The sequence below is a fragment of the Aquimarina latercula DSM 2041 genome, from assembly GCF_000430645.1.
GTDB classification, from domain to species: domain Bacteria; phylum Bacteroidota; class Bacteroidia; order Flavobacteriales; family Flavobacteriaceae; genus Aquimarina; species Aquimarina latercula.
Genome location: NZ_AUMK01000005.1, coordinates 230,687 through 288,357, shown reverse-complemented (window position 1 = coordinate 288,357; position 57,671 = coordinate 230,687). Strand labels below are relative to the sequence as shown.

The window sequence follows — 57,671 nt, the reverse complement described above, 5'->3', positions numbered from 1 at the left end:
ATCAAAGATTATAGGCAACATTATTTTCTCTTATGTTTACTATAAGTTTTGTTTAGGAAAAATTCCATTATAAAAGGAAAAATTCCAAATATCGAATATTTCTTTTAGATTTGCATTTCAAAAGAAATGTAATGTCAGAAAAATTATATGCTATTATTGATGTCGAAACTACGGGTAAAGGCATTAATGGTAATCGCATTACAGAAATCTGTATTGTATTGCTAAAAGACGATATTGTTATGGATAAATTTACTTCTTTGGTGAATCCTGAATGTCATATTCCTCCTTTTATAACGGGATTAACAGGAATAGATAATGATATGGTAAGAAATGCACCAAGGTTTCACGAAATTGCAGAGCGAATTATAGAGATGACATCGGATGCTGTTTTTGTGGCTCACAATGTGAACTTTGATTATAATGTGATCAAAGGTGAATTTAAAAATTTAGGATATTCTTTTGTTCGTAAGAAGTTGTGTACAGTTCGTTTATCTAGAAAGTTAATTCCCGGTATGTTTTCTTATAGTTTAGGGAAATTGTGTTCCTCACTTAACATTCCATTAGAAGGTCGACATAGAGCAGAAGGCGATACAGATGCTACTGTTATCTTGTTTCAGCGCATTCTTAGTCTTGATCCAGAATTTGAAATTATCAATAAGTTTTTAAATGTACGATCTAAAGAAGCAACATTACCTCCTCATCTTAAAATAGAAAATATAGATGTATTGCCCGAAGAAACGGGGGTTTATTTGTTTAAAAATCAAAAAGGGAAAGTGATATATGCAGGTAAAGCGAAGAATATTAAACAACGTGTCATTAGTCATTTTTATGATAAAAAAAATAAAGAATATGCTCTAGGTCAGGAAACATATGCCATAGATTATGAGGTTACTGGTAACGAATTAGTAGCGCTATTATTAGAATCAGAAAAAATTCAAAAGCACTATCCGAAATTTAATAGAGCTCAGAAAAAACCAGTAGCTCCATATTGTATTATGTTTTATACGAATAGAAAAGGTGTTGTGCAATTGGCTATAGATAGATCACAAACGTTTGATCACTCTGTGGAGATTTTTTATAGTAGAGCAGAAGCGATAGAGAAGTTGGAACAGCTTTGCGAAATGTTTCAATTATGTCCTAGGTATTGTAGTCTGCAGAGCACTACAGATAACTGCTCTCATTATAAAATTAAGAACTGTAAAGGTATTTGTATTGGAAATGAGTCTGTTGCGTTGTATAATATGAGAGTGCAAAAAGCATTGTCTTCTCTTAGGAGAGATCAAAAAAGTTATTTTATAAAGGAAAAAGGGAGAACTTTTAATGAACAAAGTTTTGTAATGATACAGGATGGGATTTATAAGGGGTTTGGATATATTCAAGAAGATGAACAAATTGTTTCTATAGAAGATTTTGATAATTTCTTGAATCTTCAGAAGCATACGTATCATACCACTAAAATAATTAAAAGTTATCTCCGTAAAAATGGAGATAGAAATATTGTCCCTATATAATAGCTCTAGAAACTATAACAAAACAATAAGATTAATCAAGTAAGTAATTTAGTATTTTAACGACGGTATGGTCTTAACTAATTATTTATTTTCTATGAAAAGTATTCTTACTTCAGCAATCATATTTTTAACAGTATCACTGTATGGTCAAAAAACAATTGATTTTCCGTCTAAAGATGGATTAATGATGACCGCGGATCTATATGAAGCCAAAGAAAGTGATCCGTTTATTATTCTTTTTCATCAGGCAGGATGGAGTAGAGGGGAATATATGGAGATTGCTCCAAAACTAAATAAATTAGGGTATAATTGTTTTGCTGTTGATCAACGATCAGGAGGTTCAGTAAATGATATAACAAATAAAACGAACACTGTGGCTAAAACAGAAGGTAAGCAAACTGAATTTAAGGATGCTTATCAAGATGTGGAATCTGCTATTGCATATGTAAAAAAGACATATAAGCCTAAGAAAATTATTATTTGGGGAAGTTCATATTCTTCATCTTTAGTATTAAAATATGCAGGAGATTATCCAGATGTTGTGAACGGAGTATTGTCGTTTTCTCCTGGGGAATATTTTGGCGAAAAGAATTATATTACTAGTAGTGCTGCTAACATTAAGATTCCGGTATTTATTACTTCTGCACAAAATGAAAAAAAGAGTTGGTCAGGAATCTATAATGCAATTACCTCAGAAAAAAAACAATTCTTTTTACCTAAGACTAAAGGGAATCATGGTTCTAGAGCGCTTTGGGAAAGGTTTTCGGATAATGAAAGCTATTGGAAAGCTGTCAAGGGCTTTCTAAAAACCATTTAGTTATAAAATAAAAATTGCCTGAGACTATCATTCTAAGTCTCAGGCAATTTTATTGCTTAGTATATAAATTTATACTTCCTCCATATATTCTTCAATAGGAGTACAAGTACAAATTAGATTTCTATCACCATAAGCGTCATCCACACGTCTAACTGTAGGCCAGAATTTATTATCTGCAACATAAGTTAGTGGATAAGCAGCTTGCTCTCTGGTGTATGGGAAGTCCCATGTATCTGCTGTTAGCATTGCCATTGTATGCGGAGCATTTTTCATTATGTTGTTTGGATTATCAGAACTTGCTTCCGAAATTTCCTGACGGATACTGATCATCGCATCACAAAAACGATCCAGTTCTGCTTTACTTTCACTTTCTGTTGGTTCGATCATAATAGTTCCTGCAACAGGAAAAGAAACAGTAGGCGCATGGAATCCATAATCCATTAATCGCTTAGCGATATCAGTTACTTCGATCCCGTGTGCTTTAAAAGGTCTACAGTCTATAATCATTTCGTGAGCTGCACGACCACGTTCACCAGAATATAGTGTGCTATAATGACCATCTAATCGATCTTTAATATAATTAGCATTAAGGATTGCGTATTCTGTCGATTCTTTTAAACCTTGTGCTCCTAGCATTGTTATATATCCGTAAGAAATCAAACAAGCCAAAGCCGATCCCCAAGGAGCTGCAGAAATTGCAGTTATTGCTTGATCACCTCCTGTAGTTATTACTGGATTCCCAGGTAAAAATGGTACTAGTTGTTTGGCTACACAAATAGGTCCAACACCTGGTCCACCACCTCCATGAGGAATTGCAAATGTTTTATGTAAATTCAGGTGACATACATCTGCTCCGATAGCACCTGGATTAGTTAATCCCACCTGAGCATTCATATTAGCACCATCCATATATACTTGTCCTCCATTATCGTGAATTACTTGAGTAATTTCTTTGATAGCAGATTCATATACTCCATGAGTGGATGGATATGTTACCATTAGTGCAGAAAGATTGTCTTTGTATTTCTCTGCTTTTTCTTTAAGATCTTCTACATCTATATTTCCTTCTTCGGTTGCTTTTGTTACTACGACTTTCATTCCCGCCATTACCGCTGATGCAGGATTTGTTCCGTGAGCAGAAGAAGGGATTAAGCAAATATTTCTATGATGATCTCCTCTGGATTCGTGATAAGCACGGATAACCATTAATCCTGCAAATTCTCCTTGCGCACCTGAATTAGGTTGTAAAGAAGTTCCTGCAAAACCAGTAATTTCCGTTAATTGATCTTCTAATTTTTTTAATACTTCTTGATATCCTTGAGCCTGTTCAACAGGAACTAATGGATGTATATTACCCCATTGCGCATTACTTAACGGAAGCATTTCTGATGCGGCATTTAATTTCATTGTACAAGAACCTAAAGGAATCATAGAATGATTTAAAGAAAGATCTTTACGTTCTAGTTTTTTGATATAACGCATCAATTCTGTTTCAGAATGATAGGTGTTAAATACATCGTTTGTTAAGAATTCAGTATTTCGTTTTACAAAATCAGGAATACTCGTGGCAGCATCAATTGCTGTTATCTTGATAGATTCCTTTCCAGAAGCTTTTGCAAAAATTGATACGATATTATTGATGTCAACAATTGTGGTAGCTTCATTCAAAGAGATAGATACGGTTTCTGTATCTGGATAATAAAAGTTTACTTCTTGAGCTTCAGCTATTTCTTTAATTTTATTAGCATCTGCTTTAAATCGAATCGTATCAAAGAATACGGTGTTTAGTTGCTTATAACCTAGTTTGGTTATAGCATTTGCAAGACTTGTAGTAGAACTATTTACTTTATTGGCGATATATTGTAGTCCGTCTTTACCGTGATATACAGCATACATTCCTGCCATTACAGCAAGTAATACTTGAGCTGTACAAATGTTTGAAGTAGCTTTATCACGTTTGATATGTTGTTCACGTGTTTGTAACGCCATACGCAAAGCACGATTTCCATTCATATCTTGGGTAACTCCAATGATCCTTCCTGGAATATTTCTTTTATATGCTTCTCTTGTTGCAAAATATGCTGCATGAGGACCTCCATATCCTAATGGAATTCCAAATCGCTGTGTTGTTCCAACTACTACATCAACATCAAAACTACCTGGAGATTTAAGGCTTACCAAGCTAAGAATGTCAGCAGCAACAGCAACTTTTATTTCTGATTGATGCGCTTTTTCTACAAAAGATGCGTAATCATACACTTGACCAGATACTCCTGGATATTGTAAAATAGCACCGTAAAAATCAGTAGAAAAATTAAATGTAGTATGGTCACCAATAACTAATTCAATTCCCAAAGGAATTGCTCTTGTTTTTAACAACGAAAGTGTCTGCGGTAGAATTTCTTGAGAAACAAAAAATTTGTCAACGTTTTCTTTTTTCTGAGCTCTAGATCGCACTGCAAATAACATGGTCATAGCTTCTGCAGCAGCTGTACTTTCATCAAGTAAAGAGGCATTGGCTAATTCCATTCCTGTAAGATCACAAACCATCGTTTGATAATTCAATAAAGCTTCTAATCTACCTTGAGCAATTTCTGCTTGATAAGGAGTATACGCAGTATACCAACCTGGGTTTTCTAGAATATTACGTTGTATTACTGCGGGTAAACTTGCTTCGTGATATCCTAAACCAATATAAGTTTTAAATACTTTGTTTTTAGCAGCTAACAGTTGCACATGAGCAGAATATTCTTGCTCACTCATAGCTTCATCTAGCTGTAAGGGTGATTTTAATAAAATATCATCTGGTACCGTTTCGAAGATAAGTTGATCTATAGAATCAGCTTTGATGGTGTTTAACATGTCACCTAGATCTTTTTCTGAAGGCCCAATATGACGTAGTTTAAATGAGTCAGTTTTCATAGCAAAAAAACAGTTGAGATTTAAAGCGCAAAAGTACATATTTAATCCATAAAATTTTCACAATAAATTAACCTAACACTAGTAAGTTTTTAACCAACTTAGGGTGTTATTAACAGATTCCCCTAAATTAGCAAAGTGAAAACCATACAAAGTATATTTAATTTTTATCTAAATAGCAGTATTCACGTGGCTTTAGCTGTGGCTTCCTTGGTAAAACTTACTTTTTTGAAGTTCGAGATTTTGGAAGGTGATATGTATGTGTATTTCAGTTTTGTTGGAGCTATTGTCGCATATAATTTTGTAAAGTATGCCACGATTTCGAAATTGTATCATAAGCGATTAACAAAATCAATGACTGGAATCAAAATATTAACAGGTATCTGTTTAGTGATATTTGTATATTTTACTTTTCAATTATCTTTAGATATATTGATGTATTTATTTCCTTTTGTACTGCTGACGATTCTTTATACGGTTCCAGTTTTTCCAAATAAAAAAAATTTAAGAAGTGTTGCAGGGATTAAGATTTTTATTATTGGAACAACCTGGACAGGAATTACTGTTCTAGTGCCTATGCTATATGCAGAAGGAAGTTTAGGTCTTGACATGGTTATGGAAATTATTCAACGTTTCTTGTTCATAGTGGTAATAATGTTACCTTTTGAAATAAGAGATTTGCAATATGATAGCAGAGAATTAGAAACGATTCCCCAGAAAATTGGAATTACTAGAACTAAGGTTTTTGGAAGTATATTATTGGTTATCTTTCTACTATTAACAGCATTTAAAGACGATCTTTCCTTTGCAGAAATTTTAACCACGGTATTGATTACAATTGTAAGTTTACTTTTTTTATGGGGTACTGATAAAAAACAATCGGAATACTTTTGTTCCTTTTGGGTAGAAAGTATTCCGATTATGTGGTTGTTTACATTGGTTCTGATGCAAAGCCTATTTGGCTAATTTCTTTTGCAAAGCCTGTTTCATTTCTTCTTTTACAGAAGCTTCTATTACTTGAACATTAGATTTGCTTATTGTTTTGGTAAGCTTAGTATTTCTTTTAGAATATGCACGTGTTACTTTACAATAGATTAACCTAATATTTAATTTGATGATTTCCATAATGGATGCTTCACCATATTGATTTTTATCACAAATGTATTTTGCTTGTTCGCAGGATACAAATAAATTGTTACTCGTTTTCATTACAATTTTTTAACTAATTATTTGGGGTGTTATTAACTTTTTTTATTCCAGCTCTGACATTTTTTTCTTTAACTGTTCTTTCATAGTATCTTTAGCGGATTGATTGATATTTATCACTTTAGGATCCTTAAATAATTTAGTTAGTTTCGTATTCTTAGACGAATATTTTCTACAAGCCTTACAATAAATTAAATGAATATTTAATTTTACTTTTTCCCAAAAAGAGGCTTCTTTATATTGGTTTTTATCGCAAATGTGATTTGCATTCTCACAACTTACAAATATTTTGTTTTCCTTATTCATGTGTATTAAAACCAGTTTTTTTCTAGACATTCCGCCATCGCTGTACGAGCACGATGAATGATCACCCATAAATTAGACGCAGTGATATCAAATTCATTACAGATTGCTTCTGTATCAAATCCTTGAATCGTTTTCATAGAGAAAATACGAGCTTGTTTTTCTGGTAATTTACCAATGCAATTGTGTATGGCAACCCCTAATTCTGTGTTTTCAATTTTACCTTCAGCATTTTGGTCAAAAGGGTCAGCTACTCTTTCTTCTAACCAATCTCCTTCAGTTTCGCCATCATTCGTATAGTTGATTCGTACTTCTGCCTTTCCCTTATTACTATTTATTTTCCTGTAGTGATCAATGATTTTTCTTTTTAATATTGAAATTAACCAAGTACGTTCACTGGCTTCTCCTTTAAAGTTTTTCATTGATTTAAGACCTGCGAAAAAGGTCTCCTGCACTAAATCTTGCGCAATTTCTCTGTCGTCGACTCTTACTATGGTATAATTAAATAAATAATCACTGTATTTGTCAATCCACGTATTAGGGTCTATCGTGTTTGTAGGCATAGTCTATTTGCTCTTTTCTCCAAAAATAGGATAAAAAGTTGAATCTCAAATAAGTTTGAACCATTGAATTAAGGGAAAGGTGTATTAAGAACCCAACAATATACCAGTAACTGGGTATTTTTTTAATATCGATATGACCCTATGTTTGTGCATATCATTTTTTTAAAAAACAGTCAGATGAAAAAAATTACATTTCTTTTAATTATTCAATTAGTATTGTCAAGCGGAATAAAAGCACAAGAGGTTGAAAAAAACTTCGTTCCATATTTTATGAAAGATGGCGAGGTAACATCATTCGAACGTAAAGGTGCTAAAATTGAAGCCAAAGCTATCGGTTTTGGTTATGGAGGAGTAAACCAGTACTTAACTATTTTTAATAGTAAATATTCTAGTGTTAGATTTAAATCTAATGATGTTCCTAAGTTTATTATGTCCTTAGATGAAGGGATTGACCCTCTTGATATTGTAATTATCTCTAAGGCAGATGTGGTAAAGAAGCGAAAAAAATATAGAAGATTTATACAGAAAGGAAATTCTATGGGAGGTGGTAGTAAAGATATAAGTCAACATCTTATCGTTCCAGAACTTAAGAAAATAGACGAAAACCTTTATGAAATTATAATGCCATCACTGGTTCCTGGAGAGTATGCTTTTCAGCCTATTTATAAAGGTGTTGAAGCCAATAATATTATGGGTACATCAGGAGAAGTACGTATTTATTGTTTTGGTATTGATGATTAGAATTTATAACTGAATTGGGAGTTGTTTGCCTGGGAAGTGAGTATCCATATGTCTGAATGAGTAAAAAACTAGTTGTGATTAATGACGTTCATAATTAGACTCCACCAGAATTGCCCACGATGGTAAATTCAGTATATGTTTTACTACTGCTTTTCAGGTAAACTCTTATTTATGGTATAGTAGATTGTTCGGTTTTTAACTTGATAAATTGATTCCTTGTTTTTAGAAATTTAGTTAAGTGTTTTTTTAAAATTATTTGGTCAAATATTTTTCCTAATAGGCTATAGGGGGTTGTATATTCTAAAACGTCAATCATCTCAGTTCCCTTTGATAATTCTTTAAAAATGTGTTGATGCTTAAAAGTTTTAAAATGGCCACTTATCATTTCATCAATAAAATAAGTAGAATGCCTTAATGATGTTATTTTACTTTGATGTTTTAGGTATAAACCAAAATGTTTTCCTTTCCAGGTAACTGTGTCATAGAGATCAATTAATCCAGAAGTTTTACCAGCAATAGCGACCTCTTTTGTTTTCGAAGCGGAACCCATGTGTATATCAATATTTCGAGCTGCATCAAAAACGACTTTAATCGGGGCTTCTATTTTGGTATATAATCGGATTGTGGTCATAACTTATTAGTTAATTCTTTAGTAGCGTTTACTAAATCTGGATATTTAAATTGAAAACCATTTTGTAATAGTTTTTTTGGAATAACGTTTCTGCTTTTTAAAATTAATTCAGTTTCGGTTTTAATAATACGCGCACCAATTTCCAAAAGTGGTTTAGGTAGTGGAATTCCAAAAGGAACTTTTGTTACGTTTCGTAATGTTTTCATAAGATTATTATTGTCCGTTGGTTTAGGTGCAACGATATTAATAGGACCTTGGATCTCTTCATTTTCTATAATAAATTCTAAACTTCGCGCAAAGTCAGTTTCGTGAATCCAACTAAATTTTTGATTTCCTTTTCCTTGTTTTCCACCAAAACCAATTTTTACTAAATTGATAATAGGTTGCAATGCACCACCATTTTTTCCTAATACTATAGAAGTTCTGAGAGCTACTTTTCTAGTTTTTGGAGTTTTATGCGTAAAAAAAGCATTTTCCCAATTGGTAGCTACATTAACGGAGAAGCCTGTTCCAATTTCGCCATCGATTTCATCCATTTCTTTATCTAAAGAATGTCTATAGATGGTTGCTGTGGATGAGTTAAGCCATACCTTTGGTGGATGTTCACAAGACGATATAGCTTCACCTAATATATTCGTAGATACGACTCTAGAAGAAAGAATTAGATCTTTGTTTTTTTGATGATATCTACAGTCTACAGATTTTCCTGTCATATTAATTAAAACATCAGATCCTTCTAATTCGTTTTTCCAGGCTCCTATAGTTTTACCATCCCAATGCTCATATTTAATAGTACCTTCAATTTTATTTTTTCCTCTGGTTAGAATGACAATGGTCTCAACTTTAGTTTTAAAATAATCGACGAGTACGTTTCCTAAAAAACCGGTTCCTGCAGCAATAACTATTTTTTTCATGTTTTTTAATTTAAAATAATAATATGGGTAACCATAATAATCTATAGGTTATCCAGGTGACAGTTAGATACCCAGGTAATTTAAGTTTTTTAACTCTTCTAGTATGATCTAATATCATAAGGCATACAACTAATAAGAAAAGTAAAATTTTAATTTCTAGAACAATTACTTCTTGTTTATACAACAATATCAAAGGGATTAATGTTAAAGATCCTAATAAAGAAACTGAAATCATATTATATAAGTAACTATGAATTTTTTTCTTTATAAAAATCATAATAATACTACCTTGCCAAACTAGTTGACCAGAACACATTACTATTTCTTTTATTAGATTGTCATTAGGAATTAACTCAGGGAGCTCTTTTGCATAATGATATAACACTAATGTCGATAGTAACGTAGCAATAATTATATATATCCAACGATATGTTATTTGAAGTAGACTCATAGGTTTATTTCTCGGCTGTTATAATATAGTACCCAAAACTTTTCATATGCAATCCAGAAAGTAAAGCAAATAAAGAACCTTTAAGGTTTTTCCAACTTTGTGGTTTTAATTTTTCTTTCCTAAAAAACTTCCTAAAAATAAAACCTGTAATAGCAAAAGGCACGTGTAGTACGGAAGGAGCTACTCTAAAAGAGATATCTTCTATGGATACATTTCTAAAACCAATTTGTTCTAAGGATTCTTTTACTTTTTGTATGCTACCAAGACCTTCTAAACTCCACCCTTTACATAATTGCCGATAGCAATAATGACTTCCGGGACATAATTGTTCCACATCTTTTTTAAGAAAAGCATCCGCTATAACTAATCTTCCACCTGGTTTAATAATCCTATATGCTTCTTTAAAAGCAACAGTACTATGTCCAGAATGACAATAACTTTCTATTGCATATGCACTATCAAAACTGTTCGGAGTAAAAGAAGTACTATTATAGTTTTCATTAAGAATAAGACCATTCATGTTTTTTAGCCTTTTATTCCCTTCAGTTACCTGAAAATCAGAAAGTGATACTCCTAGGATATTGATTCTAGGATATTTGCGTAAACCATATTTCATAGTGCCGCCTATTCCGCAACCTAAATCCGCAACAATACCATTTTTTCTGTCGAAACGTAATCGGTTAAAAACTTGATTATTCATTTCATTAAGCATTGTATCTCTTTTGAGAAATGTCGTTTTAAAAGGAATATAATACCCGAAATGCATATTGAAATCTTTACTCCAGAATTCATAATCTTCTGTCGCTTCATCATAAAGTTCGATCAGTTTTTCTTTATTTGATTTTTGAAATCTAAATTTATGTAATAGTGGAAGTGTAGTATTCATAATGATATGTTTTAATTATTGAACTTGAGGATCATTGGGTCTTACTACCTGAGTTACAAATGGAGTCTTTTGTTTGGATTTTTTTCTTCCTCTAAAGAATAAATACATATTTAGAAATAACATTAATCCTAAGTAGACCGAAAATCCACCAATTTTGAAGCTTAATATTTCTACTAAATTTTGATAAGTATCATTGAAACGGTAGCCGTCAATTTTTAGAATTAATAGTGCCCAACCAATGTTTAAAAGATAGAAACCTACTTCAAAGAGACGATTGGTTGCAATCGCTATATCATCTTTACCTTTAAAAATATCAATCATAAAAGTTTTTCCATTTTTAAATAAAGTTCTAGACACAAAGTATGTTAAGGCAATTGCGATAGGTAAATAAATTATGTATCCAATAAAAATTTTAGAAGTTTCCATATAGTTGTTGTATTTGTAGTTATTTAAAGTTTTTAATAAATTTTGTTATCCAGAATAAGTTGAAATAATGCAAGATTGCTAGTATACAGATAATGATTGCTGTGTTTTCTGATAAACTTTCTATCAGTTGGGAAATAGAATTTACAGTAGTCCAATCTGATAAAGTAATTACGGTATATCCGATATTTATGAGATAGTATCCTAGTAAGAGAATGTTGTTTACTCGTAAACAGAAATCCTTGTCGTTAGGAACCAAATGGGTTACAAAAACATTTCCGTTTCGATAGCAAACCAATCCTACTTTTATAATGATAAAAACAGTAATCAATATGTATATGCTATATGTAAATAGGTTTAAATTCATTAATGTTTATTTTACTTTTGTAAGTTATGTATACGGAGTATGATGCGATTAACATAGGTATGATGCAGATAAATAAAATATAAGGATCCATCACCATTGAATTAGTTCTCCAAGTATTAAATATATCTGTTGTCCATAAAAGGCCATATGTTAAAACTATGAACCAATATATTAGAAGGTGTCGTTTTATTTTGATATTAAGTTTTTTCCAATGGAATAATATTATTACTCCTAGAACAACCTGAATAACACCAAGTGCCATTTGAGCTAATAAACCTCCTATGATGGTAGTGTAAAGAATTAAGGTGATAATAAAACTCCATTTGTTAATGTTATGTATTGTTTTCATAATTTTAATAGTTTTAAAGTTTCAATAATTTTTGAAATATAATTTGAAAAAGAAAAGGAATTGCTTCCCTTATCTCTTTTATTATATTATGGTTCTTATTTAATTAGTTTCATCAAAGTTTTAGTAATCCAATTAGATTCTTGATTCACTATCTTATTCATCATTGTATCAGCACTATCCGCTAATTCGTATAAAGCCTTGGTTTGCTTAATTAATTCTTCTGTTTTTTTTGTTCCATCATCCTCAATCGCGGATACCTCTTTTAGTACTTTAATAACTGGCTTTATTTCTCGTCTGCTTCGTTCTTTTGCTACTTGTCTGGCGAGTTCTTGTACATCCTTTTCTGAAGCAAAATATTCCTTTCTCTCTCCCGGTTTACTTTCTTTAAAAACGATACCCCAATCCATAAGTTGGCGTAAATTCATACTTGTGTTTCCTCTGGAGATATGCAATTCTTCCATAATATCTTCCATCGATAAAGGTTCAGGTGAGATCCATAGTAGCGCATGGATTTGTGCCATTGCTTTATTGATTCCCCACAAGGTACCTAATGACCCCCAGGTGGATATAAACTTATCTTTTGCTTCTGTGTAATTCATAGAGCAAATATATAATAAATTTTAAACTTTCAGTAATTTTTGAAAGTTTAATTTTTTCAATTATGTTAAAGCCATAAGCTAAAAGGTTGTGGTACAGTTGTTTTTTTGTGGAGAAGCCGTTTTTATAACACATTGATTTTGTGTAATTTACAGGTTGAATACTGACTTGTTAAGAATCAAAAAAAATGACTTTATTATTCTATTAATATTTTCTTGTTTTTTTGAATATAAGAGTAATGGAAGATGAATATTAGATATGTTTGGTCTAGTTATGTGAGTAAATAGTGTTTTTAGATTGAAAAAAGTTCACTATTAAGTTAGGTCAGGTAATAAATGTTATTGTAGAATTACCTTATCATCATGTTTCGAATTGCATCAGAATATAGTAGCCTGATTAGAAGAGAAGTTAGTTGTTTGTACGCTAGTAATTAAATAAGACGATCAATATCCTCAGAACCTTAATCCAAAAAAGGTGCTTCAAAATTCATTGAAGTACCTTTTTTATGAATTGTTTTTAAAAAATTATTATTTAATCAATCCAGCACGTTTTAATAGTGCTTCAGGTTTTGGTTCTTGTCCTCGGAAACGTTTGTATAAAGTCATTGGATTCTCTGTACCACCTTGGGATAATACGTGATCTTTAAATTTAGTAGCTATTTCTTTATTAAAGATACCATGTTCTCTAAAATATTCAAAAGCATCTGCGTCTAATACTTCTGCCCATTTATAAGAGTAGTACCCTGCAGAATAACCTCCTTGAAAAATATGAGAAAAAGAAGTACTCATACAGTTTTCTGCTACATCTGGATATAACGAAGTTCCTTCAAAAGCTTTCTTTTCGTGTGCTTTTACATCTTTGATATTACTTGGGTCTTGCGAATGCCAAGACATATCTAGTAACCCAAAACTTAGTTGTCTCATGGTTGCCATTCCTTCCATAAAAGTGGATGAATCTTTTATCTTTTGTACCATTTCCATCGGAATTACTTCTCCTGTTTCATAATGTTTAGCAAATAATTCCAGCGCTTCTTTTTCATAACACCAGTTTTCTAAAACTTGAGATGGTAGTTCAACAAAATCCCAATACACACTGGTTCCTGATAGACCAGGATATGTAGTATTAGCTAACATTCCGTGTAATGCGTGACCAAATTCGTGGAATAGGGTAGTAACTTCGTTAAATGTTAATAAAGATGGTTTACTCGGTGTAGGTTTAGTAAAATTACATACAATAGAAATATGAGGTCTTATATTATGATCATCTTTCTTCATCTGTGGTTTATAAGATGTCATCCAAGCACCATTTCGTTTTCCCGATCTTGGATGGAAATCCGCATAAAAAACAGAAATAAAATTACCTTTAGTGTCAGTTACATTATATGTCTTTACTTCTTCGTGATATTTATCTACCTGATCCGTTTCTTCAAATTGTAGATCAAATAAATTGGAAGCTACTTGAAAAACCCCATCGATAACATTTTCTAGCTTAAAGTATGGTTTTAGCTTTTCATCGTCTAGATCAAAAAGTTTTTGCTTTAATTTTTCGGAATAGTACGCTCCATCCCATTTTTGTAATTGATCAATTCCGTCAAGTTCTTTAGCAAAATTTTCTAATTGCTTAAACTCTCTTTCTGCGGCTGGTTTAGCTTTATCAAGAATTTCATTTAAGAATGAGAATACTTTTTCTGGAGTTTCTGCCATGCGTTCTTCTAAAACATAATTGGCATGAGAAGTGTATCCTAGAACTTGAGCACGGTTATGTCTTAATTGCGCTATTTTAAGAACAATTTCTTGATTGTCTAATTCATCATTATTAAAACCTTTTGAAGCAAATGCCAGAGACAATTTTTTTCTTAATTCTCTATTATCTGCGTATGTCATAAACGGAATATAGCTTGGATAATCGAGAGTAACCATCCATCCTTGTTTTTCCTTAGATTCGGCAAGAGCTTTTGCTGCTTCTTTAGCTCCTTCGGGTAAACCAGAAAGGTCAGATTCTTTGGTTAACAACATTTCGAACTTGTTCGTTTCTGCAAGTACATTTTCTCCAAACTTTAAGCTTAATTGGGAAAGCTCTTTGTCAATTTCTCTTAGCTGTTCTTTTTTGTCAGCGGGAAGGTTTGCACCATTTCTAGAAAATGATTTATATCTTTTTTCTAATAAAGTGTTTTGTTCTGGAGAAAGATCTAATTCATCTTTAATATTATATACAGCTTCAATTTTTTTGAAAAGATCTTCATTTAAGGCAATGTCGTTTCTAAATTCAGAAAGTAATGGAGAAGCTTGCTGAGCGATTTTTTGAATCTCATCGTTAGTTTCTGCACTATTTAGATTAAAAAATATGCTGGTAACTCTGTCTAATAATTCTCCACTATATTCTAATTTCTCTATTGTATTAGAAAAAGAAGGGGACTCAGAGTTTTTAACCAATGTGTCTACTTCTTGTTTAGCAATTGAGATTGCATTTTTAATAGCTGGTAAAAAATGTTCAGGTTTTATTTTAGAAAAAGGTGCTAGGTCGAATAATTCTAATAATGGGTTTTTCATTATTTATCTATATTTTTTATGAATAATGTGTGCTTTTGTCGAGAAACTGTGTTCGTTGTCGATAAATGCCTTTCTAATTGTTTTATTTTTTGACACCAACGTATAGGATACGATTACATTTGTGTAGGTTTATTAGTAATGGTCTAAACAAAGTAATAAACACATTATTGTAATCAGGGGTATGGATATCAATAATACGCTTTGTGAAGACCAAATATATTGAAAGAGCTACAATTATTGTAGCTCTTTTTTGTTGATTTTTGGTTTACAACCTACTATTTGGATAGAGAATATTGAAAAATGTATGTTTTTTCTAAAAAAAACATGCAATAAACGCACGTTTTATGCGTTTTAGCGATAAAATATGTAATTTATCGAAAATGTTAATAAGTTTTGACAGATAATTATTGCGTAATTAAAGTAAGGGATTACCTTTGTATCAGGTTTTAAGAGTATGGTCTTACGATGAATTTTTTGTGTAATATATTTAAGTTGGTTAATAAATATTGTTATATTCTATTGTAAGACCTGATATTGGAAAGAGTCGCTGAGGAGCGACTCTTTTTTTTGCAATACTCTTTTTTACTTTTTTATCTGTTTTGCGCCTTCGATTACTTTTTGTTTCAGACCTTCTTTATAGACTAAAATTTTATCTAATATACAAGTGTCGGATGCTCCGATAATTTGCGCCGCTAGAATTCCTGCATTCATTGCGCCATCTAAAGCTACAGTTGCTACAGGAACGCCTCCAGGCATTTGTAATATAGAAAGAACAGAATCCCAGCCATCGATAGAATTCCTTGATTTTACAGGTACCCCTATAACCGGTAACGGAGATAAAGAAGCAACCATTCCAGGAAGGTGTGCCGCTCCACCAGCACCAGCAATAATAACAGAAATCCCCCTAGTATGAGCTTTTTTACTATAATCAAATAATTTTTCAGGAGTGCGATGTGCTGATACAATATCCACTTCTACTTCAATATCAAAACCTTGTAGAATTTCGATTGCTTTTTCCATCACTGGCATATCACTTGTGCTTCCCATGATGATTCCTACTTTACTCATGTATCTAATTTTATTATATTTTTTAAAAATTCAATAAGAATATATCATTACGCTAGTAATAATGAATTAACTTATTTACTGACTACTTTTATGGTTTTTTTTACCTTTTCTGCAATTTTTCTGGCTTCAGCTATATCCTCATTAATGATAGTTACGTGTCCCATTTTTCTAAAAGGCCGTGTTTGTTTTTTTCCATAGATATGAGGAGTAACGCCTTTCATTTTCATAATAGTGTCGATATTTTTATATACAACATTTCCTGTATACCCTTCAGCACCAACAAGATTCACCATTATTCCTGCAACTTTACTTTCTGTATTTCCTAGTGGTAAATCGAGTATTGCTCGTATATGTTGCTCAAATTGATTGGTATAACTAGCTTCGATACTGTAGTGTCCACTATTATGAGGTCTTGGAGCTACTTCATTAACTAAAATTTCATCATCCTTTGTTTGAAACATTTCGACAGCTAATAAACCAACGTGAGTAAAAGCTTTAGAAACATTTTCGGCAATTGTTCTTGCCTTTTCAGCTATCTTATCATCTATCCTTGCGGGGCAAATAACATATTCTACTTGATTAGCTTCTGGATGAAATTCCATTTCTACTACTGGATATGTTTTAATCTCATCCTGGGGATTTCGTACTACAATTACCGCTAGTTCATTTTTAAAATCAATCAATTTTTCTGCAATACACTCTGTATCCGGTAATTTAGCGATGTCAGCGCCTGTTCTAATAATAGAAACTCCTTTTCCGTCATATCCTCCTTGCGTACTTTTCCATACAAAAGGTAGTTTAACTTTTCCACTAGTAATACCTTCTGTTAAATGGGCTTTGTTAGAAAACTGGACAAAAGGAGCAGTAGGTATTTCTTGATTCTTGTAAAATAGTTTTTGCTTCCCTTTATTTTGAATTTTTTCTAATGTTTTAGAATCAGGATATACTTTTTTTCCTTCTCGTTCTAGTCTGGCTAATGCCTTAATGTTCACTGTTTCTATTTCAAAAGTGAGTACATCGACTTTCTTGCCAAAGTTGTATACAGTATCATAATCCATTAAATCACCTTGTTGAAAGTGATCACATGCAATTCTACAAGGAGCATCGGGGTTGGGGTCCAGAACATAGGTACAGATATCATACTTCCGAGTTTCGTAGAGCATCATTTTGCCCAATTGACCACCACCCAGGATACCTAACTTAAAGTCTGACGAAAAATAGTTTGTCATTTTTTGGAGTATCTTATTTTGCCTTAGGGGACAAAAATAAATTTTTAATAAGTAAAAACCTCAATATTGTACGGCAAATGCAGTAGATATCTATTATAAGTGTTGTTTGTAATCACTATCTTTGCGCCTTTGAAAACGAAACGGTTACTGTGATAATCTTATAAAGACAATGATTACACTACATGATTTACAGTTTACGCCATTTATTGCAGAGGATAAAATAACTAAAGCAATAGATAAAATATCCGATGAACTTAATAGAGATTTATCTGATAAGAAACCTCTTTTTATAGGGGTTCTTAATGGTGCATTTATGTTTGTGTCTGAAGTGCTTAAAAGATTTGATTACGATTGCGAAGTAAGTTTTGTGAAATTAGCGTCTTATGAAGGAATAGAAACTACTTCTTCTGTTCAGGAGCTTATAGGATTAAAGGAAGATGTAACTGATAGAACCGTTATAATTCTAGAAGATATTGTAGACACAGGCAATACTATTGTAGAATTGTTAAAAATATTTAAAGATAAAGGGTGTAAAGAGGTAAGAATTGCTACTTTATTTTTTAAACCTGAAGCCTATACTAAAAAATATACGATAGATTATATAGGGATAGAGATCCCCAATAGATTTATTGTAGGATACGGACTAGATTATGATGGTTTAGGTCGTAATCTTACAGAAGTTTACCAATTAAAACAAAACAACATGACAAATTTAGTGTTATTCGGACCTCCAGGAGCAGGAAAAGGAACACAAGCTGAAGTTTTAAAACAAAAGTATGATCTAGTTCATATTTCTACAGGAGATGTGTTTAGATATAATATAAAAAATGCTACTGAATTAGGAACATTAGCAAAATCATATATTGATAAAGGACAATTAGTACCAGATGAAGTAACAATTAATATGTTGAATGCTGAGGTAGATAAAAATCCAGATGCTAAAGGTTTCATTTTTGATGGATTTCCTAGAACAGAAGCTCAGGCGGAATCATTAGCAGAATTGTTATCTTCTAAAGGAGCAGAAGTTAGTGCAATGGTTGCTTTAGAGGTAGACGATGAGGTGTTAGTTAATCGCTTATTAGAAAGAGGAAAAACATCCGGTCGCCCTGATGATGCTGATGAAGGTGTGATCAGAAATCGTATTAAAGTATATTATAACGAAACTGCGATACTAAAGAATTACTACCAAAAACAGGATAAGTATTTTGGAGTTGATGGAGTAGGTGGCATCACTGAGATTACAGATCGATTAAGCAGTGTTATAGATAAATTATAGACGTATTGTTACAGAGTATTAAATCTCTGTTTTTTTTGTAAAAGGTTTCAAATTCAAAAGGTTCTAATCAATTGGTTAGAACAATTAGGTAGCGTATTATGACAGAAGGAAATTTTGTAGATTATGTAAAATTACATGTTACTTCCGGAAATGGAGGTAAAGGATCGGTGCATTTACATAGAGAGAAATATATTACCAAAGGTGGTCCCGATGGAGGAGATGGTGGACGTGGAGGTCATGTTATCATAAAAGCGAATCCAAATATGTGGACGCTTTATCATCTAAAGTTTAAAAGGCATTTTAGAGCAGAACATGGAGGACATGGAAGTAAAAATAGGAGTAGTGGTGCTGATGGAGATGATGTATATGTGGATGTCCCTTTAGGAACTGTGATCCGTGATACAGAAACTCAAGAGATTCTTCATGAAATTACAGAGAAAGGACAGGAAATTATCATCGCTGAAGGTGGAATGGGTGGTCGTGGAAACTGGCATTTTAAAAATTCAGTAAATCAAACTCCTAGATATGCGCAACCGGGTATAGAAGGGCAACAATTTGATATCACATTAGAATTAAAAATATTAGCAGATGTAGGTTTAGTAGGTTTTCCGAATGCAGGAAAATCTACTTTGCTTTCTGTTATTACATCGGCAAAACCTAAGATTGCAGATTATGAATTTACCACACTCAAACCAAATCTAGGTATTGTAGAGTATAGAGATTTTCAAACATTTGTGATGGCTGATATTCCTGGAATCATAGAAGGAGCAGCTGAAGGTAAAGGAATTGGTCATCGATTTTTGAGACATATAGAACGGAATTCTACATTATTGTTTTTAGTTCCTGCAGATGCTCCAGATATTAAAGAACAATATGAAATCCTATTGGATGAATTAAGAAGGTATAATCCGGATTTATTAGACAAAGAACGATTGATAGCTATCTCTAAATGCGATATGTTGGATGATGAACTGAGAACGGAACTAAAATCAGAGCTAGATGCTCAATTGAATGTTCCGTATTTATTTATTTCTTCTGTTGCTCAACAAGGTTTGCAAGAGCTTAAAGATAGACTTTGGCAAATGCTAAATGACTGATATTTCTTATTTAATAGAATATCCATCTTTTAATATTCCATCTGCTTCTTTTGGATGCTTTTTAATATAAGCAGCTACGAATGGACAAAGTGGTATCATTTTATATTTTTTTTCTTGTATATATTGTAATGTCTTCTTTACAATAGTACTCCCTAACCCTTTTCCTTCCATTGATACAGGGACTTCAGTGTGGGTAAGGTATATAGAATTATCACTAGTAAGTATATATTCAATAAATATAGTTTCATTTTCGACCTTGAGTTCGAATCTCTTTTTAGGGTGATCAGTATTATTTATTAACTCTAGTTGTGACCAGTTATTCTTTTTCATAATTAATGATTGTAGTTATATTGTAAAGCTAAAATATAAAAAGACATCAATGACTTAATCAATGGTTAAAGCTACAATACCAAGTTTTAATGTACTTCTTTAAAACAACTGATCAATTTCTAGATATTTTTCTTTTATTAAACTTAAACCAAATGCTGCTGCAGATGCAGAAAATACTGAGTAATCTAAAGGAGCCTTAATACCTAATGTAATTGTCATAGAAATTCCAAAGATTAGTAATAAAACTCCACTAACTTTAGCAAATAATGAAGTTTTGAATCCTATAAGTAAGAAGATTGACAATAATACCTCTGCTAGCGTGGCTATGATACCAATAACATTAATAATAGATTCGGGAGCCCAAGGATTTAGCAGTTTAGTGTATTCTAGAAAATTACCCCAAGTTCCCCAGGCAGAATTTTCTTTTGACCAAAATCCAAATCGGTCTGCTACTGCAGAAATAAAACCAATAGCGATACTAACTCTTAAAAAGAGTTTGATATAAATGATTTTCATAAGAAAATAACTAACGGTTTTTTATTCTTGTGATGGTGCAGGGGTTAGCAATGTAGCAACTCCAATTCTATTCCAAGCATTGATTCCGCATATAGCCATAATGATATCGATTACTTTTTCTTCTCCAAATGTATTGATCGCTTTTTGATATAAGGTTTCTGATAATCCATTATTAGAAATAAGAGTAATTTCTTCAGTCATTGCTATAATGATTTGCTCTTCGGATGTAAAAAATGGAGAATCTCGCCATACAGGTAACGCGTGGATACGATATTGTTTTTCACCTTTTCCGATAGCTTCTTTTATGTGCATTTGTATACAATAGGCACAACCATTGATTTGAGAAGCTCTTATTTCAATCAATAAAAACTCTAGATCTGTTAAGGTACTTTTTTTGCAATTTTTATGTAAATCAAACAATGGTTGGTACGCACTTGGTTTAATCTTACCGATATCTATTCTATCTGCTTTCATAAGTATGTTGTTATTTGTTTAAAGCAAAATTCAACATATGAAATGATGAAAAACTTAATCTAGATTAAGAAACATATTAAGAACGCTTTTTTGCTCTTATTTTACTTAAAAATTCTGGAGTAAATCCTAAATAAGAAGCTAACATGTACTGTGGAACTCGCTGTACAAACTCTGGATTATATTTATAAAAGGTGTTATATAATTCTTCTCCTGATAGGTTGAACATATATTGTATTCTTTTTTGATCGGCTATTCTAACTCGTTCTTGAATAATTCTAAAATATTTATTGATTTCCAAAGAGTTTTGTAATATACTATCTAGGTTAGATCTACTGATTTTTAAAATTACAGCATCTTCGGTAGCTTGGATATTAAGTTGTGTTTGAGTTTTATTAATAAAACTATCAAAATCCGTTAACCACCAATCTTCTATGCCGAAATTCACTGTTTTTTCTACCCCTTTTTTATTGACGAAAAATGATCTAAAACAGCCTTTTACAATGAAATGATTATGATTACAATGATTTCCTTCTTTTAAAATAAATTGTTTGGGAGCAATATTTTCAATTTCAACAAGGTTTATGAAATTAGTTATTTCTTTTTCTGATGGATGTACAAACCTTAGGATGTGATTTTTTAAAGATGCTGTCATTGTAGTTAATAAATAAATACATTATTTAATGGAGTGATCTATTTTTTTACTTTTAAAATTAGAAAATGGTCGTCCATAACATTCCCAGTAATGATAAGATTTTTATAAGGTGTAGCCACAGTGGATCCAGACATTCCCGTTCCGTCATCTGTATATTGTTGTTTAATGGTATAGTCATTCTTTCCGTTGTAGGTGATTTTTATAATTTCTGAAGGAGAGGTTTCTTTTTTACCTTTAGCATAAGATCCAAAGCGCAATAGATTAGGATGGGCTCCTATCCACAGATTTCCTTCAGAATCAATTTCAATATTATCTACTCCTGTATTACAAGGAATGTCTTCTATGAATTCTAGCGTACCATCATCTTTTTTAGTATATGCTTTGACCAAAAAAGCTCTTGGAGACGCTACATATAATAAGTTACGCTTACGGTCAAAATTAATTCCGTTGGCATAGGCAATTCCGTCTGCAACTTCTATATAGTTTTCTCCATCATAGTACAAAACATTAGAAATAGAAAGTCCCAGATACTCCTCTAATATTTTACCAAATCCATCCGTATATTTATGATCGTTTGTTATATAGAATCGGTTTTCATCAATAAGAACTAGATCGTTTGGACTAATTAGTGAAGGATGCTTAAGAGTTTTTTTGTGAATCAGGTTTTTATCCTGCATCGAAAAAACTTCTATAGAATGCCCTTTTGGAGTATGATTAATAGCCATAATTGTATAGGTGCTATCTTTTTTAATCATCGATATACCGTGTGGAGCAAAAGGTTTATTAAAAGAAGAGGTAAGATTAGTTAAATTAAAACTATTGTCTTTGAGATCCATAAAATATAAAGCTCCTTTTTCCTCCATAATAGGAGGGTAGATTTCTCTATTGGTAGATGAAATTAGCGCAAAACCTTCTGATATATTTACCGTAATATCTTCGGCACCTTTGATAGAAATCTCTTTTAAAACTGTTCCTTCAAAATTGTTTTCTACAGACCTAAAAAAACCAGTTGATATTAGTATATGTACTACAAAAATTAGTAGTATTAGTAAAAGCGATAGTGTGATTCTTTTTGTCAAAAGTTTCATATGTTACCAGTCATATTATTTTTTACTGTTACTTGGCACCGGAGGAGGACCTTCGGGAACAATAGCTTCATAGACTTCATCTCCTTTACGTTCTTTGTATTCTGCTTTTACCTTTTCTAATGCTTCTGGATTTTCATAAAGATCTGTCATGGTCATTGCCATGGCTTTTGATGCATAAAGCATTCCTTTATGACCTATACTCATTCCGCCGCAAGCGACCACTGCCCACGAATGCCAAGGCGTGTCTTTTGGAGCAGTAGTTACTCCTAGATTAATATTAGGAACGTTCCAGCTTACATCTCCTACATCTGTAGAACCGCCTCCTGGATGTTCTTTAGTCTCTTCAAGAGGATTAATGGCACTGTCCATTCCTACTTGTTCTTTTTTAGTAACCTCTTGAATCTTTTTTCCAAAAGCAATTTCATCATTAGTATAAGTAATAGGCCCAAGAAGTTCTAGATTGTTTTGCATTAATTTCCCGCCTTCACGATTTACTAATACTTCATAAATACCTGATATTAAAGAGATTTTGTAGTCTACATTTGCCATAATTGCTGCACCTTCTGCCATTTTCTTTACTCGCTCATATACAGGCATCATTCCAGAACGCTTCGTGTCACGTACTCGCATCCATAACCTAGAATAATCGGGGACAACATTAACTACTTGTCCTCCATCCTGGATATGATAGTGCATACGAACTGTTGGTTTTACATGTTCTCTATAATAATTAATTCCAGTCGTATAAATTTCTAAGGCATCAGAAGCACTTCTACCATTCCATGGATCTGCAGATGCATGGGCTGCTTGTCCAAAAAATTCAATTTTAAAGTCTACAAGAGCTAATGAACTTTGCACATCTGCTTTGGTAGATGCAGAAGGGTGCCAGCTAATATTAGCGTCTACATCATTCCACAATCCTTCTCTTACCATCCATATCTTTCCAAAGTATTTTTCTTCACTTGGCGTACCAAAAAATTTCACGGTTCCTTTAATTTTTCCACTTTCTATCAATTCCTTTACAGCAATAGCTGCACCAAGACTCCCTGCTCCAAAAAGATTATGCCCGCAACCATGTCCTCCAGCTCCTTCTTTCAGTGGAGATTTGGTTGGTTGCGCTTTTTGTGAGATACCCGGTAATGCGTCAAATTCTCCTAACACACTTATTACAGGTTTTCCTGATCCATAAGTGGCAACAAAAGCTGTAGGCATTCCTGCTACTCCACGTTCTACAGTAAATCCTTGCTTTTCTGCATAATCAGCTAGTAGCTTGGAAGATTGATTTTCTTCGAAAGCAGTTTCTGCTAATGCCCAGATCTCATCGCTGATTTTAGTAAGCTCTTCTTGATGTTTTTCTATAGATTTTATAATAGCCTTTTTATTGTTGGAGAGTTTTTTTTGACTATAAATCGGAATAAATAATATAGCACATAAGAGAAGACTTAAAAAGTTATTTGGTTTCATAATGGCTTGAATTAAATGAGTTTGCTTAAGATGATCATGTTAAAAATAACATTTTTTAAGTTGATAGTATATTTTAGATTGTACTTATTAGCATTCATTTTAATTAGAAAACACTGGTTTTTATACTAATTACGGTACAACCACAAGGGTGTGAAAACGCATACTAATTAGCTTCTTACGAATACTCATTTATTAACATTTGTTAACGTTAATTACAATAGTTTTAACCCGTTATCAAGTAATACTTTGATTATAAAATTGTTATCAATAACTAATAATTACTCCATTAAAATCAATTTAGAACATGAAGATTAAAAGTCTATTTAACGTTTTTTCACTTATCTTAATAATCACGTTTGTTTCCTGTGAAGGACTTGTGGTTAAGAAAGAATCTAAATCCTTAGATGATAAGTTAATTGCGCAAGCGGATATTCCTACTGTAGAAACGAATACTTCAACAATTAAGGAATTGATATCTTATGATATCGCTTTTGAGGAATTGAATAAAATAGTTCAGTCTTCTGAATATGCTACGAAATTTAACGGAACCAAATCATATACTGTTTTTGCTCCATTAAATGGTGCTTTTAAAAAATTGCCTGAAGGAATAATAGAAAAGCTTATCGAAGAAAAAAATGAAGAAAAGCTTTCTGCTATTATGAATTGTCACATCATTTCTGGGACAATAAATGAAGAAGACATCATTAAGGCTATTAATGATGGTGGCGGAAGTGTAAAATTAAGAACTCTTGGAGGGACTAGATTAATAGCGAGTAGAAAAAGAGGAAAAATTTATTTAATAGATAAAAATGGTAATGCCGGTAGGTTAATGAAAACCGATATAGAGGCTTCTAACGGTATGATTCATACATTAGAAACTGTAATGTTACCAAAAAAATAGGAAGAGCATAATTTCAATGTGTTTGTTTAAAACCGGAAAACCTCACAAGAGATAGAGTTGTGAGGTTTTTTTTATGAAGCATCACTAAATGGTACTTCGGATAGCGAATTTTTAATAAGATACATAGTATTATTCCTGAAATCAAAAACGGTATTAAACCTTTTTAGTAATTCATTTCCTAAAATATGAGTTTTGATTCCTGCCGGGTTTTCTCTGTTTAAAAGTTGTGTCGGTAATTTATGTATGTGTTGTCCAGCAATCTTTAGAGTAGGAATCTCAACTACTTTGGTTATGAATATATCTCCAGCGCCATTTCTTAACTGATTGGTTTTGATAAGATTTAAGTCCTTAGGGAATGATTGCTCACTTAATATGATACTGTCTAGGAGTAAGGCTTTTTGATATCCTGTGTCGAATAAAAAACGACTGTTATACTTTTTGTTTCTAATAGAAATTTCTCCGTTAAGACATAATATAGTTTTTACAACTTCGAGTTTCGTTTTTGTGTATCCTTTTAGATCGGGTAATTCATTGTGTACAGTCAAAAGATTTTTATCATAATCTAAGGATATTATTTTGTCTTTAAATAGATCCCAACCAAAACGGCCATCCGTTCCTTGACCAGAATGTTTTACAGGATATACTTCTAGATTATCCCATACTAATTCTCCTATTTGTAACGAGGCTGGAGTTTTGAGCTTTACATAGTTTTGTGTTGGAGTTATTTCTTTTTTGTGGTCCAATAAATTAGTTTTTTCTTTTATGGCTTCGTGAGTAAGTAGAAGACCCGTTGTTCCTGAATCAAATTTTAGAAATAATGTATCTCTACTGTTTAGGACCGTTTTTATTTTGATATTGTTATATGGAGTTAATTCAAATGGAATTTTTATGTTTTTAGTGTCTACAGTTTCCGAAATCTTCTTCTCTGGATTTTTACAACCACAGAGTATCAAGATCAGAGTAGCCATTAACAATAATGATCTAGGTATAGTCTTTTTAGGTTTCATAGAATTGTTTTATGCTGTTTGTTTCTCCAAAAAATAAGATAAGATATCTTGTTCTAGGATTTAGCAACTGTTAGTTCTAAATTAATCAATACAAATATGATCAATATTTCTATGATAAAGTAAAGCAACCCGATAACAGTTAAATTTTCGTAAAAGTAGTATAGATATCCAATTGTAATAAAGCAGTATAAAAGATTAGCGTAAGCTATTATTTTTAGCAAAATATTCCAATTAACGGGTTTTAAGAAATAACAAGTCATAGAATACACCGAAAAAAACAAAGCAAAGATGGATAAAAAATAGAGTTCTTTTTTAGGCATCCCAATATACTCCTGAAACTTTGTTAATACCACAGCTAAAAAAAATAATGTAACTAGCGCTCCCAATCCATCAATTAGAAAAAGTCGTTTAGGTTCTTTTCTTAAGGTTTCAAGGAATGAAGAGAGTTTAGAGATCACTTTTTTTATTCTTGTTATTAAGATTTAAGGTTTTTTCTGCAATAAAAGATACTAAATTTTGAGTGAATTTAACCTGTTGATTAGATACCTAACTTTTAGTAACATTAATAGTATAGGTTGCTACAATATCACCGTTGATTTTTAAATGAGTATCATAAATGCCTTTGTTTTTAAATGTATGTTTAAACGACTGGATATCATCAGATTTTTCTTTGTTGTAAATTTCTAATGTTCTTTCTTCAATGCCTATATAGTAAACTAATGCAATGTTTTTATCCGAAACAATTTTATTCGATTTAAAACTAAATATAACCTCTTGATCTTTATTTATAGATAGGTCCATATTTTGTGGATAAATAGGAGTGATGTTATTTTCAAATGTTTCTCCGTAGACTAATGGTGCATTTACAAAACTAATCGCTGTAATGTTTTCAGTCAATAACCATTTTTGTTTTATGGGGAAATGATTTTTTCCAAATAGTAGAGGATCTGTTAAAAAATAACCATCATTATATGCTCTTACAAAAACGTTATATTCATTTAGATAACCACTAGACCAAGTAGCATCGCATAAATACCATTTGCTATTTAGTAAAACTGCATTCCAAGAATGGTTTGCCATTTCTAATGTTTTGATGTTAGATTCCACAGATCTACCATATCCATCCACAATTTCTGCGGTTATATTAGACAAATGGCATAATTCTTTAATTAAATATGCATATCCTGTGCACATTGTCTTTTTGCGTTTTAATAATTTTTTAAAAGCAGTTTTTTTATATTCATGGTTCCACCTCATAAATGAAATGGAATCTTGTCTTAGTTTCTTTCTTTTTTTATTCACTTTAGTAAACTGCGTATTATCGCCTTTTATATTTTGACAAACCCACACATAGATCGCTCTAAATTTTTCGACTTCTGTAGGCAGTGAATTCGTAAGCTCATGTGCTAATAGTGGTAGATTCTCTAAAGAAGCTCCTTTGTGTAGTTTAGCAATATTATCCGCTCTAGTGAAATCGATATGCTTAAAGTCCGAGACTTGAGCATTTAAGTAATTGCCAAAAAAAATGAATAAAAAAAGATAGAGACTAGTTTTCATAACAATGCAATTTGATTAATTTCTTTTTGAGCTATATACTTTTTTTACCGCAACTTTACCCATTAATACACAACCATCCATTTTTAAGTTTACTTTTAGAGCTATATCATTTGCGGATTTTTGATCTCTTATTACTACTTTTTTAGAGGTAAATCCTATATAACTAAATACTAAGACATCTCCTTTTTTAAGTGCTACTGGAAATTCGAAATTTCCATCAAAATCGGTAGATGTGCCTATGGTTGTTCCTTGTAAAACAATATTGGCACCAGGTAAAGGAACTCCGCTTTCTGATACGATACCTTTTACGGTAATGTTGTTTTGAGCACTAGCGACCTTAAGTTCTGAAGGATTATTATCGGAGATTCTTGTTTTATTTTTTAGATCTTGTCCTTGTGTTTTAGTAAATGAAAACAAGGTTAAGAAAGCAAATGCGATACCGCTGATGTAACTGATACTTTTTCTCTTTACGCTATAGTTGTATGTTTTTAGTTGACTACTATTAAATCTACCACACGTATTTTTTGTAGAATTAGTTTTAAAATAATTAATGATCTCTGTAGAATTCATCTTAGAGAAATCGATGACTTCTCTGCTACAAGAATTACAAAATCCACCTTTTCTTGTTGAAGAAAAGTCGTTAAAATTTTCAGTACATGGAGTTTTGATGTTTAAGCTAAATTGATTCTTCATAGTATTGTTCTTTATAGTTAATACCCCAAACCTAGGATATCAATAGCTTTTATGAAACGTAGAATTAGCGAAAGCATCTTTACAGTAACTAAAGTGCTTGTTTTGGTTAGGGAGTATGATATTAACTATATATGTAATAGGACGAAAGAATTGATATAGGCTTCTTTTATAATCTAGATTAATAGTTAGTGCAGATCACTTTTATCTAGGTGACTTTGCCGTTTTTGATTGATATACTAAAATTAGTAAAGAATATTATTAAAGTGATAAACACAGAACACGATCATTAAAAACATTTTTTTGATTAAATCCTTCGATCTTATTTTATGTTATTTGCCTTTATTGCAATAATCGTAGGGCGGATGATAAACGATACGTTTCGGATGTGTACTTAGCCAAATATAAATATTTTACTCTTATGATTTCTGCAAATGCCTATCGCAGGATTACAATTTTAAAAATATAGGATAAGACATTAGTAGTAAATTTTATATTTGGCGATTTTGTAAATAACCGTAAACACTTCCGTTAAATATAAAAACCTTGTGTTTCTTTATACATTATTATACATAGATTTTATTATTTAACTATTAAAGCCAACCATAATACATATATACTAATGCAACAGTATCAATAAATCCGTGAACAGCAATATTGAACCACAAATCGCTCTTGCGGATATGAAAAATAACAGCTAAAAGCATACCTGTAATACCTGATAAAATCTGTCCACTTATTCCTTGATATGCGTGTAGCCAGCCAAAAATAAATCCAAATAGTAGAATATTAATGACAAGGCTGATCTTACTTGATCCAAAAAACTTAGTGAATTGTCTCATTAGATACCCTCTAAATACAATTTCTTCGCCGAACGCAGCCGAAGCCCAAATAAGAGCAAGTAAGCTTAATGAAGCAGGCAAGTTCCCTTCATAGGATTCAAATTCAGAAAAGTCTATAGGTTTCCCTGTTAGATAGGTAACGCCTGGCATCAAGACATAGCCATAAAATAAGAAGATAGCTATACCCAAAAGTGGTGCTACAATTAACAGCCTTTTTATATTTAAATTTTTACGCTGAAAACCTAAAGAGCTAAAAAGTTCCTTTTTGTATTCAACCGCACTTGCTATTATTAATAATAAAGCGGCTATCATCATTTGAAAGGATCCTGATAGGTATAAAATATAACAAATGATTATTGCGATTACCGGTGTCAATTTTGTTGTAAAAAAGCTTTTGTTCATTTTTTTATCGTTTTTAATTTTAAGCGAAGTAATAACGATAAAGCAATATAAACAGTGATCTACGGCTTGTTTTTACTGAATGGTATCAAAATAACAGCTGAATAATCATTAAATTTTATAGCTTACTCTTAAACCAGTTCATAAATTCTTGTTTTTTATATCTACTGATATTTATTTGAAAAGCTTTTTCATCAGAAATTGTGGGTTTGAGTAAGACTGATAACTTACCGTTTTCTATAGATTTTATTTGTTCAACAGCACGAGTGTGAAGTATAGTTTGTCTATTGGCTCTATAGAAACTTTGTTTGTTGACTTCATTTTCGACTTCGTTGAGGGTAAAATCTGTTATAATGGAGGTTCCATCAGTTTTTGTTACATACACTATTTTGTTTTCACTATATATGAATGCAATTTCAGAATAGTTAACCAAGGTTGTTTTACCTCCTTGTTGCACTTTAAGAACGCCTTTTATCGAGGTAAGCTTGTGAAGGTTATAAATATCGGTAGAAAATAAAAGGGCAATTCCTAGCGTACAAACTAGTAGAGAGAGTGAAAGTCCTGTTAGTAAATGATAAATACTGTATGATTCAATTCCATTAATCAAACCGTTTAAACCAAAATAAAAGAAGAAATAGAGTATAGTGATATACCCTAAAGTTGAAAATAGGAAACGTAAAAGTAGTTGTATACTAATATTTTTAGTGAAGTATTTTTTTTTAAAATATATAAAATTAAAGCGAGCGATAAGGATCATTAGACCTCCACCAATAATAGAAACCACTATAGGAAATAAAGGAAATTCATAATCTTCATTAAATGGAAAATGTTTTGGTTCGAAAAGATGATTTAATACAATTGAAATTACTAAAAGTATAACACCATTTCTAACCCAGAAATTTGAAAAATTAATGTTTTTTGTAAAAAAAATAACTATTGTTTTTATGAAAGATTTCAATCTGTCGTTTTAATTTTTAAAGTTTTATACACCTTGTTGTAAGCCGTTTCTTATTCGACTGGATTAATGAACTTAAGAACTTCATCTGCTACAAATTTTCCACTATTTGCGAAAGATGCTGTTATTAATCTATTTTGGGAATCAACAATTTCATAATTTATTTTCTTTTCGTGATTATATATTTTCAAATTAGCTCCTCTTTTTTTTAATTCAATTTCCATATCATAAGGTAATAATTTTCCAAAATCAGACTGTTTCATTATATTTTTTTCATTCCATGTAGGAAAACTGGTCATTGTTTTGTCTTTGACCAGATATTGACCCGATTTTAATTTCACATCGATAAGTGTAGCAGTTCCGTGACCAATTGTTCCGATAATCCCTCCTGAATCATATATTTCCGATATTGTATGAAGAACATCTGTATTTTTATGAGTGTCCCAAAATTGCCCATACCCACCAGGGATTATGACAGCTAAATATTCCTCTGAATTTACTTCTGACGGTTTTAAACTATTTTCTGTTTTATTTTTGAATAGTTCACTTTTGATAATTTTTTTGACTAAATCCGTAGTATCCCCGTTATGATAGATTGGGATTTTTCCACCTTTTGGTGATACAATATCAATTTCTATATTTTTTTCAGAAAATTTATTGAAGGGGATTGCCAATTCAATCAGATACGTTCCATTTGGTTCATTTTTCATCTTATCTACATTGGTTGTAATGAAAAGAATTTTCTTTTTTTCAATATTCTGTGTACAGGAAATACTTAAAATAAAGATTAATAAAAATGCCAAAATTTTATTCATAGTTCTGTTTTTACAAATTGCTTAGATTGTTTAATATATATGTCGTAGCAAGGCAAAATGTTACCTAATTTTTCGAATTAACACAGAGCCGAACTTTTGTTTTTAACTTTTCTGTTCTAAAAGTCAAATTTAAAAATTTAACGGTTTTTATAGGTAAGTACAAATCTATCGGTTTAGAATTTATTAGCTAGGTTTTATATATCCTGTTGTGCAACGTTTTCATTTGTGTTTATTTTACTAAGTATTAGAATTAAACCTAAAGAAAAAATTGATACACCCAATGCAGTATAGATTAAATTATTCCACAAGAAGTAGCCTAATCCCATGAAAATGGCGCCAAATACCGTTAGGATGTATCCAATAAGGTTCGACTTGATAAAATTTATAGCGTGAATTGTAAGTCCTAAAAAAAGTAAAGATGGACCAACATAAACAAATGGAAAAGCTATCGCTGGTGTGCTCGCTAATTGGTTTAAAAAGATATTTCTTGCATTATTATCATTTCCAAAACTCCACGAAATAAAGTCGATTGTATTTAGTCCAATAAATGCGACTACTCCTATGAATGTTAGTACAGAAGCGATTTTTCCGATTTTATTTTTTGGAAATACTTTATTGAAATTCAAGAGTAAAACTGCTCCAATCAAATTTAGCCAATGAGCAAAATCAATTGGTTTTTGACTGTGAGCAAATTCATTACCTTTTGTAAATATCCAATAACTTATAACGAATAAGCAAAGTCCGATTATGCAAATGATTTTTGATTTCATCGTAGTATTTGATTGATTAATATTTTCAAAAATTACATTTTTTTTAATATTTAAATACTTTATAAAGCTGAATTGTTGGATAATGGTGTTGAGTCGTCGTAATGAGATATAGGGCCGAATATATGCGATCATGCCTACTTATATTCTAGTAATCTGGGTTAAGAATAAGTACTGTTTATATTCGTTATTACGAATATATCACTTTATCTTAATCATGCAAATGCAGTAGTATATATTGCTGATATTTTGGTTATCAATATTAAACCATCAATCCCAGTATTACATATATATAAAGTACTAGACAATATTAATTTTCTTCTTCTTCAATATCAGGAATATCGTTTCGATGATCACTTTCCATTTCCTTCCTTAGCTTTTTTAATCTTTTTTCATAATTTGGATCACAAAAAAATATAGCATTTGTTTTATTGATTGTTTCATTTGAAGCGGAGTTGTGATAATCAATTTTTCTTAATGTTGTTTTTACGGGTTCATTATCAAGGCAATTACATTTTATAATCCAATTAGCATTTTTATCATATTTATACTTAAATTTTTCATTTATATTAGAAACAGTTTCTGAATCGAAAGAAGTTTCCTTGTAACTTAAGATATTATTATGCTTATCATATGAATATGTTTTGAAATTTTTATATACAATGCTATCTCCTTTTTTATTAATCATTGTACGAGAAAGCAAATTACCTTTTAAATCATATTCATTAATTTTTTTTCTGATAGTATTGTCTGTGGGGTTAGTAATAATAGTACTTAATTTTTTGAAATTAGTATAAATTACCTCTATAACTAAATGGATTTTATCATTTTTATATTCTTCTGTATATTCTTTGGTTATAATACCTTTGTTATTAAAAAAAGATGTAGTTTCTTTTTTTAATTCCTGATTGTTATATACCTTATATTTCTCTTTTAAAATTTTATTTTTCTCGTCATAAGAATATTCCCTCTTAGAAAATATTTTTTCATTACTGTCATAACAATCTATTGATTTCAAATTACTGCCATCATATGAAAAGTTACAGTTAGAAATCTTTTTGTTGTTGTATGATTTGTATTGGTAGTATACTTTTGAAATCCTACCTTTCGAATCATAAAAATTTTTCATGGGTAATGATGTAGATTTATAGCTCTTTAGAATTCCCGTATGGGTCATCATTTCTTTTCCGAAATGTGCGCTAATTTTATTTAATCTTCTATTTAAAGACGATTGTTGGTTATATTTAATGTCTATTAACGAGTCATTTTTGTCATAAATGTATTGGCACTTAACAACGTCTCCATATTTATTTTTCTCATATTCGTCAATAAGCATATTCTTTTTATTAAAAGACAAAACCCTGTGATCTTCTAGTTTAGATTGCTCTGCTAGTTTACCATTTGCTTCGAGTATAGCTATAAATATTAAAGAGTATGACTTTTCTTCTACCTTTTTAACATCTCCTAATAAATCAAAATCACTTGTATAATCGATTAAATTTTGTCCAAATATTGAGCTATAACAAATAACAAAAAGTATAAATAGTATAGGTTTCATAAAATTATTTAACAGCGGTTTTGTATATAAAAAGTAGCAGATTTGTTCGCTAATTTTCCGTTGGCAAACAAAGATAGAAGAAAAGAACTAATCCATAATTTTGGCTTTTAATAGTTGTTTTTATATATGTTATTATGTGCCGTACTTTTTCTTATTGTTCTAAATTTCTTCTAACAATTTCTTCTCCAATAGCTCCGAAATATTCAGATATAATTTTTTGCCATAAAACCATTCCGTTCTCTGAATTTGAAAATAGTACTAAACCATCTTTAGAGTTTTTAAGGATTATTGCAATAGTTTTTATGCCATAATCTCCACCTGTATGCATAAATGCAGTTTCATTATTAGGTAAGTTAGTTAACATTTGCATTCCTAAACTCCAATCAATTCCTACTTTTTCGTTTGCTTGGACTTTTAGAAAATCATTATAAGTTTTTTCAGACAAACCTGCTCCGTTCAATACATGCCCTAAAAATTTAGCGTAATCTTCTACTGTAGTTAATAAATTTGCCGAAGCATTTGCAACAGTATGTTTTTCATAATTTATTGGTTTTCCGTTTTCATCGTGCTCAACCGCATATTGTTTATCATCAATCTTATCTGTCCAATAAAAATAGGTGCTATTCATTCTTAATGGATTAAATAATTTTTCTTGGGCAATTTCTTCAAAAGGGCGGTTAAACTTCTTTTCAATCGCTTTACGTAAGTACTCAAAACCTTCTCCAGAATATTGCCATTTTGATCCAGGTATAAATTGAAATGATAATTTTTTGTTATCCGTCAAATATCGCCAATTAGGAAAACCAGATTGATGCGATAAAATATGTCTTGTAGTTAGTTTGTTTACATATTTACTATACTTTACATCTTCATCTATAAAATATTTTGAAACAGGTTTGTCCAAATTCCAAACCCCTTCATCAATTAATTTTAAAGTCACAAAAGCAGTAATGGGTTTGGTTAAAGATGCAACTTTATATATACTGTTCTTTGAAATGGATTCACCTGGTTTTTTATCCCCAAATGTTCTTATTTGTTGAATTTTTCCCTTCTTTATTAGTCCTATTGCGATGGATGGAATATTATGTTTTTTTAATAATTTCTCTATTTCTTTATCATTATCAAATAGTGTATAAGCATAATCAGCATCGAATTTAGCTCCATAATTTTTTTTGGGTGGTTTATGCTCATAACTTAAAATTCGTTTCACTTTCCATTGTCCATTTTCTAAAATCCAAGTGTGAATAAATCTACCTCGCTCGGTAGCATATAGTTTTTTATTAGGCTCTTTAATAAAAAAAACATGATCACCTGTTTGTACTGCGCCATATATTTCTCCATTATTTTTTAAAGGAAATACTTTTAATGTTTCTTTTACCAATTTTCTAATGGGTTTAAAATTAGGATTCGAGCAAATACTGCTGGTAAATGATTTATAAAAATCTTCTAAATTTGAACTACCATTTTGATCGTGAAAAAATTCTAAATCTTTATGAAGTACTTTTTTTAGAGCTAAGTAATTACATTTATTAAACCCTTCTTTAAAAATTAAGCTATCTGCTTCTTTTAACTCAATAAACAAGTTTGAATTATTTGATACTTGAGCAAAACTGTTTTTTGCTGTTAGAGTTAATACGATTACAAAAATTAGTCTGTACATTTTCATTTTAAATTTTGATTGATATTTGAAGTTTCAAATCTCCAAATACCAATCAAAAAAACAGCAAAAAGTTATCTGACAATGAGGTGACAATTATCTGACACTATTTATATGATGTTGAAATTCAGTTTAATGTATAGCTTCTTGTTTTTGTCAAGCTCTACTGCATTTCTTAAAATTATAAAGATGTTAAACAGAATGGTACAACTTAAGAATAAAATGATTTTACCATTTTCGGTAAAAAGTACGATTAAAAAAAAGAGAACTATAGAAAGAATAAACCAAAGAATTTGCAAAGAAATTATTTGCTTGGTCAGAGGATTGAATTGTTTTTTTATACCTATGATAAGTAGGGGTAAAACAATACTTCCTAGAGGGATCATAATAAGGGGTAGGGACGAAAGATTAATGTATTTTATAAGTTGATAATTGATACTCTCAGATTTAATTTGATTTTCTTTTAAATCATTTTCGTCAATTTCTAAAGCCTTGGCCAAGACTTTTAGGGTGTGTCCTTTGGGTTCAATACCTTTTTCTATTCGCTGAATCGTTCTTGTAGAAATACCCGCTTTTTCAGCTAGTTCTTCTTGAGTGAGGTTTAAATTTTCTCGATATTTTAAAAGTTTGTTCAATCTATAAAATGTTTTTTCAAATGGCACACAAAGTTGTGTACTGTTTTATTTAGATCAAAATTAATAATAAATAAAGGTATTGTTGTTCAGGTTTTATAACAATTTATAATCCCGACTTTTTCGGAGGTATTCAAACTTATGGAATATACATATCCTGTATGATCCGTTGGTAAAGGAAACTGATATTTCATTTCCCTTAGATTAACACATCACAACTCCGCTTCAAATTTGAATTTATAAAAAATTATCACGACCATGATCTGGTATTTAATAGCGTGCTAACGTTTGGATAGCGTAACTCTCCACGATACCATCGTAAAATACTTGGGCAATTCCTTTTTGCAAAGTATTTGTCTGTTTTGTTAATCAGAAGAAAACTACATACTCTCAGCATATCCCTCCTAAAAAGTTGTCCGATCAAAAGTGAATAATTGCCTGTAACTGTTTGTATACGATTAGTTGTATTGTTTAAACAACTAAGTTAGCAAATAGAAACAGAACATAATATTTGGAAGGATTTTCAGAATTAGATCTAGATAAGTAATTAATTTTATGCTGTGGTGTTATTTTGTTGATTTTTTAAATTTAAATTATTCAACAATATCTTAACATTTTAGTTATCTATAAAGCTGTACTGTCCTAGGTTACAATTTTTATTTAGTTAGTTTTTTTAGCTTTTTTTGAGCATCTTTATTACCATCAATTTCAATAGCTTTTTGATATTGTTCTATGGCTTTTTGGTTTTCTTTTGTTTTTGAATAGAAATCACCCATTGCTACATAACTTCTAGATTCTTCTGGATAAAAATGTAGGTTAATATCCAGATAGGCTTTGGCTTTTTTGGGTAAGTCGTGTACGTCTAGCATAAAGAACCCTAAATCATTTACAAATTCCCATTTTGGTTTCATATCACGTTTAAACCGAATGCTAAGTTTATTAAAGTGAGTATAAAAAGGTTGTGTTAGCTCTTCTTTACTATATCTTTTTGGAGTATTAAAACGCCATCTTTCTTTAAATTTATACCATTTATATACAGATCGTAAACCATTGTACATTCCCAGTGTTACAATACCTCCGTGATCTTCTTCTGGATAATATTTCCAAGATGTTTCAAGATGTTTTTGATTTTCTACCAGTATATCATGAAATTTAAGATTGGCTCTTAACCCTTCGGTGGGTTCATCATCCATTCTTCTTACTTTAACAGTATCTACTTTATAACTATTTGCTACAGCAAGATGTAAAGATTTGTTTTGATAATTGTCTTTTTTAAGTAATTTTTTAGATTGCTTTACTAGATTTTCTTTATCCCACCAAAGGCTTGGATCTATAGCCAGATAATTGTCAAAAACATCTGGGTGATTTACATAGGCATATACCGTAAAAAGTCCTGCTATAGAATGCCCTACAATGGTACTCAACTTATCTGTAGGATATTTGTTTTCGAGATATGGAGCAAGTTCGCATTGCATAAATTCTAGAAAATTAGAAGCACCGCCAGAAGTTTCGACAGAATTTCCTTGTCGTCCTATAAGAACATTTGTAGGAGTAAAATCTCTAGTGCTATCTGTATTAGTAATTCCCACAACAATAGACTTTGGAATATCAAAATCTTCTAATAGTTTTAACATGCCTGTAACGGGATAAAAATGCCTGGGAGAATTCAATACATATATTACAGGGTATTTTTTTCCTTCTTCTATTTCTTCTGGAAGATGTACCCAAATATCACGTTGTTCTTTAAGTACATGAGAATATAAAGAATCTGCTGTTCCAATAACTATTTCATTTTTTTCGTTTTTACAAAACTGGGCATTCATCTGAAAATGTATGCTTATAAGAACGAGTAATAATGATATGTTTTTCATTTATGAAGCTTTTTTGAAGAATCGTTAGTAATAAATATCACGGGATAAAAATACATTTAAAAAAGCTTCAAACCGTTAAATAATATGGGCTTGGGACGAAAGATGATTTTTCAGGTACGAAAATTATAAGGCTAGAATACTATCCTTATAATTTTTAGAAACACTAACCTCCATTTGGGTAAGGAAAATCGTGTTTTGGTTTTTCCAGGACTTAAAATGTGTTGGATTTATAAAGTGAGAACGATGCACTTGTACCAAAAAAGGGATCTCTTGATGCAACTTTTTTAATGAAGAACGAATAAGTTTTGAACTTAATTCTCCATTATCTAAATAGAAAATCTCTACATAGTTTTGGGAGCTAGATGCACTTACTAGATCTGAAGGGTATACTTTAAGAATATCTAGTTTATTATCACCTCGTATAGTGAGTAAGGCCTCTTTAGGAGGAATAAGTCTTACAACATATAGTCTAGAGAATATTAATAATGGGATTAATACAATAGATGTCTTAGCAAATAGAAAAGAAAAGAAAGAAAAGTTATAGACACTATTTATAATTGAACTTTTAGAATACTTATAGAAAACAATATTTAAAATCAAACATAAACATAGAATAGTTATAATCTCAAAAACTACATTCCATCTTACTATTTTTTTATAGATCCTGTTTTGTATAACAGCTACAATAGCGTAACACAAAAATGTAAGAAAGGAAAACCCAATTCCGAGACCTACCCAATTGGTGTTTGAAAAGAATTCAATCTCAAATGGTCTTATAAAGTAAACGAAACAGAACATCCAAATTCCTATAAATACACCTATTAATAAATGATGTTTTATAGAGGGATTAAGTTTATTCATTTGTTAATACTATTTGAGTTTGGGACTAATTTAAGCATTTAATAAATTATATAAACGTAGTGGTGATTTGGTTGATATTTGTAGAATGAGCAGAGTTTCTTTAGCTAGTTGTTTTGATGTTAATGCTGTACAGAGATTCTTTTCTAGTAAAATGGAAGAATGTGTCGCGTAGGCTTCTATTCGTGATTTTCATTCCGATAGTGCTCTGGAATTAGATACAACGGTTTTGTGTATGAACGTTCAGTATAAGAAACGTAGGGCAGATGATAAGCACTTTCGTTTCGGTTTATTACTTAGCTAAATATAAATATTTTGCTTTTATCTTTTTTGCTTTAAACGCCAAATTTTATATTTAGCGGACTTAGTTAATATACAAAGACCATTCGGTTTGCCACAAACGCCCTATGTTTTCTTATACATTGTTAGCCACAGTATTATTCCGCAAATTCCTTTTCAAAAAAAGAGTTCAAGTTTTTCTTTTTTCTCAAAGTAGTATCAGACTTTAATTGCTCAGTAAATTTCCGTAATGTAGATTTTTTTCTAAAATTAGGTAAATCTTTATGGTCGTTTATTGATTTTTGAACGTGGTCGGCTACATCACTCGGTAAATGGTAACTAAGATTTACTCCAAGTAAAGAAGGAAACAGTTCGTCATAAACTTCATCAATTTCTTCTTTTTTTGGTGCTAATGCAATATAATTATATAAGAAATCAGGTCTAATATAACAACTAACGTGAAATTCTTCATCTAGAAATTTTTTGACCATTCTGAATGTAGAAGTGTCTTTAGATAACCACCAAGTTTTGTAACCAAAAATGCTAGTATCATTTGTTTCGTTATTTTTTTCTCTTAATGCATATACTGATAATATGAGTTTAGCATCTACTTCGGCTTTTTTGGGGCTAGATTTTTCAATGGTTAATTCTTGTAATAACTTATCATAAACAGATTCTTTTATGTTGATATTAAGATTGTCTTCAGACAGATATTCTATACCGAACAATTCTTTTAAAAGTTCTATCAAATCCAATTTTGCTGATTTTAAATCTGGGTCGATAAAGTGATTTAAAAATTTATCGAAGTCAGAAACTTTACCTCTTTTTTTAGCATAAAAATAAGCTCGAAGAATTATGTGTTGAACTGCTGTCAAATTGTATTCATCTTCAAGATAAAAATCTTCAGATTCTTTTAGATTTCCGTAATAGATGTTTCTTAATATTTTAAAGTGTGATACTAGTTCATCTAAAATTGCATCGCTAACTACCAGTTTAACACCAGCTTTTTGGGCACCTTTAAGAAGGTTCCAATGCCTACGGTTAATTGGTTCTAGAAACATTTCAGAAAAAGCAGGAATTAAAATTGAATTACCAATAAACAATGTTAATTTATTTGCTAATGATTGAAAATAGATAGCAACCTTAGGATCCCATTGAAGAAGGAACATTAGCATATAAGTATTTGACAATGATTTTAAAAACTTCTTTTGTTCAATAGTGCCATTATATACAATTTCTCTAATTACATATATCAGACACTCTTTTACTTTAGCGCGATTATCAACAATGATTGAACTTTCGTCTACTACTTTGTCTACAACTTGGATTAGATGTTGTTCAATTGAGCCTCCATTTTCTTTACTCAACATAAAATTTGAAAATTCTAAACCTTGTTCGTAAAATATAGTTTTAACTGTCTCTTTCACAAGATTTGCGACATTTCTTACTATAACTTTTTCATCCTTTAAATAGCTTTTTAATTTTTCACAAGTTTGTTCGGTAAAAGTTAATTCTAAATCAACATCTTGCAAATTACGTTCGGTTATTTCCTTTCTAGTTGAAAAAGGCAAGCAATACCCTTCTAATTGACTATGATATTGTATTTTTTTATCTTTTGTTTTACTGATTAATGAAAGTCTCTTTCTCACAATATCGTCAACTGAAACATCATCTTTTTTTAGAAACCCTTTTACGTAATTTATTATTGAATCTTCGGAAATAACAATTTTCTTTTCTGGGTCTGTTGGTTCTAAGTGAAAAATAATTAAAGTGTCTATAAGATTGTCATTTAAATCTTTAGTATTAGTATTTTCTTCAATTTGTTGTCTAAGAAACACATACAATCTAGATTCCTCGTCTAAGTTTGCAACCGCATATGATTTACCTGGTTTGCTATATTCTTGAAAGTTAGTTTTTAGGAAAGTATCATAAACTCTTTTAGTTGATTCTGAATTATTAACATTTACTTCGAACCAAGTACTATCCCAAATTCTTAAATTAACATCCTTTTCTGAAAATATTTCATCAATAATCACATCTTTATTATTAATTTTTCTATTGGTAACATATGTTAATCGTTGAATCTCTTTTTCGTTAGCGATAAGTTTGTCAATCGTTTGTGTAATTTTAGATTTTGGGTCGGATTTCTCCGTGGACATTTGAAAAATTTCTCTGTCATTTGACGACCTCGAATGAATATGCTCAAACCCGTCCAATCCTTTGTCTCCTGTTCCGCCTATCGGAATAAATTCATAACCCAATCTTGCACTTAAAAATTGATGCCCAAATTCTTCAAATACCCAACCATTGTCTAATTGTTCTAGTGCGATTTTGAAGGCTTCTTTATTCATATTTTATTTTTTGCAGTACATTTTGTAGATATTGTGGCTAACGTTTTATATATGTGTCGTAGAAGGGCAAAATGTTACCTTGCTTTTGGGTTTTTCTGCGCATTGGTTGCTAACTTTTACTTTCTGCAAGCATTGCGCCTTACCAAAATACAAGAACCATTCGATTCATCACTTGGCTGCTATGATCACATATATAGTGTTAACTACATTTTAATTTTCAGCATAATTTGTTCAATTAATCTGGACATTGTAAGTTGTGAAAATTTTCCAGAAGAACTAAATATTGGTCATTTTTTGATTCAACATAAACTTTTAAAATAGAGATTAATTTTGTGCAATTATTAAAGTATCTTTTTATTGATTCAAAAACCTTTTTCTTCTTTTTTATTGATAGAGATCCTGAATCAAGAATATTATTCTTTTTGTCATATATGAAGAATTTTCCAACTCTAGTAGGAGTATAGCTATTTGAACCTGGTCCAAGTGAATAATTTTCAAATCGAACTAAAGTGAAGTTATTATTTACAGCTACTATTTCACAAATTTTGAGACCTTTTCCATTCTTTTTTGTAGGGAATGGCATGAATAAGCGATCTCCTAAAACTATTTTAGATACTTCTTTATGTGAAACTTTAGAAATCTTTTCTCTATTGTGAGTTTTTAGAACATTTTTTTCTAGCCAGTTAGGGTCGTGTTTGTTTTTTCGATAAGTGGAATAAATAACCGATGATTTTGATATTTTAATATCTTGATATTCAACAATGTTAATTTTCTCTCCGTTTATTAATTGAATGTAATTTTCTTGAGCAATTGATTTAAGCGAAAGAAAAATAAGAATTAACAATATTAATAGTCTTATATCTTTCATATTTTATTTTTTTAATAATTGTAGTTAACGTTTAGGCTATGGTTAGTACGGGAATTAAAAGTAGTGAACTTTCGATTAAGCACTTAGCCAAAACTTTTTATTTTGTTTTATCTTTTTCTTTATAAATCCAAATCAAAAAGATTTGGCGGACTTGGTTAAAAGCTCTAAACTTTGGGTTAAGCACCAAAACCCGTATTAATTATAGCCATTGTTAGGCTTTCGTTTTTAGTTTTTCTCTAATTTTTTTACCTAATTCTAATCTTGCATAATCATCGCTAGAAAAGAATTTCATTTCTATAAATCGTTCTCTAACCAAAGTTGTTTCTGGTAAATCTTCTTTGTCTTTTTTTTCTATCTCTTTAATATAATCGAGCAATAGGAAACCTCTATTATTTAAAGGTGCAATAAACATTGGTTGTAATTGACGTTCGCGCCAATCAATTAAGTAATCTGAATAATTAATAGTCGCAAGGTTTTGACCTATTATAAACTTTGCATAATCATGTAAAAACTCATGTTCAGTCGAACCTATTGAAGCTCCAAATTCAGTTTTGTTATTATAATCAGCAATTGTCATTACTAAGTCCATGCTAAAATAAATGTGTCTACATATATTTGTTAAACCTTGAGTGAATAAGTCTAAGAAACTCACACTGAATGTTGGGTTAGGACAAATAGTATTTAACATTTTGTCAAAAACTTCAGGAATCGAATAATAAGGCATACTAAATTCTCCACTAGTCTCAAATATGTTTAAAGCTGTTTTTTCGTTGAGATAATTTATTTTATTCAGTTTAATATATGGTAATTGATTAGGACTGTTTAATTGATATCTTACATCAGTAAAATAGATTTTTTCATCTATCGGATAATAAACAAACAGAATGACTGGTAAAGGGAAAATCGACCAATAATTTTTATGTTTTTCATGAGGATAAAAGGCATAATGGTCTCCTTTGTCATGTAAATAAGAGTTTCCTGATTTTACTTGAGCTGCAACAATTTTACCTAAAGAATTTCCTTTATCAGTGATGTATTCAATCTGTCCATCAATGCCAATATCTCCGTTTGAAGTTTCTCTGAATACATAACCGTATTTATTTAACTCCAATGCAAGCTTTAAAACACCTTCTCTTTCTTTATAATAATTCTCACTTACAATAGGTGTGTTCATTTTTCTATAATTTCAGATTTCAGCTTTTTTTGCTAATGAAGCCTAACATGCGTGTATAGGTATTGCATATAGTACCGTTTGTAATTACTTGTAAGCGTTTACAAACGTATTATATCTCGTTAACTTTACAGGCATTTTTGTTTTATGGATCTAAAAATAGTGTAAAATTCCCCACAAAACAAAACCACATATGAATTCATATGTGGTCTAAGTACATTGTTATGTAGTATTCCTTATTCTTCGTAGATATCAAATTCTGCAGCTATAGCTTTCATAAGTTCAGCATCTTCAAAATCACTATCAGACATCTTAGATAGCTTTTCTAAGTATAAATCAAATTGACCATTTTTAAATATACTAAGCATTTTTCCGCCTTCTGCACAACCTGCAGCATGCCATACGTTTGGTGGCACAGTAACCGTGTCTCCTGGTTTTGCGATAATCGTTTCATCATCAAAAATTAGTTCTACTTCTCCTTCTAATATATAAAATACTTCGGTCATGATTTTATGATGATGTCTAGCTAGATAGAATCCAGGTTTTAAGGTGTCCTCTACAAAACATAACTCTCCTTGTGTGCTATCAGAAGAAAGTTTGATAAAGCAATGATCCTGAGAATAATTGTAGTTGTCACCTTGTCCGTTTCTTATAATCTCTTTTTCTTTCATTTTTATATATATTAATTAAACCAAATTCTCTTTAACGTGTTTTCTTTTTTCTGTATCAAGTGCAATACAAATCCAGAAATATGAAATAATAATAAAAGGAATATCATTTTGGCCATTATGTGATGCGATAACATAATGGGATGAAAACCATCTACACTTATTTCTGGTAAATCTTGCCAATTACTAGATTGTAATGAGTGAATAATTCCTTCTAAAAAAAGAGATGCCAATCCAGATAAGCACATCCAGATGATACTAATATAGAAGCCATAGTAAACGCATTTTCTAACCCTTTCTCTTACAGATTTTTTAGGGTATAAATTCTTGGGTTTCCTATCTGTACATAAAGCAATGATCCTAATGATCGTTAGTATAAATACTAAAACCCCTAATGAGAAGTGTATTTGGTACAGTATAAATTTACGCTCACTGACAGCTTGATGCTCCATATTAATTCCTGTATAGATTAATCCAAAAATTAGTACTGTAGAAACCCAATGAATCCAAATAGTACGTTTGCTATATGTTATAGATGGCTGTTGCATTGTAATTATAGCACGCTAATTAAGAATACCTTGCCATTATATAGAGGTTGTAATCTGTATTTTGGTTGTTGACTAATAACGTCTAAAAACTGCTGCGTTTCTTTCATATTGGCGTTGTCTACATAAATGGTAGTGTTGGTATGAAAATTGGGTTCTAGCATTTTAAACAATGGGAGATACACATCTTTCCAACCATCTAAAAACAATAGATCTATAGGTGTTTTATGATTTTCTAAAGTTTTCATAGCATCCCCAATTCTTAGATCAATAAGATTGTCTACTTCTGCTTTTTTGAATGTTTCTTTTGCTTTATTAGCTTTAGAGGTAATTAACTCAGTTGTGATAATGTGCCCATTAGTTTCTATCACGCCTAAGGCTAAGTATAAGGTTGATATCCCGAATGAGGTTCCAAATTCGACAATGTTTTTATACTTATTTTCTATAATTAATTTTGTAAGATCTTCTCCTTGTTCTTTAGATATCGAAAGATATACATCTTTAAAATCTTCTGGCTTTAATGGACGGACTACACTTTTAGAAACAGCCTTAATCATTTTAAAAAAATCACCTTTAGAATCACGAAACAATTCGTCTATAATCTTGTTGGTTTTTTCTTTACTCATAGTATTTTTCTTATATATAAAATTTGATTAAAAGAATAAGACTGCTTTTTTTAGAGAGAACTGTATGTACCCATTGATAGTACATACAGTTAGTTAAGTGTATGTTCGAAATTAATTTAGTGTTATAGTAAAACTAGCTCCTGGATTAAAATTAAATCCTGCTCCAATTTCTACTACTAGAACACTATTAGAATCGATTCTAAGAGTAACAGAATCGTTATCAGAAGTAAACCCAGATACATTTTGCGGTTCATCGAATGTAAAATAATATCGATCAAAAGTTCCTGTTTCTAATGTTCTAAATAAATCTCCATAGGTTGCATCTCCAGTTTGTGCAACCAATTCAAAAGAAATGGTGTTTTGATCAATGTCTATATCATATAAACCAAGCAAGTAAGCAGGAAATTCAACAGCATTTTCAATAGTTGCTGTTGCTTCTAATGATCCTGCTGGTTGCATGAATAAATCTTCTATGGCAGTTTCAACCCCGCTTGTAATGGTAGTTGATTGAAATGTATTAGCTACGGTTACACTGACTCCGGGTGTTATTGGAGGAGTGGTGTTATCATCATCACTATCGCAAGAGGTAAATGAACTTAATGCTAAGGATAGTATTAGGTAGCAACTAATTGATTTTAGAGTTTTCATAGTAAGGGTTTTAAAAAAGTTTACGTTCGTTTTAAAATAAATTGTGTGTCCTGGAGATTGTTTAGAACTTTCCATTCTCATTCTTCCATTCGGATTTAGGCGGAATTGTTGTAATTACATCCCAATGCTCTACGATCAATCCATTTTCTAGCCTAAATAGATCATAAAACGCAGTTTGATCTCCTTTGCCAAATTTTCCTTCGCTTAGTGTAAGAACAAAGTTTCCTTGTCCCAAGACTTTGTGCAGTGCTGTATATTCCATAACCAATCCATTTTTGGCAAAGTATTTCATAGCCTCTCCAAAGCCTTCTAATCCATCTGCTACAGCAGGATTGTGTTGCACATATTTTTTAGGATTTATATAATTAGTGATCTTATCCATTTCGCCGTTTAGAAGTATTTTTTCAATAAAATCTTTTACTTTGACTTTGTTTACTAATGTTTTATCTAAATCGGTAATTTTAGTAGCACCGTCGAATTGGGTGTGTCCACTTGGATTTGGTTTTTGTACTTCTAATAGGTTATCCCAATGTTCTACAATTTTTCCATTCTCGAAACGGAAAACGTCAAACCCGGCTTTTGGCCCAAAAAAGTCATATTCTGTATGCGTAAATACGTAATCTCCGTCTTCGAAAGCTCGTACTACATTTGCTTTAAACCCGCCTTCTGGGGCATTTTTCATTACTTCGCCAAAACCTGCTAATCCATCTCCAACGTCTAAGTTGTGTTGAATGTATTTTTGTGGATTGATATATGAAATTGGAGTTTGATCACCTGTGTTAAAACTATTTAGCAATGCAACTACTTTTTCTTTTTTGGTTAGGTGTGCTGGTAAAGATTCATAACGTCCCATAAACATGCTAGACTGATCCATTTTTGCCATAAATTCCTTTGCTGTTGGGTCTGCCATAAAACCATTTAAAGAAGCATCAGAAGCGGTTTTGTTGGTCCAATAAACAGCAACTGCTTGTGTACCTTTTTCATTTACACCGGTAAGTCTTTGTAAGAACCCATCTCTTTTTCTGGTAAAATCAGTTTCTACCTTTTGATTAAGTTTATGGAATTTTTCTAAATCTGTATCTGGTTTTAAATCAAATGTCATTACCTCTACAAATTCACTTTGGTTTGCATTAAATACTTTATCCATGCTATAACGCTCCATCTTCATGGTAGCGCCATTGATCATTTGTGCATAATCAGCAACGGATGTATCGCTCATAAACTTATTCATAGATGCTTCTGCATTTGCGATACTCTCCCAATATACAATTACGACATAAGCTCCGTTTTCATCAATAGCACTTTGTCTTTTTATAAAACCTGGTTGTTTGCTTGTAAAGTCTTTTTCTATAAGTTGATCTCTGGTTTTAAATGCTATTGGGTCTACATTTTCATTGATATTGAAAGTAGTCACCTCCATAATGGTTTTACTTTCTTTTGATGTTTCTTTGGTTTTAGCACAATGACTTAGAGATAAAGTCATTAAAACGAGGGTAAGTTTGATTGCGTGTTTCATTTTACTGTATTTGATAATAATAGAAATTGTATTATCAAAAGTAGTTCAGTATCAAAACAATAAAGTGGTTGATATTATCCCAATTAGTGTCAAAATAGGAAAATATTACTGATGCGATCGTCTAAAGGCTTCTGGAGAGCTTCCTACAAATTTTTTAAAATATTTAAAAAAATTGGCTGGATCGTCGAACCCAGATGTATATGCTATTTCCTTAACCGATTCGTTCGTACCAATAAGTAATCTTTTTATTTGCGTAATGGCGATCTCATCAATAAAATTTTTGGCAGGTTTATTAATTATTGCTTGTACAATATTGTTCAGTGTTTTGGTAGAACAGCCCATGTTTTGAGCATAATACATCACTTTTTTATTGGCAAAGCAATTTTTTTCTACCATATCCTGAAGCAATAAGAATTCCGTTAAATATTTCTTTTTGTTTGGCAATTGTCCGTTGTTAAATTTGATACGGAATAATTTGGTAATTAGTATGTGTAATGCGCTACGGGTGATACTAATGGAGTATTCATCTTTTAATTTATACTCGGATACTATTTGTTCCATTAAAGAGTAAAAATCGGAAAATTCATGTTCTTTTACCTGCAACTCAATCTTAGGAAAGCTTATTAATTCATTAAATAATTGAAATGATTTCAGAGCCTCTAACTTATTGATGTGGCTAACTATAAACTCTTCAGTAAAGATTAGTAAATACCCTTTTGCAGTAGCGCTTTTAGAAAATTTTTGAATTTGATCTTTTCTAACTAATAGAACAGAACCTTTTTGGTATTTATAATCTACAAAATCAATAGTATGATATCCATTTCCTTCTGTGATAAAAATGATAATATAAAATTTTACAATATGGTTTTTACATATATCGTGATCTAATTTTCTGTTTAGTAATTCTTCAAGTTGTACAACCTCGAAGTATGATTTAGGATTGGTTTTATTGTCAAATTTTATATGTTTAATTTTTTCTTTCACTGAGATGCGTACTTGGAATTTATATGGAACTAAGTTCTTGTTTTAGGTTGCTTTAATAAGAATTAATATTCTTTTTCGAAATAATCCCATAGTTCATTGCCTAATTTTTCTCCAAACATGGAATTAGTAAATACTACATATCCCCATTTTTTTTCGACATCCATCATGTACCAACATGTAAAACCATCATTAGATCCACCATGAAAATAAGTATTGTGATGAGGGGAATCCGCTGTGATGAACCCTAAACTATAATAAACATTAACTCCGGTAGATAATGTTGTTATTTTAGAATGATGTTTAAATAGTTCTTTGTAACTAGTTTCGGATAAGATTTTCTTATTCATAACACCAATCATCCATTTAGAAAAATCAATAGGTTCGGAACGAATAGATGAAGAAGAAACGAATATGCCTTTGTCCTTTTTGTACCAATACTCATTTTTCCAATCGATCCAATTACCTTCTTTATCATAAGGTTCTGCTTTATGTTTTAGGGCATAAGAATCTTCAATAAAAGTAGTATGTTCTAATCCTAGAGGTTTTGCTATTTCTTTCTGAAAATAAGTTTCTAAACCATTCCAATCAGTTCCTAAGATATGTTTTAAGACCATTGCTAAATATTGATATCCTTCTCCAGAATATTCGTAATCTGTATCAGGATCAAATTTGATTTTTAGTTTTTTGTCATCTTCATTTTCTCTCCAATTAGGAAATCCAGACCGATGACTCAAAATCATTCTGGCGGTTATTTTTTTATAACGCTCATCGTATGCAATATCTTCGTAAGGTAGGTATTCATGCATAGGTTTATCCAGATCTAGTTTTCCATCTTCTACAAACTTCATTACAAATGTTGAAAAAACCGATTTAGACATAGAGGCTCCTTCAAAAATTGTTTTGACGGTAACCGGTAGTTTTTTTTCGAGATTGGCGTGCCCTAATGTTGTATGATAAACAACGTTACTATTATTTATTACCGCTATAGAAAGCCCAGGAATATGTAAAGAATCCATACGTGTCTTAAGGAACGTATTAATGGAATCAGGCGAAATATCAAACCCCTTTAGATTTTGGATTTTATTTTGCGCATAGCAATTAGTTAATAAGTTGATTAACAATAGTAAGATGGATTGTTTTAGCAGGTTTCTTTTCATTGGTTTTAAGTTTCGCGAACTATACGGGATAAGATTTTTTAGATGTAAGTGTTACAAATTGTCTTTTTGGTTATCCTTAATGTAAAGATACATCTTTTGATATCTAAAATGTATCTGTAATTAGAAGGGCTTTGCAATATGAAAACGCAAGAATATTTTATCAAAAAGATTGATCGATTTAGAGATGAACTTTATTCAGAAATAAACGAATTCGCTTCTATATATCTAAAATACGATGATAAACGTTTAATTTATCCAAAAACAAATTCTGAAATAGGATTTTGCAATATAGCTTCTGAAAAAATTGAAACTCAAGAAATACAGGACATTTTAATAGATGAAAAAGGAATTTGCATTTACCCAAAATCGGATGCCTTTTTATCATATGATTTAATGGAGGTGGTTAATATTTATGATCTAATGATTTTAAGATCGGTTGTTGAAAATGACGGACCTAGGCAAAATGTATACTTAGAAATACGAGAATTGATAGGTAATCAAAAGTTTTCTTTTACAGTTAGAGAGGGAAAGATTCAGTTTTTTCTTAAATCTTCTGAAGCATTTGCACTTGATAAAATAAAAAATATAATTATTAATGAGTTCGAAGTTTTTATCTACCCGCAATCAAGTGATTTTGATCCCTTTTCTTTATCAGATGTTATAAGTGAAAATGATCTAAAAGTTTTGAAAACTATTATTGAAAAAGAGCTAAAACAAAACACTTAAAAAACAACTAGTATTATAAAGCTTTTGTTTTAGCTATTTAGTTTAAATAGTTTATTAGAGAGGATTGTACTCTTTAGCCTTCCAATTTTTATTATCTAAATTTAAATATTGATAATGTATAACGTCCGTTTTGTCAAATTCTCCATCCTTATTAATGTCTTCAACAGTTTTAAAATACAATCTATTTTTGGATACTAATAATTTCCAATTGACTAATTCTTGATAATCTGGGGTTATCTTAATAAAATTTGACCCATCGATATTGCTGATGTATAAAGATTTTAAATCTTGATAATCTAGAATTTGATCTTGATTAGTGTCTTTATCTATCACCTTGTATAGTAAATATTTTGATTTAGTTCGATCAAACACTTCCTTTAGAAAAGTTACCGATTGAATATTAATTGTCTCTTCTGTTAGTGGAACTAGTTTTTCAGAATCGATATGTTGAAACTTTAAATTTGTTAAGTTTCCAGTAATCTGATATTTAGATTGATTGGATACAGAAAAATTGGTATTCTTATAATCCGAAGATCTGTAAGATGTTTTAGACCAAGATTTGCTAATTTTTAAAAAACCAATCGGGTGTATTAAATAATCTGTACTATCCATCCGAATCGGCAGATCTGCCGCCTCGATTAAGGTAGTATCTTTTTTTAATTCTGTTGTTTCTTTGTTTTTACCGCTGTTATCATATACTATTTTTGGCTTTTTACCATCAGTACAACTTGCTAGTACACAAATTAAAAGTATAAGTATTAAACTATTTTTTATCATTATATTCTAGTAATCAAATTAATTAGATTCGAGCTTAAAGTCTATTTTACTTTTACTCTTATTCCTTCAGAATGGCTGCTAAACTCCGGTGCATACATACTTTGTATTGTAGTGATGCCATTAGAGAAATCTCCTTTATTATTCACACGTAAATCATATTCAAAGACATAAACTCCTTTTGGTAAATAATCAAAGAAAAAGTTAGTAGAAGCATCTTTAGTGCTTTCATAATAACCTAATCCATCTTGGTATTTGTATCGTGAGATAACATTAATAGGTTCCAATCCAGAAGCACGCATATCTTTCATGTGTACAAATTCCATAGCGCGATCAGATCGTAACTCGATACGAACTCTAACTAAATCCCCTAATTCTAATTGTGTCTTATCTGTGATTTCTGTAATCTCTTCACCAGTATCCGTATTCTTTTTTAAGAATAATTTTTTCTTCAACTTTAAAGGGGTTTCTGCAGAGGTAATTTTATCCAGATTTTCAAAATATTGCCAGTACAATGCTCCCCAAGCGATCCCTTTTCCTTTTTTGGTGATTTTGGCAGTTGCCATATCTTTCTGTATCTGATTCCCATTCCAGGATGTTTTGAAATATCCTGTTCCTGCTTCTACTTTTACATCTTCCATGGTACTAGGATCAATTTTTTGATTTCCTAATACGATTTCTACCATATCAGTTACAGATAACCAGTCGCTACCTTGTAATAATAATGCATACACTGCCTCTGTAGTAGCTTTGGTAGTTTTCCATTGATTAGTTTGTTTGTTTTTAAGTAACCAAACTTTAAGATTGTCTACAATTTCAGTCTTTTTGGGTTCTTGTTCGATTTCTGCAAAAACTTCAATCATCAAGGCTTGTGTTTCTATAGGAGCCTGATACCAATACCAACTAGCAGTATTAGATTTCCAGTACATTCCTAGTTCTTCGCTAGTGATGCTTTTTTCGTGTAATGATCTAATGATTTTAGTGGCAGTATTGGTGTCGTTATTTCGGTGTAATATTAAAGCCAATAAGCCTTGTGGATATAAACCTCTTTTTAACCAATATTTTTTGGATTGTCCTAAATAATAATCCCAAGCTTCATTAGTATTATTTGCTCTTTTAATATCTGTAAAGAAGCTACGCATATATAGATAATGCATTTGCGTGTAACTAAGATGGTCTTCATTAATATCTATCTTGTTGCGCTTACAATATCTTTTAAGCTCTTCATATTCTTTTATAAATTCTTTATCTAGATAACGAACTGCTTTTTGAAGCATATTCTGAGTTTTGTTGTCATATTTTGTAACACCTAGTTTTTTAAGATGTCCAAAACCTGAAGCTATGTGCTGAGTGATATAACGATTTTCTCTTCCTTCTTTAAACCAAGGGAAAGCTCCAGAACCATACTGCATTTGCTGTAGTTTGTTAATAGCACTTTGCAATTCATTATTCATCTTATTAAGATCGAAAAGTAATGCAATGCGTTTCTTTTGTTCTGTTTCACTTTGTGCATCTCTTAACCAAGGTGTCTCTTGTATGATTAGCGATTTTAATTCTTGATTTTTCTCTAGATTGCTAAGTAAAGCATCCGTGTTTTTCCACTGATTGAATACTTCCTGAATTCTTGGGTTAGAATTAGCAATATGACTTGCTAAAGAATTTGCATAATATCTAGAGAATGTTTGTTCTGCACATTCGTATGGATACTCCATTAAGTAGGGTAGTGCTTGCACAGCATACCAAGCTGGATTAGATGTCATCTCTAATGTGAGCTTATGATTTTTTAATGTAGAAGATGTGTTGTCTTTTAATTTATCTAATGTAAATGTCTTGGTCTGATTAGAACGGATCCACATAGGTAATGTTTCTGTAACCAGCATTCGGTTTGATAACACAGGTAATACATTCTGTTCTCCATCAGAAAACTCACCAGCTTTTGCTATAATTTTATATTGTACCGTTTGTACAGTAGAGGGAATCGAAAGTTCCCACGATACATTAGTATTTCCAGCTGCTTTTACAGAAAAATCTTTGCGAATACTAGTGTTCTGTAAATCGGTATCAATTGATTTACCGGTCAAAGCATCTGTTAATTGTAACTCGATAACTCCACTAAGATCTTTAGAAGAAATATTAGAAACTTTAGAACTCAGAATAATCTTATCACCTTCTTTAAGAAATCTTGGAGGATTTGGTAAAATCATTAGTTCTTTTTGGGTAATAGTTTCTAATAGTTGTGTTCCAGCATTTAGCTTTTTAGTATGTGCCAATAGTTGCACTTTCCATTTAGTCAATGCCTCTGGAGCAGTAAAATTAAAACTTATGTTACCTTCTGCATCCGTAGTTAACTTCGGAAAGAAAAATGCGGTTTCCTGAAGATTTTCACGAATCTTAACTCCTTCTAGGGATGGTTCTTTTGCTCCATAAACTCCTTTCAAGGAATCTGTTATTTTATCGGTAAGTGCGTTAAGAGATTTTTGTTCAATCTGAGACTCATTGGCAACTACAGCAACTTCTTCTAGTTCTGCATCATCCGCGGCCATTTCCATAGATGCCATGGGAGCAGAAGCTAATTTTCTGCTTTTTTTACCTCTTACACCAGAGGCGAAAGAGTCCATTCGGTAATTGTATGAATTTCCAAAATATAATCCAAACCAATTTAGTTGATCATACCCCTGGTGTTGGAAACTGGCGATCCATAGTTGTTGATCATAGATATTAAAATTCCCTTTAGCAAAACTTTTGGTTGCATTTCGTTGTGAGTACGAATAGTAAATAGGTCGATTGATAGGATTAAAATACCATTGATGCGGCTTAAATTGATCTAAAGAAGCATCATACATACTGGCTAGTAGCTCTGCAGTTACTTTATCTCCTTTAGGTCCTTTTACAGTAAAACTCCAAGTTTCTTGTTGTCCTGGTTGTAACTTATCTCTAAAGGTGTTAGTTTCTATAGTAAGCGCTGTCGGTTCATACGGAACTGCAATCGGTATAGTACCACTTTGATATGCATTATAATTTGCAAAACTATATGTAACGGCAAAACCACCTAGATCTTCTTTATTTACGGGTATTTTGATAGTCTTACTATTGTTAGATAATTTAATCAGTTTAGTTTCAATTACCTTTTGATTTTTCTCAATATCTAAAGTGACTGTAATATCTTCTGAGGCAGAACTTAGTTTTAGTATAACTTCATCTCCAATTGCGTATTCACCTTTGTCCGTAGTAATTTCAAACAGTTTATTGTCGGCTATAGTTTTATCAGATTGGTCATAGATATTAATATATTTAATATCCTTTACTTCTTGTCCAAATCGATCTTTAGTTAAAAGTTCAATTACATACTTACCAGTTTGCCATTTCTTAATAGTTTTTAGTAATATGTCCTTAGTTCCTTTTGCATTTTCTTTAGTTTCCTTAGTGTCATACGTTCTTTCTAAAACAAGATTTCCTTTTTCCCAATTCCTATAATCATCTTCGTTTTTATAAGCATCATGCGGGAATAATTTCTTGAATTCTTCTTTACTCATATTACTGTAATCAGGAGCTTTCCAAGGGCGAACTCGTAAAGGGCATTCAGGAGCTTGTAGTCTGTAAATTTTAAGACTTCCTGTATTTGCTATAAATTCATTGTTCAGATTTTGAGTAGTAATATTTAGGATATTGCCTTTTTTGGTTTTATCAATTTCGGAATCAATATTAATAGATGCTGTTAATGCATGATATCCCACGTTTACATAGGTTGTAGTGCTTCTGGTTTCTCCATTAATATCTGTAACATCCGCTATTATTTTATAAGTAAAAGTAGGTTGATTATCTTTTGAAACACTTTTATCTGGGAAAGCAGCGAATGTAATGTTGTATTCTCCTATATCATTGGTCGTGGTCTCACCGTGTGTGATTTCTTGTTCTTCACTGTTTCTAGGATACCAATAACACCAACGAGGATACTGTATTTGTCTATATACTCGGTATACTACTTTAGCGTCTGTAATATTGCTACCGGCATAGGCAGTAGCAGTTGCTGTGAGTTTAATATTATCATTAACTCTATAGGTTTCTGTAACTGGATTAAAATTTGTTTCGAATTTAGGGCGCTTGTATTCTTCTACAGAAATATAGGTGCTATTGTAATTATCTGTTTGGATTGTATAATTACCTGTTAACCCAGAAAAAGGTAGAATAAATTCTCCAGCAAATGATCCATATTCATTGGTAGTGAATTTTAGTAGTTTAATTTCTTGCCCATTTACATCAATAAGTTTTGCAAAGGTTGGTCTATTAGCTACTACTTTAGGATCTTCTTTTCCTTTGGTAGCCATCATAATCCCTTTGAAATATACGGTTTGTCCAGGTCTGTAAATACTTCGGTCTGTAAAAAGAAAAGTAGAATATCTGGTGCTATTATCTGGTTGACTATCACCACCATATTGATTAAGATATATTCCTTTAAAATTTGCTTTATCTGTACCCTTAGTAACAGTTGCTAATACATTGTAGTAATAACCTTCTTGAGAAAAGAACGCTTCTCCTTTTTCGTTAGTTGTTAGCGTTTTATTTAAACTATTTCTTCTACTATCTGCAAAGAGTTTAATCGAGGCATTAGGTATTGGTATTCCATTATTTCTATCAATAACCTGAAACTTAGTTTCTTTTGTTGTTTTGTTTTCTAAAAGAGTCAGGTTAGTAACTTGTAAATCTCCAAAAGTGAATGTATGATCTGCGCTTAAATCTTTGGTAATTGATCCAACAATAATATATGATCCTTGCCCTAATGAAGGAACGGCAATTTCCATGTTATGGTTTTGGTAATCTTTTTTGTCAATAAATTTTGATTCCCATGAATGAACTTCTGATAATTTGTTTAGAAATGCTACTTTCTTTTTTGGCTCATATATTTTCTGTAAAGATTGTATTTGATTTTGATTTGCTTTTAATACTTTAAAATATAGAAGTTCAAGGTTTTTATAGTTTACTAGAAGCCTAGATGGTTTGTTAATTGGGATGTAACTTTCTAACTTTATAGAATTAACTTGCGCATCAAGAATTTGTTCTTTTTGATATGCACAATTAATAGCTCCTCTGGATTTAGGATATTGCGAAATAGCTGCTTCACAAACTTCCAAGGCTTTTTTAAGTGCCCAACGATGAGTTTCATTCTCTGCAGGAATATAAGTAGCGGCTTGTGTCTGATAAAGAGTAACTATTTCATAGTCGTATAGGGTGGAGGATGGGCTGTTTTTATGTTTTTCTTTTTCTGAAAGTAAGGTAGCTAGTAAAAGTTCTTGTTTATCATTAAACACAGCATTATCATGAATGAATTTTAAACGTTCAATGTTTACTTCGATTAATGCATCAGGTTCCTTATCTCTCTTATGAAAATTGATAAGGCTTTGGTATATTTTTAAAGCATGGAACTGTAAGGATAAAGAATCCTTAGTGTTAAGTTTGATTATAGAAAAAGGTTCGTGATCTTTTAAGTAATCAGGGGAGTCGATTTCAAAAGCATATGCTGGTTTAGTAATGCTTGTTTCTGAAGTTTTATAAAAAGCTAAAGCATTATGCGATAGAAAATCAAAAAGTGTAGGTCGATATATTTTAGAACCTGTAGACTCTGATAAAATGTCATTGAATCTTATTAGATCTGTCTGTTGAGCTAATAAGCCATTTTCTAGTGATTTCTGATAATACAGATGGATTTCTGCAAATAACGTTTCTAAATCCCATGTTCTGAAATCTTCTTTATCTACTTTTTCAGAAGTTTTAGTACGATCATAAAATTGCCATCTATGTTCTTGGAAATATTGCCAATATAAATTGGCTAAAATACTTTCTAAGATATTTCTGCTAGGGAATTTACTGTTAGAAATTTCACTTTTAAATTCCTTAATGATATTTAGCTGAGCATTTTCTTCTAAAACTAAATTGTATTTAGCTTTGTAAATCAAAGCTTTAGTGATTTGATTTGTGTTGTTTGCTTTTTTTGCCTTACTATGGATCGTTTCTATAATTTCTAGAGCGGATTTAGGAAGACCTTGTTGGTCAAACTCTTCTACTTTTTTCCAATCGTCTTGATAATTATAGTCGTTCTGAGCCATCATATAATTTAGGTTTGTAATAAAGAGTATGAAAACAAGAATGATGTGTTTTTTCATCTGTTTGGTTTTTTTGTGTTTGTTAAAACAATAGTACAAGTCTTATACCACATATTTTAGATAAAGATTTGTAAATAGTAAATAACTATATAAAGCTACATAATTGCAACGATAAATTAGGGAAAAGCTTGTTTTGATTAGTGTAGTATTTAATTGAATGAGTATTTAGAGCTCTATTAAGTGGTGATTTTAGTGATTTATGTTCAGGAAATAGACCTAGATTTAATTTGAAAGTATGCCTATTAGTCACATTTTATTTTTGATTTTAGC

At 31.1% G+C, this 57,671-nt stretch carries 53 protein-coding genes; 8 read left to right on the top strand and 45 right to left on the bottom strand.

Going from position 1 to position 57,671, the window contains the following annotated elements; translation table 11 throughout:
* The first annotated feature begins 131 nt into the window (after positions 1–131).
* A complete protein-coding gene (locus H526_RS0108540; protein WP_027392620.1) occupies positions 132–1,511 on the top strand; it encodes an exonuclease domain-containing protein in 1,380 nt (459 codons plus the stop codon).
* A gap of 94 nt (positions 1,512–1,605) precedes the next feature.
* Positions 1,606–2,328: an alpha/beta hydrolase gene (locus H526_RS28680; protein ID WP_158594433.1), complete on the top strand. Its 723-nt coding sequence runs from the start codon at positions 1,606–1,608 to the stop codon at positions 2,326–2,328.
* 69 nt (positions 2,329–2,397) lie between these two features.
* Here the strand turns inward: H526_RS28680 and gcvP are convergent, their stop codons facing one another.
* Complete coding sequence (gene gcvP / locus H526_RS0108530; protein ID WP_027392619.1) at positions 2,398–5,250, bottom strand: aminomethyl-transferring glycine dehydrogenase; 2,853 nt, start codon at positions 5,248–5,250, stop codon at positions 2,398–2,400.
* A 135-nt stretch (positions 5,251–5,385) separates the two neighbouring features.
* On the opposite strand from gcvP, the gene H526_RS0108525 reads away from it, so the two are divergent.
* Positions 5,386–6,213 (top strand): UbiA prenyltransferase family protein, encoded by an 828-nt coding sequence (locus H526_RS0108525; protein ID WP_027392618.1) that lies wholly within the window; start codon positions 5,386–5,388, stop codon positions 6,211–6,213.
* Here H526_RS0108525 and H526_RS0108520 read toward each other — a convergent pair.
* The 3 genes from H526_RS0108520 to H526_RS0108510 are packed head-to-tail and all read right to left on the bottom strand — an operon-like array spanning position 6,202 to position 7,319.
* The gene (locus tag H526_RS0108520; protein ID WP_027392617.1) at positions 6,202–6,456 is read right to left on the bottom strand and encodes a hypothetical protein; all 255 of its coding nucleotides are present in this window, start codon (positions 6,454–6,456) and stop codon (positions 6,202–6,204) included. The genes H526_RS0108525 and H526_RS0108520 overlap by 12 nt on opposite strands.
* Positions 6,457–6,498: 42 nt before the next feature.
* A complete protein-coding gene (locus H526_RS0108515) occupies positions 6,499–6,759 on the bottom strand; it encodes a hypothetical protein (protein WP_035085016.1) in 261 nt (86 codons plus the stop codon).
* Between the two features lie 5 nt (positions 6,760–6,764).
* A complete protein-coding gene (locus H526_RS0108510; RefSeq protein WP_027392615.1) occupies positions 6,765–7,319 on the bottom strand; it encodes a sigma-70 family RNA polymerase sigma factor in 555 nt (184 codons plus the stop codon).
* A 177-nt stretch (positions 7,320–7,496) separates the two neighbouring features.
* On the opposite strand from H526_RS0108510, the gene H526_RS0108505 reads away from it, so the two are divergent.
* Positions 7,497–8,060, top strand: coding sequence for a hypothetical protein (locus H526_RS0108505; RefSeq protein WP_027392614.1), 564 nt, complete (start codon positions 7,497–7,499; stop codon positions 8,058–8,060).
* A 169-nt stretch (positions 8,061–8,229) separates the two neighbouring features.
* Here H526_RS0108505 and H526_RS0108500 read toward each other — a convergent pair whose 3' ends face one another.
* The 11 genes from H526_RS0108500 to H526_RS0108455 form a co-directional block, all read right to left on the bottom strand.
* The gene (locus tag H526_RS0108500) at positions 8,230–8,691 is read right to left on the bottom strand and encodes an SRPBCC family protein (protein ID WP_027392613.1); all 462 of its coding nucleotides are present in this window, start codon (positions 8,689–8,691) and stop codon (positions 8,230–8,232) included.
* The gene (locus H526_RS0108495; RefSeq protein WP_027392612.1) at positions 8,688–9,605 is read right to left on the bottom strand and encodes a TIGR01777 family oxidoreductase; all 918 of its coding nucleotides are present in this window, start codon (positions 9,603–9,605) and stop codon (positions 8,688–8,690) included. The genes H526_RS0108500 and H526_RS0108495 overlap by 4 nt, the downstream gene beginning before the upstream one ends.
* A 10-nt stretch (positions 9,606–9,615) precedes the next feature.
* A complete protein-coding gene (locus tag H526_RS0108490) occupies positions 9,616–10,056 on the bottom strand; it encodes a hypothetical protein (RefSeq protein ID WP_027392611.1) in 441 nt (146 codons plus the stop codon).
* Positions 10,057–10,060: 4 nt separating this feature from the next.
* Positions 10,061–10,942 carry a methyltransferase domain-containing protein gene (locus H526_RS0108485; protein ID WP_027392610.1) on the bottom strand — a complete coding sequence of 294 codons (882 nt, stop codon included), beginning with the start codon at positions 10,940–10,942 and terminating at the stop codon, positions 10,061–10,063.
* Positions 10,943–10,957: 15 nt separating this feature from the next.
* On the bottom strand, positions 10,958–11,368 hold the full coding sequence (locus tag H526_RS28675; RefSeq protein WP_035084933.1) for a hypothetical protein: 411 nt from the start codon (positions 11,366–11,368) through the stop codon (positions 10,958–10,960).
* A gap of 19 nt (positions 11,369–11,387) precedes the next feature.
* A complete protein-coding gene (locus tag H526_RS31445; protein WP_081415576.1) occupies positions 11,388–11,732 on the bottom strand; it encodes a hypothetical protein in 345 nt (114 codons plus the stop codon).
* Entirely contained in the window at positions 11,707–12,081 is a 375-nt protein-coding gene (locus tag H526_RS0108475) for a hypothetical protein (RefSeq protein WP_027392609.1), read from the bottom strand. The genes H526_RS31445 and H526_RS0108475 overlap by 26 nt, the downstream gene beginning before the upstream one ends.
* Before the next feature lie 95 nt (positions 12,082–12,176).
* Positions 12,177–12,680: a GbsR/MarR family transcriptional regulator gene (locus tag H526_RS0108470; protein WP_027392608.1), complete on the bottom strand. Its 504-nt coding sequence runs from the start codon at positions 12,678–12,680 to the stop codon at positions 12,177–12,179.
* Between the two features lie 525 nt (positions 12,681–13,205).
* On the bottom strand, positions 13,206–15,227 hold the full coding sequence (locus H526_RS0108465; RefSeq protein WP_027392607.1) for a M3 family metallopeptidase: 2,022 nt from the start codon (positions 15,225–15,227) through the stop codon (positions 13,206–13,208).
* Positions 15,228–15,809: 582 nt separating this feature from the next.
* Positions 15,810–16,295, bottom strand: a complete 486-nt coding sequence (gene purE / locus H526_RS0108460) for a 5-(carboxyamino)imidazole ribonucleotide mutase (protein ID WP_027392606.1) — start codon at positions 16,293–16,295, stop codon at positions 15,810–15,812.
* Between the two features lie 71 nt (positions 16,296–16,366).
* Positions 16,367–17,524: a 5-(carboxyamino)imidazole ribonucleotide synthase gene (locus H526_RS0108455; protein ID WP_027392605.1), complete on the bottom strand. Its 1,158-nt coding sequence runs from the start codon at positions 17,522–17,524 to the stop codon at positions 16,367–16,369.
* A 169-nt stretch (positions 17,525–17,693) separates the two neighbouring features.
* Here H526_RS0108455 and H526_RS31440 point away from each other — a divergent pair, with 169 nt between their 5' ends.
* On the top strand, positions 17,694–18,800 hold the full coding sequence (locus tag H526_RS31440; protein WP_081415575.1) for an adenylate kinase: 1,107 nt from the start codon (positions 17,694–17,696) through the stop codon (positions 18,798–18,800).
* Between the two features lie 98 nt (positions 18,801–18,898).
* The gene (gene obgE, locus H526_RS0108445) at positions 18,899–19,897 is read left to right on the top strand and encodes a GTPase ObgE (RefSeq protein WP_027392603.1); all 999 of its coding nucleotides are present in this window, start codon (positions 18,899–18,901) and stop codon (positions 19,895–19,897) included.
* Positions 19,898–19,903: 6 nt separating this feature from the next.
* Here the strand turns inward: obgE and H526_RS0108440 are convergent, their stop codons facing one another.
* From H526_RS0108440 to H526_RS0108415, 6 genes are all read right to left on the bottom strand, one after another.
* On the bottom strand, positions 19,904–20,227 hold the full coding sequence (locus H526_RS0108440; RefSeq protein ID WP_027392602.1) for a GNAT family N-acetyltransferase: 324 nt from the start codon (positions 20,225–20,227) through the stop codon (positions 19,904–19,906).
* A 99-nt stretch (positions 20,228–20,326) separates the two neighbouring features.
* Positions 20,327–20,743 (bottom strand): hypothetical protein, encoded by a 417-nt coding sequence (locus tag H526_RS0108435; RefSeq protein ID WP_027392601.1) that lies wholly within the window; start codon positions 20,741–20,743, stop codon positions 20,327–20,329.
* A gap of 21 nt (positions 20,744–20,764) precedes the next feature.
* Positions 20,765–21,217 (bottom strand): carboxymuconolactone decarboxylase family protein, encoded by a 453-nt coding sequence (locus H526_RS0108430; protein ID WP_027392600.1) that lies wholly within the window; start codon positions 21,215–21,217, stop codon positions 20,765–20,767.
* Between the two features lie 76 nt (positions 21,218–21,293).
* On the bottom strand, positions 21,294–21,869 hold the full coding sequence (locus tag H526_RS0108425; protein ID WP_027392599.1) for a Crp/Fnr family transcriptional regulator: 576 nt from the start codon (positions 21,867–21,869) through the stop codon (positions 21,294–21,296).
* A gap of 38 nt (positions 21,870–21,907) precedes the next feature.
* Positions 21,908–22,957 carry an SMP-30/gluconolactonase/LRE family protein gene (locus H526_RS0108420; protein ID WP_027392598.1) on the bottom strand — a complete coding sequence of 350 codons (1,050 nt, stop codon included), beginning with the start codon at positions 22,955–22,957 and terminating at the stop codon, positions 21,908–21,910.
* Between the two features lie 15 nt (positions 22,958–22,972).
* Complete coding sequence (locus tag H526_RS0108415; RefSeq protein WP_027392597.1) at positions 22,973–24,421, bottom strand: amidohydrolase; 1,449 nt, start codon at positions 24,419–24,421, stop codon at positions 22,973–22,975.
* Between the two features lie 304 nt (positions 24,422–24,725).
* Here H526_RS0108415 and H526_RS0108410 point away from each other — a divergent pair, with 304 nt between their 5' ends.
* On the top strand, positions 24,726–25,322 hold the full coding sequence (locus H526_RS0108410) for a fasciclin domain-containing protein (RefSeq protein ID WP_027392596.1): 597 nt from the start codon (positions 24,726–24,728) through the stop codon (positions 25,320–25,322).
* A gap of 71 nt (positions 25,323–25,393) precedes the next feature.
* On the opposite strand, the gene H526_RS0108405 is transcribed toward H526_RS0108410, so the two are convergent.
* From H526_RS0108405 to H526_RS0108295, 22 genes are all read right to left on the bottom strand, one after another.
* Positions 25,394–26,329 (bottom strand): hypothetical protein, encoded by a 936-nt coding sequence (locus H526_RS0108405; RefSeq protein ID WP_027392595.1) that lies wholly within the window; start codon positions 26,327–26,329, stop codon positions 25,394–25,396.
* Between the two features lie 546 nt (positions 26,330–26,875).
* A complete protein-coding gene (locus tag H526_RS0108395; RefSeq protein ID WP_027392594.1) occupies positions 26,876–27,886 on the bottom strand; it encodes a transglutaminase domain-containing protein in 1,011 nt (336 codons plus the stop codon).
* Positions 27,887–27,901: 15 nt separating this feature from the next.
* Positions 27,902–28,579: a carboxypeptidase-like regulatory domain-containing protein gene (locus H526_RS0108390; protein ID WP_027392593.1), complete on the bottom strand. Its 678-nt coding sequence runs from the start codon at positions 28,577–28,579 to the stop codon at positions 27,902–27,904.
* 590 nt (positions 28,580–29,169) lie between these two features.
* Positions 29,170–29,820 (bottom strand): CPBP family intramembrane glutamic endopeptidase, encoded by a 651-nt coding sequence (locus H526_RS0108385; protein ID WP_027392592.1) that lies wholly within the window; start codon positions 29,818–29,820, stop codon positions 29,170–29,172.
* A 115-nt stretch (positions 29,821–29,935) separates the two neighbouring features.
* Entirely contained in the window at positions 29,936–30,775 is an 840-nt protein-coding gene (locus H526_RS0108380; protein WP_027392591.1) for a LytR/AlgR family response regulator transcription factor, read from the bottom strand.
* Positions 30,776–30,825: 50 nt separating this feature from the next.
* Positions 30,826–31,587: a DJ-1/PfpI family protein gene (locus tag H526_RS0108375; RefSeq protein WP_027392590.1), complete on the bottom strand. Its 762-nt coding sequence runs from the start codon at positions 31,585–31,587 to the stop codon at positions 30,826–30,828.
* A 194-nt stretch (positions 31,588–31,781) separates the two neighbouring features.
* A complete protein-coding gene (locus H526_RS0108370; protein ID WP_035084928.1) occupies positions 31,782–32,357 on the bottom strand; it encodes a hypothetical protein in 576 nt (191 codons plus the stop codon).
* A 307-nt stretch (positions 32,358–32,664) separates the two neighbouring features.
* Entirely contained in the window at positions 32,665–33,912 is a 1,248-nt protein-coding gene (locus H526_RS0108365) for a hypothetical protein (RefSeq protein ID WP_027392588.1), read from the bottom strand.
* A gap of 151 nt (positions 33,913–34,063) precedes the next feature.
* Entirely contained in the window at positions 34,064–35,572 is a 1,509-nt protein-coding gene (locus H526_RS0108360; RefSeq protein ID WP_162144483.1) for a serine hydrolase domain-containing protein, read from the bottom strand.
* 107 nt (positions 35,573–35,679) lie between these two features.
* A complete protein-coding gene (locus H526_RS0108355; protein WP_027392586.1) occupies positions 35,680–36,204 on the bottom strand; it encodes a helix-turn-helix domain-containing protein in 525 nt (174 codons plus the stop codon).
* 653 nt (positions 36,205–36,857) lie between these two features.
* Positions 36,858–38,072, bottom strand: coding sequence for an alpha/beta hydrolase-fold protein (locus H526_RS0108350; RefSeq protein WP_027392585.1), 1,215 nt, complete (start codon positions 38,070–38,072; stop codon positions 36,858–36,860).
* Between the two features lie 123 nt (positions 38,073–38,195).
* Positions 38,196–38,933, bottom strand: coding sequence for a LytTR family DNA-binding domain-containing protein (locus H526_RS0108345; RefSeq protein ID WP_027392584.1), 738 nt, complete (start codon positions 38,931–38,933; stop codon positions 38,196–38,198).
* Between the two features lie 434 nt (positions 38,934–39,367).
* Positions 39,368–41,560: a hypothetical protein gene (locus tag H526_RS0108340; protein ID WP_027392583.1), complete on the bottom strand. Its 2,193-nt coding sequence runs from the start codon at positions 41,558–41,560 to the stop codon at positions 39,368–39,370.
* 235 nt (positions 41,561–41,795) lie between these two features.
* Positions 41,796–42,428: a hypothetical protein gene (locus H526_RS0108335; RefSeq protein ID WP_027392582.1), complete on the bottom strand. Its 633-nt coding sequence runs from the start codon at positions 42,426–42,428 to the stop codon at positions 41,796–41,798.
* 211 nt (positions 42,429–42,639) lie between these two features.
* The gene (locus tag H526_RS28665; RefSeq protein ID WP_051336059.1) at positions 42,640–43,602 is read right to left on the bottom strand and encodes a DUF4365 domain-containing protein; all 963 of its coding nucleotides are present in this window, start codon (positions 43,600–43,602) and stop codon (positions 42,640–42,642) included.
* 233 nt (positions 43,603–43,835) lie between these two features.
* Positions 43,836–44,270 (bottom strand): cupin domain-containing protein, encoded by a 435-nt coding sequence (locus H526_RS0108325; RefSeq protein WP_027392581.1) that lies wholly within the window; start codon positions 44,268–44,270, stop codon positions 43,836–43,838.
* An 11-nt stretch (positions 44,271–44,281) separates the two neighbouring features.
* Entirely contained in the window at positions 44,282–44,815 is a 534-nt protein-coding gene (locus tag H526_RS0108320) for a cytochrome b/b6 domain-containing protein (RefSeq protein WP_027392580.1), read from the bottom strand.
* A gap of 5 nt (positions 44,816–44,820) precedes the next feature.
* Complete coding sequence (locus tag H526_RS0108315; protein ID WP_035084924.1) at positions 44,821–45,438, bottom strand: O-methyltransferase; 618 nt, start codon at positions 45,436–45,438, stop codon at positions 44,821–44,823.
* Between the two features lie 111 nt (positions 45,439–45,549).
* Positions 45,550–46,086, bottom strand: coding sequence for a hypothetical protein (locus H526_RS0108310; protein WP_155839640.1), 537 nt, complete (start codon positions 46,084–46,086; stop codon positions 45,550–45,552).
* Positions 46,087–46,147: 61 nt separating this feature from the next.
* A complete protein-coding gene (locus H526_RS32335) occupies positions 46,148–47,602 on the bottom strand; it encodes a nuclear transport factor 2 family protein (protein ID WP_245591193.1) in 1,455 nt (484 codons plus the stop codon).
* A 105-nt stretch (positions 47,603–47,707) separates the two neighbouring features.
* Positions 47,708–48,586 (bottom strand): helix-turn-helix domain-containing protein, encoded by an 879-nt coding sequence (locus H526_RS0108300; protein WP_027392576.1) that lies wholly within the window; start codon positions 48,584–48,586, stop codon positions 47,708–47,710.
* A 62-nt stretch (positions 48,587–48,648) separates the two neighbouring features.
* On the bottom strand, positions 48,649–49,743 hold the full coding sequence (locus H526_RS0108295) for a serine hydrolase domain-containing protein (protein ID WP_027392575.1): 1,095 nt from the start codon (positions 49,741–49,743) through the stop codon (positions 48,649–48,651).
* Between the two features lie 138 nt (positions 49,744–49,881).
* On the opposite strand from H526_RS0108295, the gene H526_RS0108290 reads away from it, so the two are divergent.
* Positions 49,882–50,469 carry a hypothetical protein gene (locus tag H526_RS0108290; RefSeq protein WP_027392574.1) on the top strand — a complete coding sequence of 196 codons (588 nt, stop codon included), beginning with the start codon at positions 49,882–49,884 and terminating at the stop codon, positions 50,467–50,469.
* Positions 50,470–50,523: 54 nt separating this feature from the next.
* Here the strand turns inward: H526_RS0108290 and H526_RS0108285 are convergent, their stop codons facing one another.
* Both H526_RS0108285 and H526_RS0108280 read right to left on the bottom strand, forming a co-directional pair.
* Positions 50,524–51,246 carry a hypothetical protein gene (locus H526_RS0108285; RefSeq protein WP_035084922.1) on the bottom strand — a complete coding sequence of 241 codons (723 nt, stop codon included), beginning with the start codon at positions 51,244–51,246 and terminating at the stop codon, positions 50,524–50,526.
* Positions 51,247–51,287: 41 nt separating this feature from the next.
* On the bottom strand, positions 51,288–57,401 hold the full coding sequence (locus H526_RS0108280) for an alpha-2-macroglobulin family protein (RefSeq protein ID WP_027392572.1): 6,114 nt from the start codon (positions 57,399–57,401) through the stop codon (positions 51,288–51,290).
* Positions 57,402–57,671: the final 270 nt, after the last annotated feature.

Excerpts from the sequence above, each read along its gene's own strand:
- H526_RS28665 (WP_051336059.1), bottom strand. The coding sequence starts at position 43,602 with ATGAACACACCTATTGTAAGTGAGAATTATTATAAAGAAAGAGAAGGT.
- gcvP (WP_027392619.1), bottom strand. The coding sequence starts at position 5,250 with ATGAAAACTGACTCATTTAAACTACGTCATATTGGGCCTTCAGAAAAA.
- H526_RS0108405 (WP_027392595.1), bottom strand. The coding sequence starts at position 26,329 with ATGAAACCTAAAAAGACTATACCTAGATCATTATTGTTAATGGCTACT.
- H526_RS0108520 (WP_027392617.1), bottom strand. The coding sequence starts at position 6,456 with ATGAAAACGAGTAACAATTTATTTGTATCCTGCGAACAAGCAAAATAC.
- H526_RS0108285 (WP_035084922.1), bottom strand. The coding sequence starts at position 51,246 with ATGATAAAAAATAGTTTAATACTTATACTTTTAATTTGTGTACTAGCA.
- obgE (WP_027392603.1), top strand. The coding sequence starts at position 18,899 with ATGACAGAAGGAAATTTTGTAGATTATGTAAAATTACATGTTACTTCC.
- H526_RS0108475 (WP_027392609.1), bottom strand. The coding sequence starts at position 12,081 with ATGAAAACAATACATAACATTAACAAATGGAGTTTTATTATCACCTTA.
- H526_RS32335 (WP_245591193.1), bottom strand. The coding sequence starts at position 47,602 with ATGAAACACGCAATCAAACTTACCCTCGTTTTAATGACTTTATCTCTA.
- H526_RS28675 (WP_035084933.1), bottom strand. The coding sequence starts at position 11,368 with ATGGAAACTTCTAAAATTTTTATTGGATACATAATTTATTTACCTATC.
- H526_RS0108505 (WP_027392614.1), top strand. The coding sequence starts at position 7,497 with ATGAAAAAAATTACATTTCTTTTAATTATTCAATTAGTATTGTCAAGC.
- H526_RS0108540 (WP_027392620.1), top strand. The coding sequence starts at position 132 with ATGTCAGAAAAATTATATGCTATTATTGATGTCGAAACTACGGGTAAA.
- H526_RS0108410 (WP_027392596.1), top strand. The coding sequence starts at position 24,726 with ATGAAGATTAAAAGTCTATTTAACGTTTTTTCACTTATCTTAATAATC.
- H526_RS0108280 (WP_027392572.1), bottom strand. The coding sequence starts at position 57,401 with ATGAAAAAACACATCATTCTTGTTTTCATACTCTTTATTACAAACCTA.
- H526_RS28680 (WP_158594433.1), top strand. The coding sequence starts at position 1,606 with ATGAAAAGTATTCTTACTTCAGCAATCATATTTTTAACAGTATCACTG.
- H526_RS0108470 (WP_027392608.1), bottom strand. The coding sequence starts at position 12,680 with ATGAATTACACAGAAGCAAAAGATAAGTTTATATCCACCTGGGGGTCA.
- H526_RS0108320 (WP_027392580.1), bottom strand. The coding sequence starts at position 44,815 with ATGCAACAGCCATCTATAACATATAGCAAACGTACTATTTGGATTCAT.
- H526_RS0108485 (WP_027392610.1), bottom strand. The coding sequence starts at position 10,942 with ATGAATACTACACTTCCACTATTACATAAATTTAGATTTCAAAAATCA.
- H526_RS0108340 (WP_027392583.1), bottom strand. The coding sequence starts at position 41,560 with ATGAATAAAGAAGCCTTCAAAATCGCACTAGAACAATTAGACAATGGT.
- H526_RS0108310 (WP_155839640.1), bottom strand. The coding sequence starts at position 46,086 with ATGAAAACTCTAAAATCAATTAGTTGCTACCTAATACTATCCTTAGCA.
- purE (WP_027392606.1), bottom strand. The coding sequence starts at position 16,295 with ATGAGTAAAGTAGGAATCATCATGGGAAGCACAAGTGATATGCCAGTG.
- H526_RS0108360 (WP_162144483.1), bottom strand. The coding sequence starts at position 35,572 with ATGTACAGACTAATTTTTGTAATCGTATTAACTCTAACAGCAAAAAAC.
- H526_RS0108420 (WP_027392598.1), bottom strand. The coding sequence starts at position 22,957 with ATGAAACTTTTGACAAAAAGAATCACACTATCGCTTTTACTAATACTA.
- H526_RS0108500 (WP_027392613.1), bottom strand. The coding sequence starts at position 8,691 with ATGACCACAATCCGATTATATACCAAAATAGAAGCCCCGATTAAAGTC.
- H526_RS0108390 (WP_027392593.1), bottom strand. The coding sequence starts at position 28,579 with ATGAAGAATCAATTTAGCTTAAACATCAAAACTCCATGTACTGAAAAT.
- H526_RS0108295 (WP_027392575.1), bottom strand. The coding sequence starts at position 49,743 with ATGAAAAGAAACCTGCTAAAACAATCCATCTTACTATTGTTAATCAAC.
- H526_RS31440 (WP_081415575.1), top strand. The coding sequence starts at position 17,694 with ATGATTACACTACATGATTTACAGTTTACGCCATTTATTGCAGAGGAT.
- H526_RS0108490 (WP_027392611.1), bottom strand. The coding sequence starts at position 10,056 with ATGAGTCTACTTCAAATAACATATCGTTGGATATATATAATTATTGCT.
- H526_RS0108290 (WP_027392574.1), top strand. The coding sequence starts at position 49,882 with ATGAAAACGCAAGAATATTTTATCAAAAAGATTGATCGATTTAGAGAT.
- H526_RS0108435 (WP_027392601.1), bottom strand. The coding sequence starts at position 20,743 with ATGAAAATCATTTATATCAAACTCTTTTTAAGAGTTAGTATCGCTATT.
- H526_RS0108430 (WP_027392600.1), bottom strand. The coding sequence starts at position 21,217 with ATGAAAGCAGATAGAATAGATATCGGTAAGATTAAACCAAGTGCGTAC.
- H526_RS0108440 (WP_027392602.1), bottom strand. The coding sequence starts at position 20,227 with ATGAAAAAGAATAACTGGTCACAACTAGAGTTAATAAATAATACTGAT.
- H526_RS0108365 (WP_027392588.1), bottom strand. The coding sequence starts at position 33,912 with ATGAAACCTATACTATTTATACTTTTTGTTATTTGTTATAGCTCAATA.
- H526_RS0108515 (WP_035085016.1), bottom strand. The coding sequence starts at position 6,759 with ATGAATAAGGAAAACAAAATATTTGTAAGTTGTGAGAATGCAAATCAC.
- H526_RS31445 (WP_081415576.1), bottom strand. The coding sequence starts at position 11,732 with ATGAATTTAAACCTATTTACATATAGCATATACATATTGATTACTGTT.
- H526_RS0108510 (WP_027392615.1), bottom strand. The coding sequence starts at position 7,319 with ATGCCTACAAACACGATAGACCCTAATACGTGGATTGACAAATACAGT.
- H526_RS0108465 (WP_027392607.1), bottom strand. The coding sequence starts at position 15,227 with ATGAAAAACCCATTATTAGAATTATTCGACCTAGCACCTTTTTCTAAA.
- H526_RS0108325 (WP_027392581.1), bottom strand. The coding sequence starts at position 44,270 with ATGAAAGAAAAAGAGATTATAAGAAACGGACAAGGTGACAACTACAAT.
- H526_RS0108370 (WP_035084928.1), bottom strand. The coding sequence starts at position 32,357 with ATGAAATCAAAAATCATTTGCATAATCGGACTTTGCTTATTCGTTATA.
- H526_RS0108345 (WP_027392584.1), bottom strand. The coding sequence starts at position 38,933 with ATGAATAAACTTAATCCCTCTATAAAACATCATTTATTAATAGGTGTA.
- H526_RS0108350 (WP_027392585.1), bottom strand. The coding sequence starts at position 38,072 with ATGAAAAACATATCATTATTACTCGTTCTTATAAGCATACATTTTCAG.
- H526_RS0108455 (WP_027392605.1), bottom strand. The coding sequence starts at position 17,524 with ATGACAAACTATTTTTCGTCAGACTTTAAGTTAGGTATCCTGGGTGGT.
- H526_RS0108315 (WP_035084924.1), bottom strand. The coding sequence starts at position 45,438 with ATGAGTAAAGAAAAAACCAACAAGATTATAGACGAATTGTTTCGTGAT.
- H526_RS0108385 (WP_027392592.1), bottom strand. The coding sequence starts at position 29,820 with ATGAACAAAAGCTTTTTTACAACAAAATTGACACCGGTAATCGCAATA.
- H526_RS0108375 (WP_027392590.1), bottom strand. The coding sequence starts at position 31,587 with ATGAATAAAATTTTGGCATTTTTATTAATCTTTATTTTAAGTATTTCC.
- H526_RS0108495 (WP_027392612.1), bottom strand. The coding sequence starts at position 9,605 with ATGAAAAAAATAGTTATTGCTGCAGGAACCGGTTTTTTAGGAAACGTA.
- H526_RS0108415 (WP_027392597.1), bottom strand. The coding sequence starts at position 24,421 with ATGAAACCAAATAACTTTTTAAGTCTTCTCTTATGTGCTATATTATTT.
- H526_RS0108395 (WP_027392594.1), bottom strand. The coding sequence starts at position 27,886 with ATGAAAACTAGTCTCTATCTTTTTTTATTCATTTTTTTTGGCAATTAC.
- H526_RS0108335 (WP_027392582.1), bottom strand. The coding sequence starts at position 42,428 with ATGAAAGATATAAGACTATTAATATTGTTAATTCTTATTTTTCTTTCG.
- H526_RS0108425 (WP_027392599.1), bottom strand. The coding sequence starts at position 21,869 with ATGACAGCATCTTTAAAAAATCACATCCTAAGGTTTGTACATCCATCA.